Consider the following 57,671-nt stretch of genomic DNA (forward strand, 5'->3'; position numbering starts at 1 on the left):
GATTTTAGTTTCTGGAGTTTGTTAGTGCTAACGATAATTGTGATTTTTTACTTGACAGGGGTCATTACATAACAGCGTGAAAGGGCACGGTTTGACTTCGAACATAAGCTAAAATTACGCTGGAAGCCCGAACTTGGCTTACAAGTAATTTGTAGTTATGTGAAAAGTCAGTGACCTTGAGCGCGTTTAGAGCGGGAAAGCCTCGAGCACTAACTTACAATCTCCACAAAAATAGAGGTCAAGTCAAAATTTTCATTTTTGACCTGACCTCTATTTATATTGCCTTTTTAAATCAATGTTTCAATCTCAATTAATTCTGAAACAACCACATCGGCCCCAGCATCATCATGGAATTGGTCCACATCAAAATACAAAGTGTGCACCCCCGCATTTTTACCTGCCTTAATATCAATGGCCCGATCACCGATCATGATCGTTTCTTCAGGATCTAAGTGGTAAGTACCTACTAAATACTGTAAAGCACTAGGATCTGGTTTTCTTGGGAAATCATTATCTGACGTTACCGAACCAGTAAACACTGTTTTTAACTGGAATTGGTCTAAAAAATCAAATACTTTGTCATCCCGATGCGTGTATAAAAAGTTCTGTTTACCCTTTTCAACCACCATATTCAAAATATTTTTAGTGCCCGTGTAAGGCTTAGGCTCATGTTGTAATTGATGTTCAATTTCGTGATAACGCTTATTTAATTTTTCGCCAGATAAACCGTAAAGCTGACCAAAATAATCTGTCGTGAACCCCACAGATTCCCGTTTAACCAAACGATAAAGCTCATTACGGTCAAATTTTAAATTGGCTTCGGCCAAAGTTTGCGTTAACGCCTGTAAAATAGCCCCATAAGTGTCGAATAACGTCCCGTCAAAGTCCCAAATAAAATTCTTGATTTCCATATAAAATAAAAACTCCTCTAAATTAGCAATTTATCAAATCTACTTGTGATCCGTATCAAAAATAATCGTCACCGGACCATCATTCACCAAAGCAACCTGCATATCTGCCCCAAAACGACCTGTCGCCACTTCAAAACCCGCCGCCGTTAAAGCCGCATTAAACGCATTGTAAATCGGTTCTGAAATCTCTGGTTTAGCCGCCTGAGTATAGCTTGGCCGATTACCTTTTTTAGTATCCGCATAAAGGGTGAATTGTGAAATAGATAAGATTGCCCCATCCACCGCCGTGATTGGTAAATTCATCTTATCCGCATCATCGGTGAATACCCGCAAATTTGCAATTTTATGAACCAAATAATCAATTTCTTTTTGTGTGTCCGTAGCCTCAATCCCCACCAGCAACAAAAAACCTTGCCCAATCGCACCGACAACGGTCTCATCAATCGTAACACTGGCTTGGCGCACACGTTGTAAAACGACTCGCATAACTTAAAAACTCCTATTAACTATTAACCTTGGGCCCGCTTCACTTCATAAATATCTGGAATATTTTTGATACTATCCAATAATCGTTCCAAATGCTGGGCATTATTAACCCCCACCGTAACGTGAATATCCGCCATCTTATTATGATCCACATGACCGTTAATATTATTTAAACTCTTCGTTTGTGCATTTAGCGTCTGTAACACTTCGTTTAATAACCCATTGCGGTTATAACCATAAATCTCCAAGTTGGCATCATAAGCCTGCCCCGCATTATAATCATCCCGCCAAGTCACATCAATTAAGCGACCAGGAATAGACGCCGCCTCTTTAATATTCGGACAGTCCCGACGATGAATCGTCACCCCACGCCCTTTTGTGACATAACCCACAATATCATCCCCGGGAATCGGATTACAGCATTTCGCCAAATGGACCAATAAATTATCCACCCCTTGAATAATAATATTGTCATTATTTTTTGGCGTCGCCTGCCGATTTTCCGACGTATTCGCCGGCGTATTATTTTTAGGATGACTCTTATTTTCAAAAATATCTTGAACCTGTTCTTTTTTAGCCAAAGCCTCTTTTTCTTTACGGGCCTTTTCAGTCAACCGATTCGCCACAATTAATGGTGAAAGCTCCCCATAACCAATCGCCGACAACAATTCCTCTTCAGTCCCGAAATTAAAGCGATGCAACGCCTGCTCAATCGCATCTTTACTCATGAACGTCTTAGGCGCAAAACCTTTATCCAGTAACGTCTTTTCCAGCGCTTCTCGGCCCTTTTCGGTATTAACCTCTTTATCCGCTAACTTAAAGTAACGTCTGATTTTGTTGCGGGCCCGGCTAGTGTGGACTAGCGAAATCCAATCTCGGCTTGGGGAAGCGTTAGATGCCGTCAACATCTCCACAATATCGCCATTTTTTAATTGATAGTTCAAAGGTACAATCTTGCTGTTAACCTTCGCCCCCACCGTATGATTCCCGACTTCCGTATGCACCATATAGGCAAAGTCCAGGGGAATTGAGCCTTTAGGCAACTCGTAAACATCCCCTTGCGGCGTAAAAACATAAACCCGATCTGAGAAAATATCCCCCTTGACACTCTCCATAAAATCAGAAGCATCATTGGAATCATTTTGAATTTCTAAAATTTCCCGGAAAATATCTAGTTTTTGACCAGCCGCATCTATATTAACTTGATCCTTAATACCTTCTTTATAAGCCCAATGTGCCGCAACCCCATATTCAGCCACGTGATGCATAGATTCCGTTCGAATCTGGACTTCTAAAGGCTTGCCTTGGGGGCCAATTACCGTCGTATGCAAAGACTGGTAGCCATTAGCTTTTGGCATGGCAATATAATCTTTAAAACGCCCGGGCATTGGTTTCCATTTTGTATGAATCGCTCCTAAAACCGCATAACAATCCTTAATAGACGCCACAATGACCCGAATTGCTAATAAATCATACAATTCATCAAATTGCTTATGTTGATCCCGCATCTTTTTATAAATCGAATAAATATGCTTTGGTCGCCCATAAATATCATATTGCATATTTAAATCCGCAATCGCTACTTTAATATCATCAATAGCCAAGGCAATATAAGTCTCTCGCTCAGTTCTTTTAGACGCCATTAAATGGACAATTCGATAATATTGTTGTGGATTTAAATATCGCAAGGAACTATCTTCTAGTTCCCATTTGATCCGGCTAATCCCTAAACGATCAGCCAGCGGCGCATAAATTTCCAACGTTTCATTGGCAATTCGCCGTTGTTTATCAGGCCGCAAATGCTGTAACGTCCGCATATTATGGAGTCGATCCGCCAATTTCACCATAATCACCCGTAAATCCTTTGCCATCGCCAGCAGCATCTTACGGTGATTTTCAGCTAATTGTTCCTGATGGGATTTATATTTGATTTTACCTAATTTTGTGACGCCATCAACAATTACCGCCACATCACGGCCAAATAACTCTTCCACATCACCCAACGTAATATTGGTATCTTCAACAACATCATGTAAATAGCCGGAAGCCACAGTTTCTGGATCCATCTTTAAATCCGCTAAAATCCCCGCCACTTGAATCGGATGAATAATATAAGGTTCACCAGACTGTCGTTTTTGTTCTTTGTGAACATAGGCCGCAAAATCATAAGCCTTTTTAACAAATTCCAAATGCGTTTCATTCATATATTGACTACAAAGTTCAATCACATCCGCTTGTGTCAATTCTTTATCTTCTGCCATTGTCTTACGCCCCTATCTTGCAAAACTACGCCTGTGGTTTTTGCTTTTTTGATCTATCTTTTTTTCGTCTAGGCCGGATTTCTGCTGGCTTTTGCCCTGTCAAACCGTAAGCCAAATAGCTAAACCCTAAATAAAGTAGTGCTAAGAAATAAATATAATAACCGTAACGGATGACCGCATAAATTAAAAATATTGCCGGAAAAATCAACATTAGCCAGCGGGACTGGTGATGTTTTTTAATATCCCAGCCGCACCAAAGGGCATAAAGGACATCCACAATTAAAAATAACCACAAAATTCGATGGACTTTGCTAATTTGTAACGCCGAACTAATACTCGGCAGGACAACTGCTAAAATGACACTAATTAAGCTATTAAAAATTAGTCGGTTCTTATATAACATACGTAGTTTATTCATTATTTAACCTATTCACCCTTAACAAATTTACTGGTAAAAATCATAGCACAAAACTTAATAAAACCCTACTATAATGTAAACAATTTTATGAATATATTAATTCTGCCGCATAGGAAACACAACTCAAAAAATATAACGGGGCCGTTTCCGTACGTAGAATCCTTGGGCCTAAACCGGTTGCCTGAAAATCATGGGTCCTTAAAATCGCCGTTTCATTTTCTGAAATACCGCCTTCCGGACCAAAAACACATAATAATTCGTCTTCAGCATTCAGCTGATTTAACGCTGTTTTTAAAACTCGATTCTCACCTTGCTTGCCGCTTTCTTCATAGGCAAATAATTTAACGCTGGCCGATAAAGCCGTCACCGCCGTTATATTTGACACAAACGTCACTGTCGGCCACACATTACGATGACTTTGCTCCCCAGCTTCTTGGGCAATCAGCTGCAATCGGGCTAACTTTTTAGCCGCTTTATTCGTATCCCAGCGGACCACCGACCGTTCCCCGCCAAAAAAGACAATCTTGCTGGCGCCCATTTCCGTCGCCTTTTGGACAATCCATTCCGTTTTTTCCCGCTTAGGCAAGCCACAAGCCAGCGTCACTGAAACTGGTAATTCCGTTTGCCGCTGCAAGCGTTTTGTAATTTGCACCTGGAGTTGCTTTTGATCTGCAGCGACAGCCTGTAAAACCGCTAAATAAGGCTGATGGGTGGCATCAACCAATTCAAATTGTGCCTCTGGCCGCATCCGCATCACCTTTACAACATGGTGGACAATCCGCGGGTCCGTTATTGTCTCAACCTGCTGTAACGTTAAAGTCGTATCGATAAAATATTGCTGCATTAAGCCTCAACCTCTTGTTGCACCACAAGGGCAATCCATTCTTTTTCTTGGAACTGGGTCACCACTTCAAAATGGTGGGCCTGTAAAGTTTGACAGACACTATCCAGCTTATTATCAATAATACCAGACAAGATGACTTTGCCATGGGGCTTAAGATGGGTTTGTAAATCTGGAATTAATAATTCAATAATTTCAGCTAAAATATTGGCCAAAATCAAATCTGCTTTTCCGGTAACTTGTTTTAGCAAGTTACTTGGAAAAACATGGATATTAGCCATATCTTCGTTTAACGCCACATTTGCCTTAGCCGCATCCACCGCCACTTGGTCTAAATCGCAAGCTTCAATGGTTTTGGCCCCTAATTTGCTAGCCACAATACTCAAAATACCGGAGCCAGTGCCAACATCAAATACAGTCTCACCGCCACGAATGACTTTTTCTAAAGCCGTTAACGCCAAAACTGTCGTGGGATGGGTGCCGGTGCCAAAAGACATCCCCGGATCTAAGCGTACGATAACTTCTTCAGCAGCTTGGGGTTGGTAGTCCAGCCATTGGGGCACCACGGTTAAAAAGCGGGTCACTCGGGTTGGGTGATAATATTTCTTCCAAGCATTGGCCCAATCTTGATCATCTAAATCCGCCACATTAACCGCCCCAGACCCTAAAGGCAGGCCATAAGTTGGTAACAGCGCCAAATGATTTTTAATTTGACTCACAATTTCTGGTAAATTAGACGTTTCTGGAAAATAGGCCGTGACTTTGGCCCCAGAATCTAAATGCGGCAAGGTATGCAAATCCGCCACTTCACCAAACGGTCCAATTTGATCCATGGTCACGCCTTTAAAGTCAGCGGCATCTTCAATTTCAACGCCGTTAGCGCCAACACTGCTTAAAATTTCAGCAACGGCTTCAATACTTTCAGTTGTTGTTTCAACACTTACTTTATACCACTTCATTCAATCGCCTCCAGCTTAATATTTAGGATAAGGTAAAAACTGCTGCTGTGCAGTGGGGTTTTGCTGGGCTAAATAAGCGTCGTAACGTGCTTTATCCCAAGTTAATTCAAACGTTTCAGCTTGACTGTCTGGGTCTAAAAAGTCCATTAAATCACTTTCACCATCATCTAATGTATCTTGCAGATTTGCCAAAAAAGCATCTAAAACCGCTTTTGACAGACCTTTCTTACCGGCAAACGGCACAATTGTTAAATAATCATCCGCATAATCTAAGCCATTTAAACGGTTGGGATCATAAAATAAAACACTATCCTCATAATTCACCACATCCGTATCATCCACAGCCTCACTACCTTGTTGATCTGTCCATTCTAGTGCGGTATGGGCGGTATTTTGTGCTTGAATTGTAAAATTAAGCTCAAACACAAACGCACTTTGGTCCCAGTTTAATTCAATTTCACCATCAAACGTTAATTTTTCGATACCTTGAAATAAGTATTCATCAAAGGTTTGTTTTTTCACTGTTCTAGCCAGCCTTTCTTGTCAAAGTCCATTTGTTTTTTAGTTGTTTTGGAAACATAGGGATTGTGGGCCACATAAAAACGTAGTGGCGCCTGCGTCCAATCCCCCTTGTTAGGAATGCCAATTCTTGGCGTCGTCTCGATTTTTGCCGGCTGCCGACCTTTAGTTAAGTCAACGCTTAACGGGCTTTGTGCCAAAGACTGCCCATTATACGTTAACGTATGTATTGCCAGTGCCTGGCAGAGTTTTCCTGGGCCGTTACTGATTTCAATTCCCGTACGGCCCCGGCGATTTTTGATCATTTCTGCTTCTAAAGTCAGCGGCTCAAGCCCCCGTATCAAGACACATTCCGGTGCGGTTTTTTGCGTTGTAAAATTTAATAAGTATAATCCCCGCATTTGATAAATATAAATATTACCGCCATTTGTATATAACGCTGTTGTTTTAGGTGTCACGTGTCCATTAGCCGCATGGGACGCCAAATCTTTAACGCCCAAATAAGCTTCAGTTTCCACAATTAAACCTTGATAACAACGCCCTTGAATCCGATGTTCAAGAACTTTACCTAATAACTGGCGGGCAATCGTAGGGGTCGGCTGCGTTTCAAAAAAATTAGCGGTCATCTTGTTGGTCCTTTTTATTTAAAGCTTCAAATTTCGATTTGTCCCCCTCAGCAGTGGGCACCCCCCAAAAGGTCAAATTATACTCATTTGCTTGAAGTCGGGTAAATTCAATGCCTAACGCCGGTAAATCTTCCCTTAAAATTCGCGCAAATGTCGGTAGTTCAAAAATAACACCCGCCAACAGCTGTGTATACATAAATTTAATAATCTGTTCCAATGTGTCCTGGCTCAATTGATTTTCCGGTTCAAACCAAAGTGTGGCTAAAACAGTTTGGCGGGTATTGCCGTCAATATGCATCTTTTTAAAATGCAGACCGCTATAATCTCTTTGGTCATGAATATAGGCGAAAAAATCGTCAATTGTTTGTTCTGTAAAGTTTTGCTTATAAATCATTAAATGCCAAATATACATTATTTCACCCAATTTTGTTTCTATTAAATTGCACATTATAGCTATTTTAGCATGATTCCCCAGGGATGTCTTTTTAAGGGCTTAATGGCAGTTGACCCTTTTTTACAGCTGTGCTATGATGTAGCCAGATAAGGAGGTGATGTCTTTGACAACAGGTAATTTGTCGAAGGCGTTAGCTCCCGGTAATGCAAATTAGCATTATCGCGAACTGATGCCGAATTGACGAAGCTGTCTAAAATTTTATTAGACGGCTTTTTATATGTTTAAAAACGTGACTGAGGCTAACTTTGCGTTAAGGCCCAGTCACGTTTTCATTCGCTTGCTATCCGCCATTGCCGATGCCCGCCAGCACTGGCTAAGAGCTTATTTTTTATCGTTTGTTTCCGATGAATTATAAGTCTTTTTTAAATGATTAAATGCTTGTTGAACCGCTTTTAGTTGATGGCTGCTGTCCCGAACTTGGCCCATCAAGCTATCAAAATCGTGTGCTTTCACATTATTTACATCTTCATTTACGGCTTTGGCATTTTTATTTTTTTTCCTTAAAAAAAGCATCAAAGTACACCTCTTTAGCTTACTATTATAACGTTAATTTTCGATAAAACAAAAAAGTTTGTTATTATATTAATGGAGGCGGATATTTTATATGAGTAAGAAAAAAGCACATTTAAATAAAACATTAGTTGAAAAGATTTTGGATAAGGCAAATATTAGTTATAAATCTTTGAGTTTTGAAACCCACCAAGACGGGGATGTTCAGCAGCTTAATGTGGATCACAACGGTATTCCCGAACATCAAATTTATAAAACCCTGGTCTTAACCGGTAATAAAACCGGGCCAGTGGTGGGCGTTGTTCCTTTAGATACCCATATTGATTATAAAAAATTAAGTAAAATTTCTGGAAATAAAAAAGTCGGGATGGTGCCTTTAAAAGAATTGATCCAGACAACCGGCTACGAACACGGCGCCAATACGCCTATTGGCATTCACGAAACGCATAACTACCCCATCTATATTTCCCACCTGGCCGAAAATCAACCGGAAATTATTGTTTCTGCAGGTAAAATTGGCCGTTCCGTACAAATTGATCCAAAAATAATGGCTCGGTTTTTAAAAGCCAGTTTTGCAGATATTACAGAATAAAGATTGACTATTTTAAAATTTGGCTTACAATAAGTAAGTATAACGAATAAAGTGAGGCGGATACATTATGTTTAAGACGGGCTATGGGCGCTACGCAACATTTGGTGTTGTTGAAGTACTGCCTGGAGATATTATTGATCGCATTTGGCATATTATTGACCAAAACTTACAAGGTGTTGTTCCTCTACAAAGCATTTTAAAATTTCAATTGACGCAAAATAAAAATAAATTAACCGTTACCTTTTCAGAAGACAATATCGATCTAAAGATGGCTTTTGATTTGCCTTATGAATGGCAAACCCGCTATCCCAAGACTGTCCTGGCTTATGATGACGGTGTGAGTCAAACCATTTTGCTGCCTTCTGAAAGTCATCGTTAAACTGTAATTATTTTATTTATCCCAATCTGTTATTAATCTATCAACAGTTGGGATATTTTTTTGTCTTATTTTAATTTAGCAATCAATTAATGCGGAAGTTTGTCAAATGGTGTTGAAGGATAATTTTTATCCTTTGAAGGTCTCCCCGACCGCGGGAGGCCTTTTTGTTATTTAATTATTCAACTAATGCTCTGAGTATTGGATAACTCCCCGCTCGATATAACTGTGTACACTATCATTAATGGTTTCTAAAATAGTGTGACGAGGATGATAATGGAGCAGGTTTGTAGCATTTGCAATACTATAATTACCGCTTCGTGCAATGTGATAGTATGTTTTTTCTACGTCCCCATCACGATCAGCGTACTTTTCGTGCCATGGCTGAAATTCTGGCTGTTCCATGTACTTTTTCCACTCTGTCCAGGGAAGAAAGTTAATTTGGGGTGCTTGATGAAAGTTCCTGTACATGGCTTGGGCAAAGCCATATAGGGTGATTGATTGATCAACTACAGCGTGGAAGCTCTCTCCTAAGGACTGGTTCCGGTGCTTAATGGCAAGATAAAAGACCTGGGCGACATCATCGGCGTGGACATGATGGAGAGTTTCCATCCCAAAGTTTGGTAAGGCGATTGCTTCACCATTTGCGATATCTTGGAAAATTTTAGGATTTAAGTTACCGACCGGATTAATAATGATCCATCCTGGCCCAGAAACTTGTCCCGGCATGACAATGGTAGCTGGAAAATGATTTTGACGGTATTCTGTTTTTAAGTAATTTTCGCAGGCTACCTTTTCTTTTCCATAGGAGTCAAGGGGTTCCTTGTTAACGGCGTTGGGATCACTTGGTAAGAGAGTAGCGTGGCCGTGAGCCCAGATTGATGAACAGAACAGGTAATGACTTAGTTTGGTTGGCTTGAGAGCCGTGACTAATCCTTTAACTGCGTCTAAGTCGAAGGCAATTAAATCCACAACCACGTCAGCATTTAATTTAGCAACGTTTGCGTTAAAGTTAGTATTACTCCGGTCAAGAAACTTCTTTTCAACGTACTGCCAAGCGGGATCACTAGCAGTATATGGCTGGCGATCACTTCTGGTGACGGAAATTACAGAATGACCATCACGTATTAGCTTGGGAACTAAGTAAGAACCAATGTGGCCTGATCCACCTAAAACAACAATTTTCATTTGTGACACTCCTTTATAATTAGCTGTGTTATAACTATATGATAAAGCTTAAACCTAACTTTAAGTCAAGGGGGATTTTTAATTGACTAAAACATATTCAATTGGAGAAGTTGCGGCTATGCTTGATCTGGCACCGTCGACAATTCGCTATTATGATTCCCAACATATTATTCCACCGGTAAAGAAAGGATCAAATGGTCTCCGAATATTTACGGATACTAATATCATGGACTTACGGATTGTAGAATGCTTAAAAATAGCGGGAATGTCTGTTAAAGAAATTCAGAAATATATGGTATTAGTTGCTCAAGGGAACGCTAGTCTTGCTAAACGATTGGCTGTTTTTCAACAACTCAGGCAAGATACTTTGCAAAAGCTTAATCAACTAGAGTACACACTAAAAGTTATTAATTTTAGACGGCTTAATTGCAATCCCAATTTGAAAGTTAATAACTCAGCTGGTGAGCTCTCACCATTTGGTGGTCTAGTTTTAATGGCGGAGTTTGCGGCTCAACTTGGTCTAAAGGACCTTTTCAAGCGCGCTGTAAACTTTATTCCACGCCAAAACGCGGTTAAACACGATGATACCAGCATCCTTTCACAGCTCCTATGCCAAAGAATTGCTGGTTATTCGGCTGACAGTGCGGCTAACACACTCGGTTTACTTTAATACAGAACAAGATGCCATCAATGCAGGTTATCATAGGGCGCTAAGATAAAAATTTTAAAGATACTTCGTCAAATAGTGTCACAGCGCCCTATTTTAGGTTTCGAGCTTAAGCCCGAAACTTTTTTTAGTCTTGCGTCATTATAAATTTTATTTAGTGCTGTAAATCGCTGGCTTTAGACGGCCTTCACTTCTAAATACAATGATTATTTTTTTACTTTGTCCCCAGCGTTTGTCATATTCCTTTGACTTAACAGCGTACGTTGATGCTGTAAATGGTCAATTTTTTGGGCTAAATATTGCTGTTGCTGCTGTAAAGCCTCAATTTGATGGGCTAAATTCGTCTCCAAGGTGCCCAATAATGCCAGTCCCTGGTCATATTGGGCCAACGTTAACTCTGAATTGTCCAGTAGCGCAATTAATTTCTGACAAGTTGGGATATCCGCCCCTAATCGCCGTAAATGTAAAATTCTATCTAAAGTTGCCAAATCTGCATCAGTGTATTGCCGCTGACCTTGCGCATTACGGTGAATCGGTGGTAAAAGTCCAATTTTTTCGTAATACCGTAACGTATCATAAGTTGTGTCATACTTAGTCACTACCGTCTTGATCGCATACATTTAATCGCCTCATTTTATTTTTTTAAATTTTTATTTGTGCTAGTGTAACACCAGCGTGCTAGACTAGTCAAATATTCGATTAAGGTAGGTTTAATTATAATGAAAACAAATAAAATTATCACACTTATTACTGGCGGCAATCGAGGCATGGGCCTTGCTTTAGCAACTAAACTGGCAACGGCTGGCCAGACGGTTATTATTGGTACACGTAATCTTAAAAGCGGTCAAACAGCCATTGCGCCTTTGATCACTGCTGGCTTGCCGATTGAAGCCATTCAATTAGACGTGACGGATCCAGCTTCCGTAACGCAAGCAGCAGCTTTTGTCACTGAAAAATACGGCTATTTGACAACCCTGATTAATAATGCTGGTGCGGCCTTTGATTTTGGTATGGCGCCAGCAACTGTCTCCCAAGCACTGCTGCGAAAGAATTTTGAAGTTAATTATTTTGGTTTAATTGATGTGACCCAAAAGTTCTTCCCGTTGTTAAAACAAACTGCCCGCGCTAAAATTATTAATATTTCCAGTATGATGGGCTCCAAAACGGCTGCTTTGGATCCTAAGACTGGGGTTTATCAAGCAGTGGCTGCAGGCTATCAAAGCGCTAAAGCTGCTGCCAACATGTATACCGTTCAGCTAGCCAAACAATGTCAACGAGAACAGCTAGCCATCACCGTAAATGCGGTGGATCCCGGGATGGTGGCCACCGAATTCGGCGGTGCCACGCCAAAACAAGCACAAGCATTAGGCGCACAAACCGTTGATACCGGTATTGCACGGACTTTTGCCTTGGCAACTGATTTTGATAACACCGAAACAGCCACCTTCAGCAACGTCGACGGTCCTGTGGCTTGGTAATTTAACGATTCCGGCATTTCTTAAAACCAGTGTTGACCTTCCTGCTCAAAGGCCGATGCTGGTTTTTAGTTTAAGGCCACCGCTGACATTGTCCTAAACCACTTAGGAATCGGCTCCACTGTGGGCTTTAAGGCAGATTTAGCTGTGTTGTCCAGAGCGGCATTTGGCGTAGCATCATAGTCATCCCGCCAGCCTTGATTGGCAAACCAATTATGCGATTTTGTAATATAGCCCACACCAATCCCCTTTGCCGTTATTTCCCGCCGATAAGCTAGAATCCCCGCCTCAATTTGAGCATCAGTCACCCCAGAAAAAACGGCAGTCTGGTAGCTGGCAAACGTTTCCGGGTACTTAGCGCTTCTGGGATATAACGCCCAAAGTTTTTGGAACCGCTGGTTTAAGTCGGCCTCATTTTGTGTAGGGCCCATTTCTTTAGTCATTTCTTTAAAGTTATTGTCACGTAAAGGTCTAGTACTAGTAAGTACTTTAGTGCTACCAGTTGCGTTACTGGTTGGCGTCCGAGTTGGCGCACTACTAGGTGTCTGGGTTGGCGCACTTTGCTGTTGTTTTGTAGCCCAATTAGTGTGGTAAAGAGGTTTGATTTTGTATTGTGGCTTTTGCTGATTTTTCCGTCCAGGAATATAAATCAACAACCCCATTTCAACCAATTCATTCCTCGCTTTTCTTAAGCCTGATTCAGATAACCCGGTCAAGGCCGTCAGAGCCGCATTCTTTAAAGTAAAAGCCGCATCCAGCTTGCCTTCATCGTTGGCATAGTCTAATAATTCACGGTACAGCGCATTTTGTCCCATAGAAATATCAATTTGTTCTTCTCGTAATTTGCGATACGCCCGTCGTTGTTTAAAATAGTCCAATAAAATCACACCGTTCTAATTTATTTTTTCAGATAAGATAACTTATCCTCTACTATTAATAACAATTTAAGACGGAAAAACGGAAATTGCCTGAACTGTTTTACTGACTTGTGCTACTTTGATCGTCCCATTTTTTAGTTGCTTTTCTTCTTGCATCGCGTAATGTCATGAACGCCACACGCCCAGTACCACCGCAATAATGGTAAATGGTATGATTCGTTTTTTAAGGCACTCACTTTTTTCATTAATGAGATCCCCCCTTATTTCCAATTTAAAAATATCTGTGTTGACTATATGCGTACATAGGCGTATAGATTATGACAGAACATACAGCCAAAGAAGTGCTTAAACTTCTTAAGTCAAGGGGTTTCCAAGAAAAAGCAATCCGAAGCGACCACCACCAGTTCCAAAACGATTCCGGATTTAAAATACCAGTTGCTTACAGTCATCTAAAAGATACAATCCCAATTGGAACTTACAAACGAATCATTAAGGAACTCGATAAATCAGGTCAGTGATGGCCTTGTTTGTCGTAGCCCCCCGTAACAAAAGAATAGGAGTGAAAATTATGGTTAACCGTATAGTTGCTTATCCGGCTCGCTTTGAATTATTACATGATGATGGAGATTATTATTCAGTTACTTTTGATGATTTACCTGATACTTTTACAGACGCCCGTTCTTTAGCTCAAGCCATTTATCGCGCTGAAGAAGTCCTGGGATTAATGTTGTATGATGCTAAGGTGTTACCCCCTGCTTCAAACGTACAAAGCATTCAGAACAAATATCCTGATGACTATGTCGCATTAATCGTTTGTGACCTAGATAAAGCCGCAAAAGAAGTAACAGTCCCTTATGTCAAGAAAAACACACGTATTCCTGCCGATTTAGCCAAACGTGCTGAGTCAGCCGGTCTTAATTTCAGTGCCACATTAACAGAAGCGCTTAAAGCAAAACTGGGCTAATTGCCCGGTTTTTTATTTTTTCCGAATTCATCTAACGACTATGGTGGGATTTTTGTATGACCAAATCATCAGCTTCTCACCAGACCAAGCAATTCGAAATTCCGCCCCATCTCCTACCGATGCTGGCGTCAAGATCATTGGCCGTGTGGTCGTCTACGTGGTCACACTTTAGCTACCTGCCCTAGCGCCGTGTTGCAGGCTTTACTCTCATAAAAAACACGTATAATGAACGTGCTATAATAATTCTTGTAGGAAGGAGATAGCGATGCAAAGAGGAAAGCTTGAACGCAAGTTTCGCAAAGCTGGATGGCATGACTGAGGGCAGCAGCGTTGAGGACGCTTTAGCGATGGCAGAGGACTACATTGGCACCTATAGTCTTGCGACAGACACCATGCCTGAGTCTGTCTATACGCTACCAGAACACGCCTCTACAGATTTTGCCAGTCTGGTACGTGTCAACGTCTCCGAATATCGCCGTAAAAATGACACCCGCGCAGTGAAGAAGACGCTCACCATTCCAAATTATCTGAACGAGTTGGGGAACGAACGCGGCGTTAACTTCTCCCTTGTACTATCCAACGCGCTTCGCCAAGAACTCGGCGTAAAGTAATGTTCCAGCCCTTCCAGCGACAAGGTCGTGCGAGTCGACCTAAGGGCTTTACTCAAAATAAAAACGCCCACACCATTGCAGTGATGTGGACGCGGATGATGATATCTGTACAAATACATATTATCACATTTGGAGGAAGCAATACTATGACACGTAACCGAGGCAAAGCATGTTTAATGTTCCCAGAATCTTATACTATGATCGATCTTGAAACGACTGGTTACTCGCCAAAATACGACCGGGTTCTTGAAGTGTCGGCGGTCAAGGTAATCTCAGGGAGGCAAGACTCGACACTCTCAACGCTTGTTCGCTACCCCGACGATAACAGCGTACCAGAATATAGCACTCAACTGACTGGTATCACTGAGGACATGATTATCACCAATGGCGAAGGGATCGACAGAGCGATGCGGCTCTTCGATACCTTCTTAGGTGATGACTTGATTGTAGGCTACAACGTGAGTTTTGATATTGGTTTCTTATATGACACATATAAGCTGCTATCTATGCGTGATTTAAATAACAACTACGTAGACGTACTTTCATTAGCGCGCCGCTTCTGGCCAACAGAAAAACACAATCGCTTGGCCGATGTAATTCAGCGAATTGGTCTTGAGCACGAACAGGTTCATCGAGGTCTTGCTGATTGTGAAGACCAAATTGCGGTACTAAATTACATTCAAACAAACGCCGATGAAACAATTCTCGCCCCACACAAGCACACGCCGTCAAAAAAAATCGACTATAAGGCGCTTTCCACCGAAGTCACAGAATTTAACGAAGCTCACCCTTTCTTTGGGAAAAATGTTTGCTTCACTGGCGCGCTAAGTATCAAACGCGCCGAAGCTGCGCAACTCATAACTGATGTTGGTGGTAAGGCACAAAGTAGTGTCACTAAGCAAACGGACTACCTTGTGGTCGGTGACGTTGACTATATCGCAAGTGTGAAAAATGGGGTGACAGGGAAAATGAAAAAGGCCCAGGAGTACATTGCCCTGGGTCAAGAATTAAAGGTGATTCCAGAGCCGGTCTTTCTCGATTTTATGAACCAGGAGTAAAAACAGCCGCCCACCCTGTCTGGACAACACGTGGACGGCCTCGCAACTCACACACTCGGCGTGCGCTTCTCCACGAAGTCCATACCGAAGTGCTAGCTCAGTGTATGTTCCTTCACCGTTAAGATATGCATAGACTACAGTGAGCTTTAGTTTCTTAGTGTAATGGTTGTTCTTCTGAGCTTCCTTCAGGCCATCAATACCATCACGAAAATATTGATCTGGGCATACAAAAATCCCACCATAGTCGTTAGATGAATTATTGTATTTCATCTGTCAACCATAAAGGGATTATCGCAATCCTACTTAACCAGGAACAGTTCTTTTTTCATTTAGTAGACATCTGATAACCGAATAATAGCACTTATTTTGTGCTTATTGTTCAATGTCAAAAATACTGAAATTACTAGACTATTTTTAATGTGGATTTAAAGTGTGCACAAAAATTATACATTTTAGCGTTTTATGCAATTCTTTAAAAATAAAAAGCCCGTAACATCAAGGCTTACGGACTTTTGGAGCTTTATAGAATTGTATAAATAAGGAGAGTACAGGATTTGAACCTGCGCGCCGGTATTAGCCGGTTCGCCGGATTTCGAGTTGTAATCTGATGGTTTGAATGACGTCGGATTGTTGATTTAACGGCATTCTTGGTGCGATTGAAACGGTTGAAATCGGCTGAATTTGGATGAAGTGGTACTGAATTGGCACGCGCATATACTTGGTTGGTCGTCACTGGTTGGCGGCCTTTTTAATACCGTTTGATTGTTCAGAATCAGACTTCTTGTGGTGCATGCCCCACAGATACTTCAGAATTAGTCTTCCCACTCACTGTTCCCTATCAGCTCATCAGCAATTATATCTTCTACTAAGTTTCTAATCGCACGGAAATTTGAAAAATGCTGAACCATTTGATGAACGTGCTCTTTAACGTTATTAACATCTATTAGTTTGATGTATTGAGACCGTATCTTCCCAGACTTCAGATAGCTATCAACTATTCTGTTTGCCACCTCAATTTTTTCCTCAGGTGTAAAATCAACAAAGGGAATAACTGCGTCAAATCGTGAATACAGTGCGGGGCTTATGAAGTTTTTCATTTGTTTTTTGGAGGTGAAATTGGACGTACAGATAATAATTGAATTTCGCATATCGACCGAAAAATTTTGATCGACATATTTCCCTTCGTCAAAAAGTTGATAAAACGAAGTTTGGATATACGCCGGAGCAAGTGAAAATTCATCCAAGAGTAGAATATTAGACTTTCGATTAAGTAATACCTTGGAAAAGGAGTTTTCGCTGTGGCCAGTAGCCTTGAAATACTCAGCACTTGCGGTTCCAGCTGTCATTGACATCTGCTCGCGAATAATCTTGTTTGTTCCAAACAGTGACTTTGCCATTACCTTAGCAACTTCGGTTTTTCCAATTCCAGGATTTCCATAAAACATAAGAACTAGGGGTTTGTCTCCTGTTCGCACGTGCTGAACAATAAGTTTACGATGAATGGCGGTCTTTGCAATATCTTGTCCGATAATCTGGCTATTCAAGTCTCGCACCAAAGAGTCGATCTTTGTAATGCTACTTTTCTTAAACGGTAGTTTGTTATGAACAATCAGGTCTGAACGCTGTTCCAAATTCGACAATAATATTCGGGTTGGATTATTGATTATCACCTGTTGGACACCAAGCTGCTCGAGAATTTGTAAATGAGCGTCAATTTTCTCAAATACAAACGATCTGTAGCCTACAAGGTCAGAAATTCTAATCACGCATATATGATTGTTCTGAAATTCTGAAATATCACTGGTAAAGCTAATATTCACCTTGGTCTCGCCGGTCTCGTCTTCATTCGTTGTGGTAGTCGCTTCATCCAAATACTTTAACAACTTAGCAAAGTGAAAGGTACCGTTTAGTTTATTTACTCGTCGTGAGAAGGTAGGTTCAGGTTCAAAGAACACATCAATTTTCATGATTCAATACCAGCCAAAATCACATCAATCATTGGATAGTTTTCCTTAACTTCCTCTTTCTTGTTTTCTATTCGTTTGAGATCGTCGTAATCAACCTCATCCTCCGTTTCTGCAACCAGGTCATCAACCTGCTTATCAAAGGCAAGATTCATTGAGTCTCGGTATCCAACAACCAAACCATACACCTGCAAGCGATCAATTTTTGCTAGGTCTAACAATGAGTAGTTATTTCTCAAACCATCGATATTAAATCGAAAAATGGCGGGTCGTGCTTCAAATATACCTTCAAGTTCATAGTACGCAGAAAAGGTGTCAAGAGAGTCTCCTAACTGGTCAAAGTTGAGAGCAGCTAATACACGTTGAGAATCCTCATCAACTTCTTCTAGAGCAGAAAAATCCTTAACCATATGCGTCATTGGCAACAAGTTTCTGAAGTATGCCACTGAATCCTTCTGAATTCTAAGATTTGGTTCATCGACAGTTAAGAGTGAAATCTTGTCCTCAGAAACTTTTTCTATAAACTGGCTGATTAAAGTGCTGGTCACTTGACTTTGGATAATGGTGTTTTTCTCACGTCTAGCATTTCCTTTAAGCCCTAAGCCCATTAAACCCCAAAAAGATTTTCCGACGTTTCCATTAACGTCGATTGCATTTCCTTTCTCTAAGGTCTTACTCAATGTCTCAAGTGCAGACCCGCCATCTACAACTTGAAGGGCATCTACGGCAGCCTGCTCATCAAAGTAGACAATCTTCACTAAATTGCTTTGGTCCTTCTTGGTCATTTGCTCACTCCCTATGAAAGTTAAGTTCCCCAACAAGCTAACGTGTTCTATCACTAAATATAGTCTGGTACAACTCAACCAGCTTGGCCACTCGATCTTCTTCCGATGGATCCGATAATCCATAAATGGAATCAACGAACTTATCATTTCTCATGTGTGCTTTTCTCAAAGTAGCAGGCATGATAACAGGATCGTAGAGAGAGGCCAAACTTGTCTCGTTTGAACTATTCTCATCACGAGCAGCTAAGATAAGCTCTGCGTATCTGTCCAGATATCCTCGTTCATGAGCATTAAGTGGCGGTATTGGAAACGTATTATAAACCAACGTGTTCGAATACCGAAAATCACTCTTTAATCTTCCTCCAACCATCCGCAGCCACGCTGTATGCATTTTGGACTCCAGCAACGCAAATATTGCTAGACTAGCATTGGATAGTTGAAAAGTGGCATCTGCCATGATGACGTTGCCTGTAAAATAACCCATGGGAACATACTCTCTTTGTATTGAAGAAACACGGGGAATTGCCATAAGTGGCCCAAGGTCAACTCTGTCTTCATCAAATTGAGCCGGGTAGTCTGACAAAGCTATTGTGCTTTTTTTAGAGCTTTTCTTCCTAAACTCTCTAATTTGTTCCAGCCTAGATTTAATTAGTGGATTCGCAAGAACCGAGAGAGGCGCACCTTTGAGGTACAGAATTCGCCGCGGTGTGTTGTGCAAAAAATCCTTAGCACCGTAGTAGTCAAAAATATAGCGAGAGCTATCCGCACACACTTGAGTAAGTTGTTGTTCTTCTTCCTGAGTTAAAATAAAATTTCCATCATCAGTGGGTGAACTACCTTTCGTCATCTCTGGGAGACCAGATAGCTGAATCCTACTAGCCTCGATGATTGTTTGAGGAAGGTTGAGCAGATACTGATTAATGTGTGGAACTATTTTCTCGACTGGATCCGAATTGATAGATTCATAAGTGAACAGATGTGAAGCTTCTACTGTTGACTTCCTAAATCCGATGATAACAACATGCACCGCAGCACCGTTGTTATCCCATTTGAAAGTTTGATGAGCAAAATTGATGTTAATTCCTTGTGCGAATAATGCTTTCCACAAGATTGTGGCTTGTTCGCCTTGACTAATTGAATTTGTCGCAACCAATGCTGCTTGAATATTAGGGTTAGCTTGCATTGCTGATGCGGACTTAATAAACCAGCCACTTGCAAAATCAAGCTTTTTGTACCCTTTAATAGATTTAGTTGCGACTTCGTGTGACTTTTTCTGGTCAGCTGACTCAAGAGTATAGCCAAGAAACGGAGGATTACCAAAAATAAAGTCCAACTCATTAGAGTAGAGTGGCTTCATGTGAAGCTCTTTACCTTTTTGTGAGAATACTTCAAACCAATCATTGGTTAAAGAATCGGCCCTAATGATGTTGGCACCGGCATGAAGCGGTATGCGGCGTACTAGTTCGCCAAAAAGTTCACTCGCTTCAACATTCATGAGATGATCCATCAACCACATTCCAACTCTGGCAATAGAAACGGCGTAAGCCTGAATTTCAATACCATAAAACTGGCTTACTTCGACTTTTATGTTCGTTGTGACAAAGTCAAATGATAGCTGCATACCACCTTGAACCTGATCCTTGATTAGTGCGTCAAGAATTTCATGTTCAAGTCGTCTTAGTTCACGGTATGCAACGATTAGAAAGTTACCTGATCCACAGGCTGGATCCAAGAATTTTAGGCCGAGAATTTTTGAGTGTAACCGATTCAATGCCTTAGTTCGTGCGCCACCCGCGTTAGATGTGTGGCGAGCTACATCAAGCTCACGTCGGAGATCGTCCATGAACAGTGAGTCGATAACCTTAAGAATATTCTTCTCCGAGGTAAAGTGTGCGCCTAGGTCATGTCGTTTCTCTGGATCCAATGCACCCTCAAACATTGAGCCAAAGATAACAGGGCTAATAACTGACCAGTCTTGATGCGAGGCATCAACCAGCGATTGACGAACGTCTGCGTTAAATGTAAGTCCTAAATCAGTTGTGAATTTAGCAATGTCTAACGCAAACAAACCACCATTGATGTATCCAAACTCACGCTTCTGGCCAATCCAATCGTGGTCACTAGTATTAAGCTGGCGAAATAATACCGTCAACTTCGATAGCAAATCGCTACCGTCTTCGGCTGTGTTCTCTAAAAATTCCTGAAAGACACCGTTACGTTCAAAGATGCTGGTATCGTCAGCAAAGAGGCAGAAAACAATTCGAGTCATCAGCAGACTAGCCGCGTTAGGCTGAACTCCAACATCCAAGATATGCCTGTAGATTGTTGAGATTTTACCAGCGGCTTTTGCATTGACGACAGCTTGGTCTTCTTGCAGCTTCTGTTCATAGCCAAGCAGGAATGAGAACTCATCAATGTCTTTGACAAAGTCTTGCAGTGTCGTCGTCCAAACATCCTTCGTCGCTGAATCACGTAAATAAAAGTGTTCAAAATCACACGCCAAAATGTACTTGGGCTTGTTCGCATCGTCGAGCGCGTATGCATAGCGGGCTGCTTGTTCGTATCCAGCATTAGGATTGTCGACAATCTTCACGCCTTGAGATTCCATTTCAATAATCAGCAGTTTTGGTAGTAGCGAGTCAATCCGCTTATCGTGTCCGTCAATTTTTACTCGCCATTCATATCCAGCACGACTAACAGAACGTGAGATTCCAAAAACCTCATAAAAATCGGCCATAAATTCACGATCATGCTGCCGTTCGGTCACATGTCCCTGTTCCACTAAGGGAAGCCAGTTCTTTTGAAACGTTAGCGCCCGCTGTAATAATGCATTCTTTTCCATTTTCCATACCCCAATACTCTGGTTTGATGTTGCTGATGAACTGTCTGCGCCAAAAAGCCAGCGAATGCTCAAGATGGTTTTACCATCTCTCCTAATCCCTGGCCTCAAGCGTCTGCCAAACAGGGACGCCGTAATCGTAAGTTTATGACGTTGGTGCAGTCAATCAAATTAAGCTAGATTTTATGCCATGCTCGCTGGGCCAATCGTCAGGTTGAGCGGACGACCCAGCGCATTGGCAAGCTTGGTTAACGTATCGATGGAAGTGTTGTTACCATTTTCAATACGAACGATTGTTGTCTTAGGAACACCGGACTTGTCCGCCAGCTTCTGTTGGGATAAACCAGCTTCCTCGCGCGCTTCGAGCAGCGCCATGGCACTTGCCATTTTGTTTTTTTCTTCATTGTAGACTTCACGGTACGAGGAATCTTTCATCATTTCCGCGAAGTAGGCGTCGAGATCACCGGTGTGTTCCATCGTGAATTCGTGCATGTCTTTACTCATTTGTCGTCTTCCTCCTTGTAGGTTTGATAGAACTCAGCTCGTAGGTCGATTGCATGATCAATTTCTCGCTGTGGCGTCTTGTTTGTCTTCTTCGAGAAGCCGTGGGTGATGACATAATCACTGCCAGATACGTGAAAATACAAACCGCGCTGATAGGTTTTTCCTTGCCGCGAACGCAACTCATATAAATTGGTTGTGAGTTTCTTGACCAGCAACCGTTGAGCTGCTTCTTGTAAGCCGATTTCTTCCGTAGTATGGATGGCTAACTGTAATTTTGCTCGTTCCTTGAGGGGCAGCGAGTCAAGAAATTCAATGAATTCCATGTGGCCGTTCGGCCGCTTGTAAGGTCTAAACTTTGGCTTTTCCATAATTAGATTGTACCATATATTGAACCAATTAACAAATATGTGACCGCGTTATAGCAAAAAAGATTATACACTGGAAATCTCAAGAGTGCTATTTTTGACTGTCGATGATCGATTCACGAGTTTCCTTTTCCATTTTGTCGAGGTACTCGGTCACATACCGCCGATCAAGTATATGCGCGACATCACGGAAATGGTCATTGGTCCACATGTACATCTGAATGATTTGATCTAGAGTAGCACGCTCCAGCTTCTCATCTCCGGCTTTTCGAGCGAGTTCTGCTTCCGCAAACATCTTTTGAACCATTTCGACGTGATCGACCAAACCATTAACAGAATGGTCTTGGTGTTCGAGCTTCTCTGACTGCCAGCTGCGCCAGTCCGCCTCGTTGAGGTACAGATCATTGGGTGTGACTTGCAAAGCCTCACACAGCTGCATAATGGCCTTTGCGGACGGTGCCGAGATCGCCCGCTCAAATTTAGACACGCTTTGTTCGATGCTGCCCATCGCATCAGCAAGGTCTTTTTGCGTCATGCCGCGTTCCATACGAATGCGCTTGATATTTCTAGCGAGCTTCTTGTCGATACCTTCTTCACTTTTTCCAAACATGGGTTGATTTCTCCTTTGTGTGGCCTTACTTGAAGCTTAATGAAACTCATTGAAAGTGTCAAGAAAGAATTAAACGAAACCTGTTTGTAATCTACCCAAAGAGGTTGATAAGTCTCTCGGAGGATGGTATGATTCAGCCATGGCAGATTATAAACCCATACCTGTTAAATCCAAACCAAAAGAGGTGATTATATGTTAGTCGACAAGAAGATGCTCATGCAGTTAGGATTTTCCGGTTACAAAGCCGGTCAGATTATCCATCAATGCAAAGTGAACTTGGTCGCAGACGGTCACTGCTTCTATGCAAACCGCAAGTGCGGTCAAGTCCCACTCCACGCTATCGTCAGTCTGTTAGGCTTCAATCCATTTGAAGATCTGGCAATGGTCACGTAACACCACGCCGCCGCGCGCGGCGTGCAGCGCGAAAGCCGCTAGCGCGAGCGGCGGCGGTCGGCGTTAGCCGGCCGCCCAAGCCCCCATATTCTAACAGGGGGGCACAAAATGACAAGAACAATACGAAACGAGGCAGAAAATACAAGTGATTCGCCGCTATGCACGGCAATCTGCTGTTCGCAGACGGCGAAATCAGAGCACACGAGGTGAACAATGGATAAAACAATGATGAATGGCCGTGATCATACCGGGCACGGCTGGTTGGCAGAATTTCGTCGACAAATGACAGATGCTGGTATCAACCAAACGCAACTTGCGGCACAATTAGGCGTGACGCGGTCTTACGTCAATCGGCTACTAAATGGACACAGCGCAATTAGAGATGAGATGCAACGACGCTTGGGTCACGCGCTCCTCGGCCTAACCAATCGCGATTCGATGTTTATCTTAGTCGATTACGTGCGAGTACGGTTCAATACGCAAGACGCCGAGTATGTGTTCAAGAAGCTTTTTCCAATGAACAGGGACTTCTTCTCCTTAACTGAAAAGGCATTTTATGGGTTCGACTACACGATTCAGCGTGGCGATATCTCAATCATGAGTACGCGTTCAGGTGGTCCGAACGCCTATCTGGGAACGATGGTCGAAATGCATGGCTCAGGTTGCCGTCAACTGGAGGCGGTGCTTGTCCGAGATGGGCTGACTTGGTTTGATTTCTTTGAGGCCTGTGATGACCTGACTGGTATCTACAAACGCGTTGACTTCGCCATCAATGACACCGTCGGGATTATCGACATTCCCCACTTGATTCAAAAAGTCGAAAAAGAAGAGCTAGTGAGCTTGTTCAAGAGTAAAGGCGCAATCGAAACCATTAAGAAAGGTTGCGTTGGTAAAACAGTTCAATTCGGTTCACCGCAAAGTCTGGTGCAAATGATTGGGTATCAAAAGGACATCGAGCAATATTTCAAAAATAAAATCGACTGGCCTGAAGATTCTCCAATCCTCAATCGCTTTGAAGTCCGACTTCGCGATCAACGTGCCCAAAAAGCGATGAAAGAACTACTAGCCTGTCAAGATGCCGAGGCGGTCGTCTTCGGGATCATCAACCACTACTTGCGGGTCGTAACGCCACAAGGTTCAAAAAAATTGGCTGATTGTCCACTGGACCCAGGCTGGCAAACCTTTATCGGCGACAACCGCAATCACTTGAAGCTCGCCATGCAGCCAGAACCAATCACGTTAGACAGCGTGCTGAACTGGCTAACCAAGCAAGTCGCACCCAGTCTGAAAATGGTTCAGCAAGTCGATTCGCTCAACGGCACCGATATGATCGCGGACATGATCAACGAGGCGGAATTATCGCCGCAACAAAAAACCCTACTCAAGGAGGTACTCGAACAAGCGCAACATGAAGACGAAAAAAAACAAAGCAACGAATGAACGTGATTGCACGCACCCGATACTTTGCCCTAGACAAGCCAAGTATATCATGGTCAACGACCAAAGCAAGCGTGCCTTCAATTATTTGGAGGTATGAAATGAGCATTACCCAAGCACCTAATGGCACCTATGTTGTCAGTGTCTCCTTTGGCACTGATCCTGTCACCGGGAAGCGTCGCCGCAAAAAGAAACAAGGGATTCATTCAATGGCGGCTGCCCGCGAAGTTGAAAAGGAGATGATGCGCACTAGCGTCGACCGGCTGTTCAACCAAGAAACGGTCACCTTCGACGAATTGTTCGATCGGTACGTGAACCGCGTGAAGATCCATATTAAGCCGTCCTACTTGCAGTCACAGCGTGCCGTATACAAGCGCTATATCCAGACATTCTTCGTCAATGCCGATATTAAGCGCCTCACCAGCGAGCATATCCGCGACTTTCAAGAATGGCTTACCGAAGAACGCGATTTGAGTAACAACACCAACAACAAGACCCTGATTGAGTTGAAGCTGATCCTCGACGTTGCCGTTGAGGAGAAAGTGATTTTCGAAAATCCTTGTATTGGCGTGAAGAAGCTTAAAATTGAACGCAAGAAAATGGAATTTTACACGCCTGATGAATTTCACGCGTTTACCAAGCTGATTCATCTGCCAGAGGAATTCGACTGGTATGTGTTGTTCTCGCTACTGTTCTTCTCCGGCTTGCGGGTCGGCGAACTTTGCGCGCTGGATTGGTCGGATCTCGACTTCAAACGCAAAGAGCTGACTGTCAGCAAGTCTTTGTTCCGGCGCGGCGGTGTGGATATCATTACGCCACCTAAGTCTAAGGCCAGCAATCGCCGCATCAGCCTAAACCAAGGCATGATCGCCTTGCTGCTGCAATGGCGTGAACAGCAAAAGGAACTCTTTAAGCACGACTTAGCCCTCGACTGGAGCGAAGATACACCAATGTTCCAGGCGACGCTGATACGGCGTAACAAGCACACGATCCGCATGCGCTACAAACGTATCTGCAAGCGTGACCCGACAATCAAGCAGATACGCATTCATGACTTTCGGCACTCGCACGTCGCCTTGCTGATCGACCAGGAAACAGAGTACACAATCATCAAGGAACGACTGGGGCATGCCAGCATTGTCACAACGATTGACACTTACGGGCATCTTTTTCCAAACAAGCAACGCGAAACGGCCGATGCCCTCGATAAATTCTTCTAAGAGAAAGGTTTGATCATATGAAATTCCGAACACGTTTGCCGCCAAAAACGGCGGTCTGATTTTTCGAACTGGTACTGCACTGGTACTGGAAGGCCGATTTTGGCCCAAACAAACGTTTGAAAGCAACAAAAAACCGCAACCCCGAAAGACTGCGGAACGCTGACATATCAACGTTTATGAAGGAGAGTACGAGATTCGAACTCGTGCGCCGGTATTAGCCGGTTCGACGGATTTCGAGTCCGGTGCATTACCACTCTGCCAACTCTCCGAAACCTTAACTAGTATAGCAAAAAAATAGACTTATGAAAAGAGTTAATAGAAAACCCAATTTGATGAAATAAAGAATATAATTTATGTTTTTGAAAACTTATACTAGTTTTAAATAATCATGTATAAAATTACCTTATCATTTTATAAAAATGTCACTTTTGTATTTAAATGGCAAGTTTCTTCTATGATAAATATCGTTTCTATATTCCAATCACCAAACTATCTCTCGCTGCTTCTATAACGTCTATATTTATAGTATTAAGTTCATTGATTTCCAATATTCGATGAATCTGTGCAAACAATCTGTGCAATAAGTGGAAGTTTCCTTTAGTAATCTTTATAATGCTAGTGATCGCTTCATAATCAGATCCAGGTCGTGTGCTTTTTACACCACTCATATGATCAGTGAAAATTTTATCACGACCAAATTTATTTAAACTATCTTCTTGTGAATCTAAATTTTGTAATTCAGTGGAAACCCAGGCGTCTCCAATTTTCAAATAAAAATTTGGGCAGAAATCTTCTGATTTTAATCAGGGGAGGCATGCCTTGTTTCTTTTTGCGGCGGCGTGGTGTTACGTGGCCATTGCCAGATCTTCAAATGGATTGAAGCCTAACAAACTGACGATGGCGTGAAGTGGAACTTGACCGCACTTAGGATTTGCATAGAAGTAATGACCGTCTGCGACCAGGTTCAATTTGCATTGATGAATAATGCGGCCGGCTTTGTAACCGGAAAAGCCAAGCTGCATGAGCCTCTTTTTGTCGACTAACAGGTAATCCCCTCTTTTGGTTTGCATTTAACAGGTATGGGTTTATAATCTGCCTATCTCCGTATTGATGATAGACAGAATCCTAAAACAGTCTGACATTAATTTGGATGTAAAGGAGTCAGATTATGACAAACAAAACATCTTACTTTATTGGCGAGTTTGCTGAACAGACTGGCCTAACCATTGATACATTACGGTATTATGAAAAAGAAGGCCTGCTTGAGCCTCAGCGTGACATAAATGGCCGCCGCCAATTTACTGAAACTGATCGTCGCTGGTGTGAATTCATCAAGCGAATCAAGGCAACGGGTATGCCTCTGCGTATCATTAAGCAGTATTCCGAGCTTCGACACCAAGGAAATAAAACTATCGATGAACGCGTGGATCTATTAAATACACAACGGCAACTTTTGGAGACCCAACGCGCCGAAATTGATGCACATATCGCTTTCCTTGATGAAAAGATGGCAACATACGCCGAGATGAAAAAAAAATCTGAACAATGCAATAAAAACGCTTGACATGGAGTTAACTCCAGCATTTAAGCTTCAACTATCCTAAGAAAAGGAAGTTGATCTTATGTCCGAAGAAACAAGGCTACAAATTGGTAAAGAGGCACTAGCACAAGTCGATGGTAGCGCAGCAGATAGTGTGATGCACTCGCTTGAGACGATTGCACCTGATGTCGGTAAATATATCTTAGAATTCGCGTTTGGCGATATCTACACACGCCCGGTACTAGACCTAAAACAGCGCGAGATGATCACCATTACTGCTCTGTTGATTCAAGGCGATACCGCACCCCAGCTCAATGTCCACATCAACGGCGCGTTGAACGTCGGTCTTACGAAAGAGGAGATCAGTGAAACCTTCATCCAGTGCATTCCCTATATCGGTTTTCCTAAAGTGCTAAATGCTTTGAGTGTCGCCAAACAGATTTTTGTAAATCGATAGACGGTAAATTATGCAAAATGTCCACAGAGACAGTCGTCACGGCTGTATTCTCTGTGGACGTTTTGCTTTCAGTACGCTAGTAGCAGTCGGCCTTGGACATGATCGCTTTTGACCCGGTTTTGTGCGACTGCAATATTCTGAAATGGCACAATCGAATCGATGTGAGCTTGGAGACTTCCAATACTAAGTAACTTTAATAGTTTCGTATATCCATGCAGCCCTATCGACGCATTTGAAAATCTAAACGACTGGTTGCTTTTTCCAGCCGGGAATTTCTGCGTCGACAGTGAGAGCATGTTATAGCCTCCCAGATGAGCAGACAAATCGCTCAACAGAATATTTGACCCAACTGTATCCACGATTTTAGTCGGTTGAGAGATCGCGCTTAGTTGCCGTGCTAGTAGTTTTGTATAATCCACGATCTCATCGGCCCCAAGGCGCTTGCAAAACTCGATGTTACCGGGGGATGTTACCGCGATGACATGGGCGTCACATAGCTTCAAAAGCTGAATCAGATAGCTACCCACCCCTCCCGAGGCGCCGGTAACAAGTACGACGTCGCCGCTTGTAACATTCAGTTCATCGACTGCCATGAGTGCAGCATCTGCGCCACCAATTACCGTTGCTGCAACATCTAATCCAACATTGACTGGTAGCTTAAACAAAGTGGGTGGTATATTGTTCGCGATGAATTCTTGCGCTGCACCACTCGGACTGACCCCCAGCACTGGCTGACCAACTAAACTTGCTGATCGAAGCGCCCCAACAGCCGTGACAATGCCAGTAAAGCCGTAACCGACCGTGATGGGCAGTCTGACGGGACGAATATTCTTGAGTTGTCCTTCTTCTGTCAAAATATCGTAAGGCAATACTGGTGTGTATTTGGTTTGGACTAACGCCGTCATCGGGGTAAGTGTGGGCTCGAGTTGATCAGTGACTTGTAACCCACTGATTCCAGAGTAATCGGTTTGTTTGACAGCCTTCATAGGCGTTCCTCGATATCCGCAGACCATCTTTCGGCAAAGACGACAAGCGCCCTAAGATTCGTCAACAACGCGTGCTTCGCGATTGGTCGAAGCAACGAAAGCGGCAGGTGTGGTAGGTTGTTTTTGTCAATCAACACACGTTGGTCAAGGACGGCGGTACTTGCAGCGGTATGAACGGTGAACTGCACTTGATAGCTTAGACGATTGCCTTGGATGTCATAAATAATGGTGTCAGCGATCTGTCTGACGGTTAGTCTTTCGGTGGTGTTGATTGCTGCTTGGTTCCTGACGATGGTAAACGCTTGATTTTCGCCAGTGGGTTCTAGGCGGCGCACTTCATTATCCCATTTTGTGAGCAGGCGTGGCTTGCCCAAAATGTTCAGAATATCGTTGGTGCTGGCACTGCTGGTGATTGTGTTATCAAAAAAGTCTTGCATATACTTATCACTCCTCATTAAGAATGACTTCAGCATATCCAAGACCATGAAATTTGGAAAATCAGAATACTGATATTTAGATTTTATAGACTTGCTCATTGAATAAGCCTGCCAAAAACGTTGATCGCGCAGCGGCCTCGGTGCGCTTGTCAGCCTGGCCCAATCGCTCGGCAATCGTCGCAATCAGGTAATAACTATTCGCCAACATATAGTGGGATTCGTGGCTGGTAGTAAACTCAATACCATTGAGCACTGTAGTGAAAGCCATCTGTTCATTTCCAAGCAGATGATGTGCAAGTGCAACCAGATAGAACACAATATTTAAGTTTTCATCGTATGGATCTGACTCAATCTTGTCCAGTGCCGCCTCACATGTCACCAAGGCGACGTCTGAATGGTTCGCTTTGGCTGCAATGCAAGCCAACGTTGCTTGTGTAAGTCGAGTGAGTGCCGTTTGGCGTGGCGTGGCGCTGGCCAATGATAATTGTAATGTCCGATTGACCGTGGCCAGATCAGGTTCTGAAGTTGCTTGCAGTTGTGCAACCCCTAAGTAATAGTAATACGATTGCGTCTGCGCATCATCGTCAACAGACTGGATGACCTGCTCATCTAAAAGAAATGCAAGAAGTGCTTTATATTGATGCTGATTACACAAAGCCGCTAGTTTATCATTGAGCGGCTGGGACACGCTAATGGCATAATTGGTCGCAAGGCTGATGGTATCTAGAGAAATTTTTAGACGCTTGCACAGTGCAATCAGGAGTTGCGCGTTTGGCGTGTAGTGATCGTTCTCAATCGCAGAGAGCATCGATTGAGAGCAAATGTTAGTGGCCACTTGAATTTGTGACTGGTTGATTGCTTTACGTTGAGATTTTAAAATACTACCAATTGTCTCAGTCATAGCGGCATTCTCCTATTTTTTAAGCTCATTTTTTCTGTCAGTAATAAGTTTTTCCAGTTCTTCTAAATCGTCCATATCTGCTAAGTCCCGAATAAATTTTCTCGAATAGGAACGGTAACGATAGATCCTTTTCTTGTCCTGATTTTGATCGTCCCATTTTTTATTTGCTTTTTTTCTTGCATCGCTTAACGCCATTTAAACCACCACACTAACGCTAATATAATTAATACGGCTATCAGAGCTTCTATTTTTTCTTTGGTCGTTTTTTTCCGGACGCTCATCTTAGTAAGACCATTTTTAGATTTATATAGTAACACCACACCAGCCCCCGTTTCTGTGATATAATAAAAATACCAAGGAAGGATAAGTCATTACCTTATCCTTCACCCACTTAAGTGTTAAGATTTAAGTGGAATTTCTAACACAAGCATAAAAGCTATGATTCCAAGGTCTATTTTGAAGGTTAGCCTTGTTAATTGTAGCTTTTTCTTATGCCGAGGACGGTACATACTGCTCACCTCTTCCTTGGTACATCCATTATAATACACGTTATTAACGTAAAAACCAACTTAATCCCCAAATTTTACAATAATATTGTCTGTCCATGACAAAATTATGACAAAATTAAAATATTCTAGTTGCCTGTCATATCAAGGTTCAGCCCCTGATTGTTACTAGAATCAAAGCGCAATGATACAATTTCAAATCATTTATTGTTATAATACCTGTAGTCGTTTATAAATTTAAGACAATAAACCATATAAAATCACTGTTTTTTTAAAAACACGATAATTTTATATTTAAACTAATAAAGCTACATAATATGATTGGGGTATTTTTATGCACTTGTCCATTAAGAAACTACCGGCGCTGTTTGATTTAGTATTTTTATTTATTACTTTTTTAGAAATTATTGCTCTATTTTTCCTCTGTGTCTCTTCCCAGGATATGACACTCCAAAACTTTTTTACACTTTATGGCACCGTCGCCGGGAAAATTTTCTGGATCTTTCTAGTAGGCATTTTATTGCACATTATATCCTATGTAAAATCACTAGATAACAACTGGCTATTATTCGCAAATATCTGCGGCATCTTCGCCTACCTGACTTTTTGGATTTTGCCAAATTATTTTCCAATCGCCGTCATCTTATTATGGCTTTCTATTTATAATTTAATGTCCCATGCCAAACCTAATTCGTCACATCCATAAAGGAGCTTCTTCATGTCATTAAATGATTTTATCGCTAAGGCACAAACATTTAATACTGCCGAACAGGCTGTTTTATATTTTATCATCATTGCACTCGCTTTGATGCTCTTAGAGCCGCTCTTTGCTTTTTTTGTCGTAACTATGAAAAAAAAGGAACTGGAACGTCATAAAAAACGTACTGAAGCACATAAACCGACCCCTAAAAAAATAGATCTTCACTAAATTACAAACTCAAAAATACCGATCTCCAGAAATTAGTTTAAACCCTAATTTTTGAGGATCGGTATTTTTATTTATAAATGCCTACTTTAATATCCTAATATTAAGCTATAAGCATAAGAAAAGAGACAGAATTATTGCACACTGTCTCAAAAATTAAAGCAAAATATACCAATCGTTTTTTCTACTTACCCCACAAAAAATTAATTAAATGACGGTTCACTTTTTGATTATGCTTATGCAAAGCACTATGCTGGGCCCGCCTACCAGTGATTTCAACTTGAGTGTAAGATTGAGCCTGTTGCTGGATCAAACTCTCCAGCGCCGTGGCTGAAACCACACTAACCGTTGAATCCGAATGCGTGCCATCCTTCAAATCACCATAAATATTTAAAACCGGTACATTTTTAGGAAAATTATACCGCTGTCGTTTAATTTGTTGGAACAAAGCAGACTGATAATACGGTTCTCTTGTACCCTTTACAAAATAATTCTGATTCACCGCATCATCCCAACCTAAAATACCCGCAAATGGCCCGGCAATTGTCACCAATTTCTTCATTTTAGGATATTGCGACCCATCATGTTTGGCCGTGGCGTACAACACCCAAGCCACCGCCCCCATAGAATGGCCCACCGCATTATAATTTTGCACCTGATACTTGCGTTTTAAAAGCGGCATAATTTGATTTAACCAATTCGCATACGCCCGCTCGCCAGCCGTATTATCTTTAAATACTACAGCAATCAATGGATTTTTCATCCGCTGATTTAAATGCCCTTTAAAATGAATCTGGCCTTTCTTATCTACAATCACCGTCAGCTGATGACGACCAATTTTAGCCGTCTGAATATCCGCCATCATCTCTGCTTCAGAATGTAAATTGCCCCGATAACCATGGACAAAAATCGTTGGCGTTGAGGTAAACGTATATTTAGATTTTAATATTTTTTGCTGCTGCGCATGATAGCCAAAAATGCCAACTACCACCACTAAACCTACAATTAGTAATCCCCATAACCACTTTTTATGTTTCAATCCTACCATTTTATTTATCCTTAATAATTAAAAATTAATTTTTGATATTGCCGATCCGCATAGTACGCCTTTACCCATTGGCCAAAAATCACTGCCATTAACGGCAAAATAATGCCAGCAGCGCTCAACACTGCCCACGTCTGGAAATCGCCCTTTTTTAGTAAAAAGAACAACGCCTTATGGGCAAACATAATCGCCATCGTATGTTGACCAATTAATTCAAGTGTTGCATGGACCCCCGTAAATTGCAACCAATAAGCAAGCGCCAGGGCCGCAAAACAGCAAACTAGCGGCACAATCATCGCAAACCAGCCATTGGTAATATTATGTGACTTCATATAAATCGTCTGATCAATCGCCCCTAACCCCTGTAAAGCAATAAAAAAAGTCGCCAAACTAAGCGTCACACCCAAAAATAACCGCTGCTTCAGCACCCGTTTTAAATATTTAAAACTAAATTGGCCAATCCACATATAAAAAATAGCCATCAGCGCCACGTCCGCATTCCACGGTAACGGCCGTCCTAGGGTGCTCTCAGCACTCTTATACGCCGTTCCTAAAATGAATAGTCCGGTGACAAGGCCAAATTGCAGCCAGCGCCAGGGTATATAAGTAATGATTATCGTCACCGCCATCAGCGCTAAAATATAAACTGAAACAAACCAAAAAACACTGGTGTACCCCGTTAAAATATCGCCGCCATAAAGTAATTTTAAGAAATAATTCAGCAAATAACTGAAACTTTGCCCTTCGATAATAAAATTAGCTAAAATTACCAAACTACCGGCAATTAAATAATCTCGCAGTAGCGGCCAAACTTTTGTTTTAAGAAAAACACTAAAACGTTCATCCTTTTGATGCAGCGATTTTAAAAAGAAACCACCAATCAAGAAAAATAAGGGCATGTGCCACCAATAAGTCGTTTTATAAAAAGTATCTTTTAAAGGATACGCGTGATTAATCACTACCAAAATAATACCGATTGCCTTTGCAATATCAATCCAGGCCACTCTTTTGGTTAATCTTAAGTCCGTGCGTTCAAACAATTTCATGAATAAAAAGCCCCTTTATCAATGTCACCAATTTAATAGACCTATGGTTTCAAAGCTTAAAGGGGGAATATGAAATAATTATTAATATTTTATCTTTTTTTATAGATAATGATTGGAAAATTAATATTGCATTAGCGTGAACATATCATAATCTTTGATCTTTTCCCGACCATGTAAATCTTTTAGTTCAATTAAAAAGGCAGTACCGACAACAATGCCGCCTAATTTTTCCACTAATTCAATCGTTGCTGCAATCGTACCGCCAGTGGCCATCAAATCGTCCACAACAAGTACTTTTTGGCCAGGTTTAACCGCATCTTCATGCATATAAAGTGCTGCTTGGCCATATTCTAAATCATAATTTACGGAAACTGTTTCTCGAGGCAGTTTGCCCTTTTTACGGGCTGGGGCAAAACCCACCCCTAATTTATAAGCCACAGGACAGCCAACAATGAATCCCCGGGCTTCAGGACCGCAAATCATTTCAGCCCCTTTGCTTTTCGCATAAGTTACAATTTCATCTGTCGCACAGGCGTAAGCTGCGCCATTTTCCATTAATGGTGAAATATCCCGGAAAATAACACCCTTCTCCGGAAAATCTGGTACGTCGGCAATATAATCTTTGTAATTAATTGACATATTTTTCTTCCTTTATTGAGTCACATTTAATAGGCGTTGCTGTAATTGCTGATTTAAACTTTCATTAGACTGACTGTCAATGGTCTGTTCCACCTCTAGCCGTTGCTGCACCGTTTTAAAAATCGGCGCCGTTGTTAAGTCTTTTTTTGTAGAAATATCCGCAATATTCAAAACGCCCTGTTCTATTTTAACAAATCCCAACTGTAAAAACACCTTAAAAATAAAACGCAACTGCGCCGGCGGTAATTGCAGATATTGGGCGATCGCAGCCGCCTGGGCCACTTGCAAATCCGGATGCTTCTCAAAATAAATCAACGCCTTTGAAAAAGCCTGGCGGTTGGGCAACTGAAAGTTTAACGGCTTAGCATTAAAAAAGGCAAAAATAATCTCTACCGCCTTTTGCTGCGACAAAAAGAAATTTAACTGCTCAAAATTATCTGGCTGATCCACCACAATAATCTTTTCAGCCGTCGTCACCGCCTCATCATAAAACAGCGCCAGCGTCTTCTGCTGCCCCACCGGATTATGCTTAATCTTCTCCAGATACGGCGCCTTAAAGAACACATACAAACAATCCCGCTTAAAAAGCCCCGTCGTCAATTGCTGCTGCTTAAACACTTGAATCTTAGGCGCCTTAACCGCCTGGATCGGCTTAGCCTCAGCGGATGCCTGCTGATGAATATCCGTCAACATAAATTGCAACGTGGTCTGCTGGTTATAATAATTCAAATTTAGCGTGCCAATCATATCAACCAACGCCTTTGACTGACTCAGCGGTGCCGCCCAATCGCCGAAGCCAAAACCCACCGCGGTCAGCTTTTGATGGTCACTATTTAATTGCAACCGCAAATGTTGTTTTTGCTGGCCCATCGTTTTGGCAGCAGCCACCGTCAAATCTGAAACTTGAAAAATTGGCTGCGGATTATCCGTACCAAAGGGGGCCAATTGCTGCAGTTCTTGATAATAATCAACCGTGCAGTCTTTTGACTGCAACTGCAAATCCACTGTTTTTTCAGGTTGCGCCAACACTTCAAACTGTTGGTCAGCCGCATATTGTTCCATAGCAGCGTGGACTTTATCAATATTTTCAACGGGTAACGTTAACCCTAAGGCCATGCTATGACCGCCAAAATGCGTCATCAGCTCTTTTTGTGCTTTTAAACTATTAAACAAATGAAAATCGGGTACACTCCGGCCAGAACCTTTGGCCAGCCCAGTTTCCGGATCAATACTTAAAATAATTGTTGGTTTCCCGGTTTGCCCGACAATGTGGCTGGCGACAATACCTAAAACCCCTTCATGCCAACCTTCATGGGCAATGATGAGCGTTTTAGCCGCCTGGTTTTCAGGCGTGGTGGCCATTGTTTTAGCTGCTGCCACAATTTTTGCCACAAGCTGTTGTCGTTTTTCATTGGTACTTTGCGTTTGCGTCACTAATGTCTGGGCTTTAGCTTCATCTAAAGTGGTGCTCAGCAAATCAACGCCTTCATTGGCATCCCCTAAGCGACCCAGGGCGTTTAACCGGGGCGCAATGGCAAACCCGATGGTCGTTTCATTAATCGTCTGCGGCGCTATTTTAGCAGCTTGATATAAGCCCTGTAAGCCCACCCGGCTAGTTTGCTGTAACACTTTTAGCCCATAAGTCACGATCAAGCGATTTTCATCGGTCAAACTGACTAAATCAGCCACCGTGCCTAAAGCAGCTAAATCTAATAAGTCCGTGGGCACTTCTTCTAATAAAGCGCTGGCAACTTTAAACGCAACCCCCGCCCCGGATAAATCTTTAAAAGGATAGTCACTACCAGGATAGCGGGGATGCACTACCGCAACCGCTTCCGGTAAGACCTCAGGCAGCTCATGGTGGTCGGTAACTACCACATCTACCCCTTGAGCTTGGGCATATTGAATTTCATCTTTACCGGTCACGCCATTATCGACGGTAATAATTAATTGCGCCCCCGTAGCAATCAAACGCTTATAGGCCGCTAAATTAGGGCCATAGCCATCGGTAAACCGATTGGGGATATACCAACTGGCACTGCCCCCCAGCATTTCAATGGCCTCTTTCATAATCGTCGTACTGGTCAGACCATCCACGTCGTAATCACCATAAATTACGATTTTTTCATCATTCAAAATAGCCTCTTGAATCCGTTCAATGGCTGCCGTCATATCATGTAATAAATAAGGATCATAAAACTGCTCAATCGTTGGATTTAAAAATTGCGTTATCTTCTCAGATGTATCAAAGCCCCGTTGCAATAACAACGCTACCGTGGGTTGGGTCAAACTCAGCTGTTCGCTCAGTTGCTTTATTTTAGTTGCATCTGGCAATGTCTTTAAGCGCCAAGTAAATTTTGATAACAATCGAATAACCTCCCCGAAACAAAAATACCTACAATCAAACATTATAACAGAAAAATTGAACCCATACGGATTATTCGAGGGCTATTAAATTACAGTTTAAATAAAAAAAGGTATAATAAACTTGCAATTTAATCACATATTTTTATGGAAGGGTCCCAATTACTTATGAATCAGCAAACGCCTTTACGTCATCATCACTATCCTGAAACTGAAACCGAATTTGAAGCAGAGTTAACGGCAACTGAGGCGAAATACGAAGCCCAATTAACCGCTGCTGAACAAAAAATTCAAGGTCAAATTGCCCGTTATTTGCTGTTTGGTGCGATTTCAGTGACCATTAACATTACGTTATTTTATCTTTTTTATCATACTTGGGGGATGGACTATCAGCTGGCTAATTTTATCGACTGGTTGATCAGCGTGCAGTGTTCTTTTTGGTTGGATCGGACTTTTGTTTTCAAACATAAATCCACCACTCCAATTCGCGAGATGGGGACATTTTATACAACCCGTGTGCTGACCTTTTTAATTGAAAGCGTGGTCTTATGGCTTGGTATTTCATTAATTGGTGCGAATGGTACGATCACAAAAGTCATTGGGCATACGGTTGCTTTAATCTTGAACTTCTTCTTATCCAAGAAAGTGGTCTTTAAAAATAAACCTACTCCTGGCGATTAAAGCCTAAAATAAAAAGTCTTCTTAAGCATCCGCTGCGCTAAAACGCCGGCAATACTTAAGAAGACTTTTTTATTCAAACATTGCTAAATTTTCTTTGGTCGCTTTTTCGGTCTGAACTAAATTACCTTGAACACACCAGCGGTTCACCCCGCCATCGGCACAAGTGATCAGCGTTAATAACTGCTGGCCGCTGACATCATTAATCAGCCAAACCGATTCTGGATCCACCACTTTTTTATAAGTAATTTTATATTGGTAAACATTCGTCAAATCTGTAATATACATCATCTGGCCTAACTGTGTCCGCTCTAACGGCGAAAACAAAGCCCCTTTATTTGTCATATAATGGCCGGCTAACGCATAATTGCCTTTGCCCATGACTTGATCGGATTTCATCGTTCCGCCGCCAGTACTTAAAGACGCTTCACTGAGGCCTTTAACAATCGGCAATTTTAAATTCACTGCTGGAATCGCTATTTTACCTAAAACATTGGCATCGTTTTGTAAAGACGTTTTCACCACTTGACTGGCATCAATTTCTTTAACTTTACCAAAATCAAAATCGCCATCTTTTAAATTATTTTGCTTAACCTGATCCTTCGTTAAATTTTCCATCTTTTGCTGGGCATTATGCTGCACTAAGTAGGCTTTAATCGGTTCATTAAAAATTAACGCTAAGCCAACAATCAAAACCAGGCCTAAAAAAATACCGCCCATGATTTTCCCGAATTTTTTCATCGTTTTACTTCCTTATATGCCTTTTAGAACTGCTATTCTTAAATTATCTAATAAATAATTTACAAAAGCAATCATTAGATTTAATCAGCGGTCTGTAAGATTAAAATTTCCCCACAATCAGCCCATTAACCCTTTAAATATAGTAAAATTGACGCTGTACAATTCAATTGAAGGTCGTGATATTTCATGTATGCTGTTACGCAAACAAAATTAACAGCGACTCAGCCCGCTGCCATTTTAGCCTTGGCAGCACAATTTACTGATTTTTTTGCTTTTGAAAATCCGCAGCAACCGACACAGCTATTTGGGTTTGAAGCCTTTTCTGAACAGGCGCCGACGAATTTGGCCACCGCCGTTTCAGAAATTGACACTTGGGCCCAAAGCTTGCGTTTAAATATACCCCAAGCGGCGCAGGAACATCTAAAGCTCATGGGGAGTTTTGCCTTTGAAGACCAGCCGACTGCCCAGACCAATATCTGGGGTGACTTTGCCAATGGGCGCTTTTTTTTGCCGAAATATACTTTAGAAAAAACGGCAGCGGACACCTATGATTTATTTGTCGTGGCAAACAGTCTGGCCCAAGCTCAAAAACAAGCCGCTCAGTTCAAACAAGCCTTAGCCCAGCAAGTACCGCTGGACTTAACGCCCAATGACAGCGTGCAACAGACAGAATTAGCCGTTAACGACTGGGCCCAAGCCGTTGGTCAAACCGTTGAAAAACTGCAGCAAGCTCAATTACAAAAAGTGGTTTTAGCACGGCCGCTAACGGTTGAAAGCAACCAAACTTTCAGCGCTGAAAAAGCTTGGCTTAACTTGCGGCATAAAAATCCGGAAACGTATCATGTTTTATACCGGCACCGACAATTAGGCTTTGTTAGCGCTACACCTGAACACTTAATTCGGTTTGATCATCAAAAATTTCATACTGTGGCGATTGCCGGAACTTGTCCCACCGGCAAAACCGCTGCTGAAACTGAGCAGTTAGGCACCGCTTTGTTAAATGATGCGAAAAATCGCCAAGAACAGCAGTTTGTGACCCAAACTATTATTCAAAATCTGCAAGCTTTACATGCAGAGATTCATTATTCTGAAACGCCGGATTTGTTAGTGAATAAAAATGTTCAGCATTTGGCCACGCCGATTTGGGGGCATCTAACCTCTAAAACCACACCATTTCAGCTCATTGCTACGTTACATCCCACACCGGCTTTAGGGGGCCTGCCCCGCAATCTAGCCCGTCAAACGATTGCCAACACTGAAATTTTAAGACGGGGGTTATTTGGTGGGCCCATCGGTTATTTAAATTTTGCGCAGCAAGGTGAATTTGTGGTGGGTATCCGCAGTGCCCTGCTGAATCAGAAAACAGCGACTTTATTTGCCGGCGCTGGGATTGTTAAGGATTCTGATCCTAAGCAAGAAGTGGTCGAAACCCGGCTCAAATTTCAGCCGATGCTTCAAAGTTTATTGGAAGGAAATTAAATGATGGTAACTTCAGAAACGCTACAATTAACAGGTTATGTTCAAACGATTATTGACAGTTTGGAACAGCAGCACTTAAAAAATATTGTGATTGCCCCGGGGTCACGTTCCACACCGGTGGCTTTATTATTGGCGCAAGCGGCTAAAACTAACGATTTTAAGCTGTATGTAGATGTGGATGAACGTTCGGCGGCTTTTTTTGCATTAGGTCTGACGAAAACCACCCATACCCCCACGTTATTGCTATGTACTTCCGGGACTGCGGCAGCAAATTTTTACCCGGCGATTATTGAGGCCCACTTGACCCATCAGCCGCTGATCATTTTAACAACCGATCGGCCGCCGGAATTAACCAATATTGGTGCCCCGCAGGCCATTGATCAAGATCATTTATACGGCGCCCATGTCAAACAATTCTTACAGCTGCCGTTACCGACAGACCGCCAAAGCGTTCTAGAATATGTAGCTTTTAGCGTTCAGCGGGCATATTTAGCCAGTCAGCAAGCGCCTAAAGGGCCGGTTCATTTAAATTTACCCCTGCGCAAACCTTTAATGCCGCTTTTAGGCACCGAAAAACACCCCATCGCCGTTGAGCCGATTCAACCCGCACCAACGGTAACCGCTTTGACCCCCACTGCTTTGACCCAGCTACAAAAAGCGCTTAAAAACCAGCGAATTTTGCTGGTGGCAGGTCCTGAAGAAACCGCCGATGACGGGCAGGCTTTATTAGCACTGGCTGAAAAAATGAATTGGCCGATTTTAACGGATCCGCTGCACCCATTGCGGGCCGTGCCCCATCCCTTGGTGCTGACTTGCGGGGATCGGCTATTAAAAGCGACGGCTTCAAATTTAACGCAACTTTATCCAGATATCATCATCCGCAGCGGGGCCACTCCAGTATCCGCCAGCTTGGCCAATTGGTTAAGCGCTTTTAAAGGCCCAATTTATAATTTAGATCCTAATGGCACTTTAACGGATGCGACTAAAGCCACCACCCATCAATTAGCCATCACACCAAATTGGCTTTATCAGCACTTAGCGCTGCCTTTAGCACCAAAACAGGCGGCTTTGACCACCCGTTGGCAAACTCTAGAGCAAGCCTATAAAACATTGGTGGCCCAAACTTTGGCAACAGCCACGCTAACGGAAGCCCATGTGCCTTATTTAATGGCCCAACACACTACCGGCCGGATTTTTGTCGGTAATTCCATGCCGATTCGTGATTTTGATGATTTTTACCAGCCTACGCAGCTTGCACCGCAACTTTACTGTAATCGCGGCGCAAACGGCATCGACGGTGTTAACTCTACGGCCTTAGGCATGAGTGCGGCCGATGAAAAGCCTAGTTATTTAGTGATTGGCGACTTGTCCTTTTTCCATGATATGAACGGGTTGATGTTGGCCAAACGCTATCCTTTAAATTTAACGATTATTGTTATTGATAATAATGGTGGGGGGATTTTCTCGTTTTTACCCCAGGCTCAGGCGACAGACTATTTTGAGACGTTATTTGGTACGCCCCAAGATTTGGATTTGGCGGCGGTGGCCCAATTGTATCAGGCGGTTTATGTGCATCCGAAAACGGTTGCGGCTTTAAAGATGGCTTTAGCGGCGCCGGTTAAGGGCTTACGACTCATCGAAATCACCACTGAACGCCAGGAAAATTTGAACAGTCATCAGCAATTTCAAACGGCGGTAGACCGCTTATTGGAGGCCCATTTTGCAGCTAAGCCTTCATAATCGTCATTATTTTTTTACAAAAACTGGGACAACCCAGCCAATTTGGCTATTACTCCATGGTTTTATGGGCAGTCATCAAGACTTTGAAAAACTCGCCCAGCAGCTGCCGGGGACGGTTATTTGTCCAGATCTATTAGGTCATGGCGCCACAACAGCACCGCTAACCCAGCCTTTTACAATGGCGCAGCAAGTTGCCGATTTGACCCAACTGCTGGACACTTTAGTGGGTTCCAAACCGGTGAACGTTGTCGGTTATTCCATGGGCGGCCGGATTGCTCTAGGGCTTAGCGTGCAGCAGCCCCAACGCATTCAGCGGCTCTATCTAGAAAGCAGCCGACCTGGCTTAGCCACGACAGCCCAACGCCAGCAACGGCAAATACACGATGCCCAATTGATTCAAAAACTTAAAACTGTAAGCTTGGCAGAATTTGTCGCCGATTGGGCAAATTTACCACTTTTTGACAGTCAAAAAGCACTGCCCGCTGCTATTTACCAACAAATTCAACGCCAACGTCGGCAACAAGATCCCCTAGCTTTAGCCAAAAGTCTGCAAGATTTAGGGACTGGCCGGCAGCCGAATTATTGGCCGAAATTAGCCCAATTACCTTGTCCGACAACGATTATTACCGGGGCGTTAGATCAGAAATTTACTAAAATTGGCCTAGAAATGGCCGCGTTAATCCCGAATAGCCAACACGTTGTGATTGCTAACGTGGGTCATAATACCCATTTAGAAGCCCCTGCCAAATTTTTGCAGATTCTGACTGCTGGAGGTGATTTTTCCCGTGGAACTCATTAGTCTCAAGCTCTTACCTTTGACGTTAACTTTAAAACAGCCCTTTACGTCTAATCACGATCAGCTGCGCCAGCGCCAGCTTACTTTGGTGCAATTAATCGACGATGCCCATAACCAAGCGATAGGTGAATTTGAAGCTTTTGACACCCCAACGTACACGGCTGAAACGCAACCCACCGGCCGTTTATTATTGGCACAACAACTTGGCCCTTTCTTAAAAAATAAAAAATTTGCGGATCCGGCGGCATTTAACCGGTTATTTGCAAATATTGTCGGCCAACCAATGGCGCTTGCTGCTCTAGAAATGCCGGTATGGCAACTATTTGCCAATCGTCTGCAATTAAGCTTGGCGGATTACTTAGCCCAACACGCCAAAACCCAAGTTCGATCTGTTTTGCCGGTTGGCATCAGCTTAGGGGTCATGCCTTGGCCGGATTTAAAACAACAGGCCCTACAAGCCGTGGCCCAAGGTTATCAACGGTTAAAGGTTAAAGTAGCCCGTCCCGCTGATTTTACAAAGATTGTCGCATTACGGCAGTTGTTACCGCAAATGCCGCTAATGGTGGATGGTAATTCAGCGTTTGGGCCTAAAGATTTAGCGGCTTTAAAAGCATTAGACCCTTTAAACTTGGCAATGATCGAACAACCCTTTGCCACAACCGATTTTGTTGACCATGCTTGGCTGCAGCAGCGCTTAACCACCCCTATTTGCTTGGATGAGCCTATTTTTACACTATCTGATGTCCAGACAGCCGCCCATTTAAAAAGTGCGTCAGTCATCAATTTAAAACCTGCACGCGTTGGCGGTTTTACAAAGGCTTTAGCAATTTTGCAGTATTGCCAGCAGCAGCACTTAACTTGTTGGATCGGCGGGATGGTGGAAAGCGATTTAGGCCGCTATTATAGTCAAAATTTAGCCCGCTTAGCCCCCTTTGTTTTCCCTGGTGATGTGGGCCCAGCAACACAATTTTTTAAGGAAAGTCTATGTCTCCAGCACCCCCAGCTCATTCAAGGGGCTTTAGATTTCACAGCCATGCCCCGTAGTTATCGCCAAGGTCCAATTTTGAAGCCAGAATTTCAAGCCGCCTTTAAACAGCAGCCTAATTTATTAAGTTAACATAATAAATGGACGCTAACCTAATTGTCTTTGACTTTTAGATTAACGTCCATTTTTTTAATTTAAATGACTTTCAAGAACCGCTCAAAAGCACTGCGGCCAGTGGCATCGTTTTTAAAAACGCCGGCATCTTCTAAGACCCGTTTAAAAACTAGACCCACTTCTTGATTTAAAATTGTTTCAACATTTTCAGTTGTAAAGGTATGCTGCGCTTTCAACGCATCGGCCCACACTTGATGATAAGCTTTCATCGTATTCGGCTGATCCAAAAGATAGCGGGCAACTTCCTGCAATTCTGTTTTTAATCGTGCTGGTAAAATCGCGCGACCCATCACTTCGATTAAACCAATGTTTTCTTTTTTGATATGCTGCACATCTTCATGGGGATGAAAAATACCCAACGGATGCGCTTTAGAAGTTTGATTATCTCGCAAGACTAAATCAATGGTGTATTGGCCGGCTTTTTGCCGCACGATTGGGGTAATTGTATGGTGCAACACCCCATCAACGACGCCAAAAACCGTCACCGTTGGATCACTATAGGTCTGCCAGACTTTCAAAATATGGGTACTGCAATTAATCAGTGCTTCAATATCTTGACTTTGCAGTCGAATCACTGACATTGGCCAGTCCACAATCCCCGCTTGGATCTCAGGATAGGCCGGTAATGTAAAGGTTTGTCTTAAAGCCGCTTTAGCCATTGGAAAATCATGTCGGCCCCCTTGATAATGATCATGGGTTAACATCGAACCGCCAACAATTGGCAAATCTGCGTTGCTGCCTACAAAATAATCAGGGAATAGCTTAACGATTTCAAACAACTTCGTAAATGTTTTTTGATCAATATGCATTGGTTCATGTTTTGCGGATAAGAAAATGCAATGTTCACTAAAATAAGCGTAAGGTGAATACTGTAATCCCCAGGACTCACCGCTAAGCCGTAAACGAATCACCCGATGATTGGCCCGGGCCGGATAATTTGCCCGCCCGGTGTAACCCTCATTTTCCAAACACAATTGACATTTAGGATAATTGGTTTCTGGGACGGATTTAGCCGCAGCAATCGCCTTTGGATCTTTTTCAGGTCGAGACAAATTGACGGTAATCTCTAAGTCTCCGTATTCCGTAGGCGTTTTATAGCTGATATTTTTAGCAATCGCTTTTGTTTTAATGTAGTCATTTGCCTGACTCAAATTAAAAAAGTAATCGGTTGCCGTTTTCGGACTGATTTGGTAATACTGCCAAAAGGTTTCGTTAATTGCGGTTGGTGTTGGCGTAAATAAGTCCGTCAATTGTGCTTCCAAAATTTCACGGTCACTGACAGTATCCGCTATTTTTTGATTTTTAACTGCTGCCGTCACTAAATTAGCAGCGGTTGTCAAAATCTCATCCGGCAGCTGAGCCACCGTTAGATTTTCCTCACCGACGAGCCGATAAATTAAATTTGTTAAATAAATTTGATCCAATGGTGCAAAAGTTTGTTTTGTAGCAATAATTTGCTGCGCAAAACCTTGTGCTAGATCTGTTGCCATGTTTAATGATCTCCATAACCTTCAGGATGGCTGTTCACCCAAGTCCAAGCCGTCTTGATAATTTTTTCAACATCATCATATTGTGGGGCCCACCCTAAAACTTGCCGTGCTTTTGTAGAATCTGCAATTAAAGTGCTTGGGTCACCTGCTCTTCTTGGGGCCATTTCAGCTGGAATAGCCATGTCGGTCGCCTTACGGGCAGCTTCTAAAATTTCTTTATTTGAAAAGCCTGTAGAAGACCCTAAATTAAAGGCATCCGAATCCCCGCCGTCTAATAAGCGTTGAATGGCCAAAATATGTGCATCAGCTAGGTCCACAACATGAACATAATCACGAATATTAGTGCCATCTTTAGTTGGATAGTCATCCCCAAAGATTTTTAGTTTATCACGTTTACCTTGTGCAACTTCTAAAATAATCGGAATCAAATGGGTTTCTGGATTATGGTCTTCCCCGATGCTGCCATCTGCTTTCGCGCCGGCCACATTAAAGTAGCGCAGTGCGGTATATTTAATCCCATAAGCAATATCGGCCCATTTGATGATTTTTTCCATTGCTAACTTACTTTCACCATATGGATTGGTTGGTACTTGGGGGTCCGTTTCTTTAATCGGAATTTGTTTTGGTTCCCCATAAGTAGCTGCCGTTGAAGAAAAGATAATATTACTAATATGATGCGCATGCATTGCTTCCAACAATGTGATCATACCACCAGTATTGTTATCAAAATATTTCAACGGTTCTGCCATGGATTCCGGTACGATAGAAAAAGCTGCAAAATGAATTACACCATCAATTTCTTCTTGATTAAAGACCGTTTCCAAAAAGCCCCGATCGCGAATATCCCCTTGATAAAAACGCGCTTTAGGATTTACTGACAACCGATGTCCAGTGATTAAATTATCAATTACCGCAACATCATAACCTTTTTCAATTAAACGATCTACTGTGTGTGACCCAATATAGCCGGCACCACCAAGAACTAAAATACTCATAAGAAAGCCTCCATATTTTAAAGTTTTTTAGGGCCGTCCGCGATTTCAGCAATATAAAATGCGGCATCATAGCCAATTGCTTGCTGATAATCTGCGTTAACGGCTGTCACAAAGTCTGGAATGGCTGCCGTTGGTACAATGGCTATGGCACAGCCACCAAAACCAGCGCCAGTCATTCTTGCACCAATTGCCCCATGCTGCCAAGCACTATGGGCAAGGGTATCTAATTCTTGACCTGTGACTTCATAATCATACTCCAATGATACATGAGATGCATTCATTAATCGACCAAATTCAGCCAAATTGCCGTTATTTAAGGCTTCAGTTGCTTGAACTGTCCGCTGATTTTCAAAAACAGCATGTCTTGCCCGACGAATTAAAACGTCATCTTGAATCAAGGCGGTATATTCGTCAAAAGTGTCTTTGTCCAAATCACCTAAAGTCTTAATGTCAATGGCTTTTTGCAGCAACGCTAAAGCTTTTTCACATTCACTGCGCCGTTCATTGTACTTAGAATCTGCTAATTCCCGGCGTTTATTAGTGTTCATAATGACAATTTTATAATCACCCAATTCGATTGGTACTAATTGGTAATCTAATGTATTGGTATCCAATAAAATCGCATGATCCACTTGTCCCATGCCTACTGCAAATTGGTCCATAATACCAGAATTGACACCAATAAATTTATTTTCTACTTCTTGACCAATTTTAACGACTTCAATGGGTTCAATCGTAAAATTAAATAAATCTACTAAAATTTTACCAAATAACATTTCAATTGACGCTGATGAGGACAGACCTGAGCCATTTGGTAAGTTCCCGTTTACAAAAACATCAAAGCCCCGATCAAGCGCATAGCCATGTAAGTCAAAGAAATGCATCATGCCTTTTGGATAATTTGTCCAACTATCTTCGGGGGCATAATCCAATGCATCCAATGAGACTTCAATCAAGCCCTTATCTGGGAAATTAGCTGAATAAAACCGAATTACCCGATCTTCACGCATTTTAACCGCGGCATAAGTCCCTAAACTAATGGCACAAGGAAATACACGGCCGCCGTTATAATCTGTATGTTCCCCAATTAAATTAATTCGGCCTGGTGCAAAATAAGTCGCCGTTGGTGCTTGCCCAAAAACCTTTGTAAAATCAGTAGCCAACGTTGTTTCAATTGCTTCAGGTTGATAAATTTCAACCATTCCGATCACCTCCACAGAAATTAAAGCGTATCCATGGTTATTATTATAACTTAAATTGCTGTATTTTTTAAGTGTTTTTTACTAAAAAATTATTTTATTTTAGTAAAATAGGTGTTGACCACGATTTATTTTTAATTATACGTGTTGTGATATAAAAAAGTTGGACCAAAATTTGATTTTTGATCCAACTTTTTGTATATTTTTTAATTTTGATAGCCTGAGTTATATTGCGAAATTACCCGTGTTGGCTCACGCTCTGGTCTTAAACGCGTTCAGGGGCACTGACTTCTCACTTAACTACGAATTATTTATAAGCGAAATACGCTTATATCGGTTTTATTTTCTAAAACGCGTTCACCAACACTGATTTCTACATATAACTACGCCTTGTTGCCAGTCGCTAGCGACTGTCTGCCAAGTCTAGGTTATATTGCGAAATCACCCGTGTTGGCTCACGCTCTAGTTTTTATGGCTTTCGGTTTCATCTGTCCGCAAGATGGACATGAAGGCTTCTTGTGGGATTTCCACGGAGCCGACGGATTTCATCCGCTTTTTACCGGCTTTTTGTTTTTCCAATAATTTCCGTTTCCGGGAAATATCCCCGCCGTAACATTTGGCTAAGACGTTTTTCCGGTAGGCTTTAATGTTAGATCGGGCGATAATTTTATTGCCCAAAGCGGCTTGAATTGGAATTTCAAACTGCTGCCGAGGGATGGTTGTCTTTAATGCAGCCACAATTTCACGACCCCGTTCTTGGGCAAAGTCTTTATGAACAATGGTACTCAAAGCATCCACCGCTTCACCACTGATCAGGATATCCATTTTAACCAGATCACTGGCCCGATAACCGTCAATATCATAATCTAAGGAAGCGTAGCCCTTTGTATTGGATTTTAAATCATCAAAGTAGTCATAAATAATTTCGGATAGTGGCATATTATAAACGACGTTAACGCGATATTTATCCAAATAATCCATGGTCACAAATTCCCCACGTTTTTTCTGTGATAATTCCATGACAGCGCCCACATATTCGTTAGGGACCATCACTGAAGCTTTCACATACGGTTCTTGAATTTCACTGACACTGGAAGCTTCTGGCAATTCAGAAGGGTTTTCAATCACTGTTTCGGTGCCATCTGTTAAAACAATGTGATAATCCACAGATGGTGCCGTCATGATCAGATCTAGATTAAATTCGCGTTCTAAGCGCTCTTGAACCACATCCATGTGCAAGAGCCCTAAAAAGCCGCACCGGAAACCAAAGCCTAATGCTTTAGAGGTTTCTGGTTCAAATTCTAAAGCAGCATCATTTAATTGTAATTTCTCTAAAGCTTCCCGCAGATCATTAAATTTTGCATTGTCCACTGGATACATCCCGGAATAAACCATTGGCGTAATCTTACGATAACCAGGCAGCGCTTTTTCAGCCGGCCGATCAGCCATTGTGATTGTATCCCCGACTTGGGTATCTTTGACACTCTTAATGCTGGCGGTTAAATAGCCAACATCCCCTGCTGACAAAACTTCTTGGGCAATGGCTTTAGGTGACATTACCCCCACTTCGGTAACTTCAAATTGTTTTTGATTATTCATCAATTCAATCATATCACCGACTTTAACAAAGCCATCTACCACACGAATACTTAAAACGACCCCACGATAATTATCGTAAACGGAATCAAAAATCAATGCCTTAAAAGGCGCATCCACATCGCCAGTAGGTGCTGGGACATCGGTGACAATCCGCTCCAGCAGTTCTGGAATTCCGATGCCTTCTTTAGCACTGGCTAAAATAGCCTCTTGGGCGTCAATGCCAATGGTTTCTTCAATTTCTTCTTTAACTTTTTCTGGTTCTGCGGAAGGTAAATCAATTTTATTGATTAAAGGAATAATTTCCAAGTCATTGTCCACGGCTAAATAGGCATTGGCTAATGTTTGTGCTTCTACCCCTTGTGCCGCATCTACAACTAAAATAGCCCCTTCACAAGCGGCTAAACTTCTTGAAACTTCATACGAAAAGTCCACGTGTCCTGGCGTATCAATCAAATGAAAAACGTAACTTTTACCATCTTTGGCGTGATAATGCAGTTGAACGGCATTTAATTTTATCGTAATGCCCCGTTCTCTTTCCAAATCCATATTATCTAAAATTTGATTTTGCATTTCCCGTTTAGAAACCGTATCTGTTAATTCCAAAATACGATCGGCAATCGTTGACTTACCATGATCAATATGTGCCACAATTGAAAAATTTCGGATGTCTTTTTGGTGCTCAATCATTTCATTGCGATCCATTTCGTGCCCTACTTTCTAAAACTTGTCTAAACAATTATAACAAGCCAAAATAGCAAATACAATTGAACTTATCGGTTCAAGGGATTGACTGTCATTATAACCGCTAACCTTAATGCCGTACACTAAAAAAGAGGCCACGGTAAAATTTGCATCTTAGGCGTAACCTCTATTATTAGATTGTTAGGTATAAGCGATTTACTAAAAGGCTTTATTCCCCTTTTAGATTATCTTTAATCCGGCTGAAAAAACCGCCGTCTTGGGGCTTAATTGTTTCACCAGAGGCTTCCATGAAATCATGCAGCGCTTCTTTTTGTTTCTTATTTAAATTCTTCGGTGTCACAACCCGTACCCGAACGTGCTGATCCCCTGTCCCATTGCCATGTAAATTAGGTGCACCTTTACCTCTTAATCGGAAAGAAGTATCGGTTTGTGTTCCGGCTGGAATTTTTAATTTAACTGGGCCATGAACGGTATCCACATCAATTTCATCCCCTAATGCAGCTTGAACAAAACTGATCGTCAAATCAGAATAAATCTCGGTACCGTCACGATTAAAGTCTTTACTAGCCTTAACTCTAAAGATGATATATAAATCCCCATAAGGGCCGCCGTTAACGCCAGCTTCACCTTGCCCTTGCAACCGCATTTGTTGACCATCATCCACGCCAGCAGGTACTTTAACCTTAACACTGTGGCGTTGGCTTTGATGACCGCTACCATGACAAGTTGGGCATTTTTCTTTGATTTCTTTACCAGTACCTTGGCAGACATCACAAACTTCACGTGTCCGCATCATACCCAACGGTGTCCGCCGATTAACTTCGACATAGCCGCTGCCATGACATTTTGAACAAGTGACTGGGTCTGTGCCTGGTGCTGCCCCGCTGCCGTTACAAGTCTCACATTCAGCTTCACGATTATAAGAAATTGTTGTGCTCTTTCCAAAAATGGCTTCCTTAAAATCTAAATCCATCCGATATTGTAGATCATTCCCTTGTCTTGGGGCCGTTGCGGATTGTTGTTGACCGCCACCGCCACCAAAGAAGGAACTAAAGATGTCATCAAAGCCACCGAAACCGCCAAAGTCGCCGTTGCCGCCGCCAAAACCACCGGCACCGCCAGCGCCATTAAAGCCATCCATGCCGGCATGACCGTATTGATCATAAGCTGCCCGTTTTTGCGGATCACTTAAGGCCTCGTAGGCTTCGTTAACTTCTTTAAACTTCTTTTCTGCATCTGGTGCTTTGTTTAAATCAGGATGATATTTTTTGGATAATTTTCGAAATGCTTTTTTGATTTCATCATCGCTAGCATCGCGAGACACACCAAGGACTTCATAGTAGTCTCTTTTTTCTGCCATGATTTGCCTCCTTACGAAATTACTAAACCTGAATTACTATAACATACTACGGCAAAAAGCAAAATAGTTATTACAAAATATGGTCCATAAGCAGCACTTTAAAGCTGCCGATGGACCATATCAGAGTTAAACTCTAATTAATTATTTTTTGTCGTCGTCATTAACTTCTTCAAAGTCGCCATCAACGGTATTACCGTCACTGCCTTTGTTATCATCGGTATTGCCAGTTGCACCGGCACCATCAGCATTACCTTGCGCTTGTTGTGCTTCTTGCGCTTGTTGGTAAAGTTGAACCGTCAAGTTTTGAATAACTTCGTTTAAAGCATCACGTTTGGCTTTCATATCTTCAAGATCATTTTCTTGTTTTGCTTTTTCCAAAGCTTCTTTGGCATCTTTTGCCTTTTGAATATCATCTTCAGATACTTTGCCTTCGACTTCTTTCAAAGTCTTATCTGTTGTAAAGAGTAATTGATCTACATCGTTCTTCAAATCAACTTCTTCTTTACGTTTGTTATCCGCATCTTCGTTTTCTTGAGCTTCTTTCATCATCCGATCAATTTCGTCATCTGATAAGCCTGAAGAACTCTTGATGGTAATCTTTTGTTCTTTGTTTGTGCCCAAATCTTTAGCGGAAACATTAACGATCCCGTTTTTATCAATATCGAATTTAACTTCGATTTGAGGGACGCCACGAGGTGCAGGTGGAATATCCGTTAATTGGAATCTGCCAAGCGTTTTGTCATCAGCAGCCATTGGACGTTCACCTTGTAAAACGTGGATGTCTACGGCAGGCTGGTTGTCAGCAGCTGTTGAGAAGACTTGAGATTTGCTTGTTGGAATCGTTGTATTACGATCAATTAACTTCGTAAATACACCACCCATTGTTTCGATCCCTAAGGATAATGGTGTAACGTCTAACAAGACAACATCTTTCACATCCCCTGTAATAACCCCACCTTGAACGGCAGCGCCTAAAGCAACGGCTTCATCAGGGTTGATAGAATGATCTGGTTCTTTGTTGGTCCATTTCTTAACGGCTTCTTGAACAGCAGGAATCCGAGTAGAACCACCATTTAAGATCACTTTGTCTAAGTCAGCGCTCGTTACGCCGGCATCTTTCATGGCATTGTCAACCGTAACTTTTGTCTTTTCAACTAAGTCTGCGGTTAATTCTTCAAATTTAGCTCTTGTCAAAGTTGCTTCTAAATGCAATGGGCCATTGTCCCCTGCAGAAATAAATGGCAAGCTAATTTGTGAACTTGTCACACCGGATAATTCTTTTTTAGCTTTTTCAGCGGCATCTTTTAACCGTTGTAAAGCCATTTTATCTTTAGACAAGTCAATGTTGTTTTCTTTCTTAAAGCCATCAACTAACCAGTCCATGACTTTCTTATCAAAGTCATCCCCGCCAAGGTGTGTGTCCCCGTTTGTAGAAAGAACTTGGAAGACACCGTCCCCTAATTCAAGGATAGAAACGTCAAAAGTACCACCGCCAAGATCATAAACTAAGATTTTTTCATCTTTGTCTGTCTTGTCCAAACCATAAGCCAATGAAGAAGCCGTTGGTTCGTTGATAATCCGTTCAACTTTTAAGCCGGCAATCTTACCAGCATCTTTTGTAGCTTGACGTTGTGAATCGTTGAAATAAGCAGGTACTGTAATAACTGCTTGTGTCACTTCTTCACCTAAATAATCTTCAGAGAATTTCTTGATGTATTGTAAAATCATCGCTGAAATTTCTTGAGGTGTATATTCTTTATCTTCAACTTTTACTTTATAACCGGCTTCACCCATATGGCTCTTGATTGAAGAAACCGTATTTGGATTAGTGATCGCTTGCCGTTTAGCAACTTCACCAACTTGAATTTCGCCGTCTTTAAAAGCGACAACAGATGGTGTCGTCCGAGCACCTTCTGGGTTTGTAATAATCTTTGGTTCGCCGCCTTCTAATACTGCAACGGCAGAGTTAGTTGTACCTAAGTCAATACCAATAACTTTTCCCATATACTTAGTAACCTTCTTTTCTTAATTTATTGCGCAACGATAACCATTGCTGGTCTTAAAACACGATCTTTTAACATATAACCGCGCTGTAAAATTTGAACCACCGTATCTGCTTCTTGGTCCGGCTGTTTTGGTATCGTCTGAACCGCTTGATGCAAGTTAGGATCAAATTTTTCGTTTAAAGCTGCAATTTCAGTAATATTATTGTCCTTCAAAGCACTGTTCATTGCTTGATGGACCATTTCAATACCTTTTTTCAACTGTTGACCACTTTCATCAGTCACTTCAACAGTTAAGGCCCGTTCTAAATTATCCAGCCCTGGTAAAATATCCTTTGCTAACCGCTGGCCATCATATTTCAGTAATTGTTCCCGCTCTTTTTTAAAGCGATTGGACATATTACGAATTTCGGCTTGGGCCCGCAAGAATTGATCATCCAAAGCATCGTTTTTAGCTTTTAAAGTTTCAATTTCCTTTTTTAATTCCGGAATTTGGGATGGATCATCTTGAATGATTTCATCCAAATCGGCCTTCGTTTCAGATAATACCTCATCCTTTACAGTTTGAGCATCCGTCTTAGGGTCAGTATCTGTCTCAGAATTTTTTTGTTTGTCGATTTGGGCCTGTGTATCTTCAGGATTCAAATCTTTTTCAGATGGAAAATCATCTTTTTGATCTTTTGCCAATTGAAAACTCCTTCCTTAATTATCCATATCGGAGTAATAGTCCGTAATACGGCGGGCTAGTTCTTCTCGGATCAGGTCCAATAGCCCAATAATACGTGAATATGGCATACTTGTGGGGCCGAGTAATGCGATTACCCCGCGACCGTGATTGGCAATATCATAACTCGTTGTAATTAACGAATAGTTTTGCAGCGTATGGGGCTTGAGTTCATTGCCCAAACGCACAATAATCTTGCCATCAGGATCTGTCTCTACATCCGGCAGTTTCAATAAGTCCGCTAAATCATCATCTTTTTCAAATAACGAGTATAACGTTTTTAGACTTGAAACATCGTTGTTGGCAAAATCTAAAAGATTTAACCGACCGCCAACATAAAAATGATCGGCTGCCGCTTGCTTTAAGATCGTTCCAAAAATATCTAAAAACCCATTTGGTGATGAAACGTATTTCATCAGCATTTGCGGAATGTCCGTTTGAATACGCCGGGCTACTAATGTTAACGGCTGACCCACCAATTCATCATTGATGATGCGCACCGCCCGTTCTAACTCATCGCCACTGATCGTTGTCGGAATATGAAAAATCTGATTCTGAACTGTACCAATGCTGGTTACTAAAATCGCCATGATTTGATGATTGCCTAGAGGTACTAAGCGAAAACCATCTAATCGAATGTCTTGGACATCTGGGCCTAGCGTAATTGCAGTATAACTCGTCAGCGTCGATAAAATCTTAGCCGACTGTTCAACAATATCATCGATCATCTGATACTGTTGGTTAAAAGTTTGCTGAATCACTGCTAAATCATTGTTAGAAACATCACTGGGCTCCAATAAATGATCAAGATAGTAACGATACCCTTTAATTGAAGGGATCCGGCCAGATGAGGAATGGGTTTTATCTAATAAGCCCATTTCTTCAAGTTTAGCCATATCGTTACGAATCGTGGCGGAGCTAACTCTCATTGGCAACTCATTCATCAAATGTTTAGAACCAACCGGTTGTTCAGTTTGCGTATAAATTCTAATGATATTTTTTAAAATTATTGCCTGTCTTTGTGTCAGCATCTAACCACCTCTTTTAGCACTTAAAGACATAGAGTGCTAATACAAGTAATAATATAGCAATACCAGGGGAATATGTCAAGAAAACACCGGTAAAAAAACGATTTTTTTGCAAATTCAGGCTAAAGTCCAACTTTCGTTTTGTCAGGTCTACGACTTGAGTGCTAAGTACGGTCATCTAGTAGAAATTCCGCAAAAACATCATTGCCAAAAAAACGACCTTTTTCCGTTAAGCGGACATAGCCTGCCACTTCGGCCATTAAACCTTTAGCAATTTGTTCATCAATCACCCGGCCATAAACGTCTCGCAGGCTGTAGCCGTATTTTGCTTTAAATTTGGCGTCGCTGACCCCTTGGTTTAGCCGTAAGCCCAAAAACAGCTCTTCTTCAATCTGTTCACTAAGGGGCACTAAATGCCGCTGAAAAATGGGTAATTTATCGGCTTGAAGTGGTGCCATATATTGTTGAATCGGGCCATTATTATGATACCGATCATTATCAATATAGCCATAAGCCCCCGCACCAAATCCAAAATAATGATTGTTCTGCCAATACATTAAATTATGTTTGGATTCCAAACCAGGTTTTGCAAAGTTACTAATTTCATATTGGGCTAAGCCATGCTTTTTAAAGGTTTCCAGAGCTAAATCGTACATATCCGCCTCCACATCTTCACTAGGTAGATGCAATCGGCCTTGCCGCTGGAGATTATAAAAAATAGTTTTGTGTTCCAAAATCAATGAATACGTGGCATAGTGGGGCAACTCTAAATCTAAGGCTTGATTTAAAGTATCTTTAAAATCGGCCAAATCTTGCCCTGGCAGCCGAAAAATTAAATCAATACTGATATTCTCAAAACCAACTTTACGAGCATTGGCAATCGCTACTTTTGCATCTTCACCCGTATGTTTTCGGCCGATCTTTTTTAAAACTTTATCATCAAAAGATTGGACGCCGATGCTCAGCCGATCGACCCCATAATTTTTCATGACTGTTAAACGTTGTTGATCCAACAAATTATTTGGATTGCACTCAATTGTAAATTCTTCAACACTTTGGGGGATAAGTTCTCGAATGCCTTGCAACAGGCGATCTAATTGTTTTGGTGACAAACTAGATGGTGTGCCGCCGCCAATGTAAATGGTTTTAATTTTTTCTGAAGCATGGGCGGCTAAGGTCAGCCGCATTTCTTTTAATAAGAGTTCAATATATGCATCTACGGGCTGATCTTCAATAAATACCTTATTAAAATCACAGTAGTAGCAGATGAAATCACAAAAAGGAATATGAATATAAATTGAAGCTTCTTGGGGCTGTTTAATTACCATAAGGATAAATTCGCTCATTTCTTTTGTGATGCGGTCTTGTCAAAAAATACTTAAAGCTTAAGCCTTAAGCATCATCATTGTTATTTTATTATAAATTATTAAGCGTTATTTTTTAGATTTTTGAAAAAATCTTTAGTGGCGACTTTATCTTTTGCCAATTGATCAATGAGCCCTTGCGCGCCGGTAAATTTAATTTCTCCTCGCAAATAATGATACCAGCAGACTTTTACTTGCTCGCCATAAATAAATTTATCAAAGTCAAAAATATTAATTTCCACCGTGATTCCAGTATCTTCTTTAAAGGTGACATTATAGCCCACCGAGGCCATTGCCGGATACCATTGCCCTTCAAAGCCAACTTGAACGGCATAAATGCCAATGCCTGGGATAATTTGATGATCTTCATTCACTACGTTAGCGGTAGGATAGCCTAACGTTCTGCCCCGGGCTAACCCGTGGACGACGATGCCATCTGTTTCATAGGGATAACCTAATAGTGTCCCAGCTTCATCCACGTTACCTTCTGCGAGACACTGGCGAATGCGGGTGGAACTAATTTTTTCAGTGCTATCGGTTCTTTTACCAACGGTCACCACTTCAAAACGGCCCGCAGCTAAGGTTGGCATGATGGTCATGTTGGCCGTGGCCTGTTCGCCAAAAGTGTAATCAAAGCCGGCGACCGCTACTTTGGCGTGTAAGCCTACCACATATTGATCAATAAAATCTGCTGGCGATAATGCGGCAAAACTAGAGGTGAATTCTACAAAATATAAAATATCAACGCCATTTTCGGCCATTAGTTCAATTTTTCGTGAAATTGGTGATAAGTACTGAATCCCTGTGGGGCCGATATTTTGAAAAACAATGGCTGGATGCTGACTAAATGTCATCACAGCTAATTTTAAACCTTTAGCGGTGGCAATTTTTCGCGCTTCTTGGATGACAGCTTGATGCCCACGATGGACCCCGTCAAAAAAACCTAAGGCTAAAACAGTTTCTGACGGATCAATTGCCTTAATATCATAGGGATGGTGTAGATGGATAACTTTCAAAGTATTACGCCTCAATTCTCGTTTCTTATATTAACCAATGCCGTTATTTTGTAAAAACATCTTTTTAGGTTTATAAACATTGGGATTTTTTTGTCGCAATTGATATAACGCCTTAATATGACCTTGATAAGTCAAGGTAATCAATTCTGGTAAGTCATGAATTTCTAAAAAGGCTCCATTTTGAACTTGCGCCCATTGTTCTGCAGATAAGGCGTATTTCGGATATTGTTCTAAAACACGATCTATTGGGTATAGCAGCGTACTAGCGGTCTGATCCGCAACAGCCGCTTTAAAGTCTTCCAAGGTAACGGTTTCCTTCAAATCAAAGCCACCGCTCTTTTCTCGAGTTAACTGTGACATTAATGCTGGGACCCCTAAATTACGACCTAAATCCACTGCTAATGTCCGAATATAAGTACCCTTAGAAACTTCTGCGATAAATTCAATCGTCTGCATTTTTGTCTGGGGATCATAAGTACTATTTGTATATTCAAAACGATACACATGAACTGGTCGCTTTGGCCGCTCTACTGGCACGTTATGCCGTGCATAATCGTAAAGACGTCGGCCGTTAACCTTAACCGCTGAATACATGGGTGGGATTTGTACAATATCCCCGGTTAAAGCCGCCATCGCTGTTTTAATTGCCGTTTCTGTAAAAGGCTTTTGCAGTTGGGTCTGCTCAATAATAGCCCCTTCCAAATCCTCAGTTTCACTGGCTTGGCCTAATAAAACTTTGCCGGTGTAGACTTTGCCCTGCAATAATAAATAATCCACAACTTTTGTTGCCTGGCCAATGCAAATTGGCAAAACTCCGTCCACTTGAGGATCTAACGTCCCT

At 42.0% G+C, this 57,671-nt stretch carries 59 protein-coding genes, 1 tRNA gene and 2 pseudogenes (1 of these 62 running past the window's edge); 19 read left to right on the top strand and 43 right to left on the bottom strand.

Features of this window, described 5'->3' with window-relative positions; all coding sequences use genetic code 11:
* Window positions 1–287 precede the first annotated feature (287 nt).
* The 10 genes from EKM93_RS02850 to EKM93_RS02895 form a co-directional block, all read right to left on the bottom strand.
* Window positions 288–911, bottom strand: a complete 624-nt coding sequence (locus tag EKM93_RS02850) for an HAD-IA family hydrolase (protein WP_125712889.1) — start codon at window positions 909–911, stop codon at window positions 288–290.
* A gap of 39 nt (window positions 912–950) precedes the next feature.
* A complete protein-coding gene (gene dtd, locus EKM93_RS02855) occupies window positions 951–1,397 on the bottom strand; it encodes a D-aminoacyl-tRNA deacylase (protein ID WP_125712891.1) in 447 nt (148 codons plus the stop codon).
* Between the two features lie 23 nt (window positions 1,398–1,420).
* Window positions 1,421–3,658 (bottom strand): RelA/SpoT family protein, encoded by a 2,238-nt coding sequence (locus EKM93_RS02860; protein WP_125712893.1) that lies wholly within the window; start codon window positions 3,656–3,658, stop codon window positions 1,421–1,423.
* Window positions 3,659–3,683: 25 nt separating this feature from the next.
* Entirely contained in the window at window positions 3,684–4,076 is a 393-nt protein-coding gene (locus tag EKM93_RS02865) for a hypothetical protein (protein WP_125712895.1), read from the bottom strand.
* An 85-nt stretch (window positions 4,077–4,161) separates the two neighbouring features.
* On the bottom strand, window positions 4,162–4,920 hold the full coding sequence (locus EKM93_RS02870; RefSeq protein ID WP_125712897.1) for a 16S rRNA (uracil(1498)-N(3))-methyltransferase: 759 nt from the start codon (window positions 4,918–4,920) through the stop codon (window positions 4,162–4,164).
* Window positions 4,920–5,876, bottom strand: coding sequence for a 50S ribosomal protein L11 methyltransferase (prmA, locus tag EKM93_RS02875; RefSeq protein WP_125712899.1), 957 nt, complete (start codon window positions 5,874–5,876; stop codon window positions 4,920–4,922). The genes EKM93_RS02870 and prmA overlap by 1 nt, the downstream gene beginning before the upstream one ends.
* A gap of 15 nt (window positions 5,877–5,891) precedes the next feature.
* Window positions 5,892–6,398, bottom strand: a complete 507-nt coding sequence (locus EKM93_RS02880) for a DUF3013 family protein (protein WP_125712901.1) — start codon at window positions 6,396–6,398, stop codon at window positions 5,892–5,894.
* Complete coding sequence (locus EKM93_RS02885; RefSeq protein WP_125712903.1) at window positions 6,395–7,021, bottom strand: DNA-3-methyladenine glycosylase; 627 nt, start codon at window positions 7,019–7,021, stop codon at window positions 6,395–6,397. The genes EKM93_RS02880 and EKM93_RS02885 overlap by 4 nt, the downstream gene beginning before the upstream one ends.
* A complete protein-coding gene (locus EKM93_RS02890) occupies window positions 7,011–7,433 on the bottom strand; it encodes a hypothetical protein (protein WP_164506970.1) in 423 nt (140 codons plus the stop codon). Before EKM93_RS02890 ends, EKM93_RS02885 begins: the two co-directional genes overlap by 11 nt.
* A 363-nt stretch (window positions 7,434–7,796) precedes the next feature.
* Entirely contained in the window at window positions 7,797–7,991 is a 195-nt protein-coding gene (locus EKM93_RS02895) for a hypothetical protein (RefSeq protein ID WP_125712907.1), read from the bottom strand.
* A gap of 88 nt (window positions 7,992–8,079) precedes the next feature.
* Here EKM93_RS02895 and EKM93_RS02900 point away from each other — a divergent pair, with 88 nt between their 5' ends.
* Together EKM93_RS02900 and EKM93_RS02905 are read left to right on the top strand one after the other, a co-directional pair.
* Window positions 8,080–8,577 (top strand): aminoacyl-tRNA deacylase, encoded by a 498-nt coding sequence (locus EKM93_RS02900; protein WP_125712909.1) that lies wholly within the window; start codon window positions 8,080–8,082, stop codon window positions 8,575–8,577.
* Between the two features lie 67 nt (window positions 8,578–8,644).
* Entirely contained in the window at window positions 8,645–8,956 is a 312-nt protein-coding gene (locus tag EKM93_RS02905; RefSeq protein WP_125712911.1) for a DUF960 domain-containing protein, read from the top strand.
* A gap of 183 nt (window positions 8,957–9,139) precedes the next feature.
* On the opposite strand, the gene EKM93_RS02910 is transcribed toward EKM93_RS02905, so the two are convergent.
* On the bottom strand, window positions 9,140–10,141 hold the full coding sequence (locus EKM93_RS02910; RefSeq protein WP_125712913.1) for an NAD-dependent epimerase/dehydratase family protein: 1,002 nt from the start codon (window positions 10,139–10,141) through the stop codon (window positions 9,140–9,142).
* Between the two features lie 82 nt (window positions 10,142–10,223).
* Here EKM93_RS02910 and EKM93_RS02915 point away from each other — a divergent pair, with 82 nt between their 5' ends.
* Complete coding sequence (locus EKM93_RS02915) at window positions 10,224–10,811, top strand: MerR family transcriptional regulator (protein ID WP_125712915.1); 588 nt, start codon at window positions 10,224–10,226, stop codon at window positions 10,809–10,811.
* Window positions 10,812–11,014: 203 nt separating this feature from the next.
* Here EKM93_RS02915 and EKM93_RS02920 read toward each other — a convergent pair whose 3' ends face one another.
* Window positions 11,015–11,428 carry a MerR family transcriptional regulator gene (locus EKM93_RS02920; protein WP_125712917.1) on the bottom strand — a complete coding sequence of 138 codons (414 nt, stop codon included), beginning with the start codon at window positions 11,426–11,428 and terminating at the stop codon, window positions 11,015–11,017.
* Between the two features lie 99 nt (window positions 11,429–11,527).
* On the opposite strand from EKM93_RS02920, the gene EKM93_RS02925 reads away from it, so the two are divergent.
* Window positions 11,528–12,286, top strand: a complete 759-nt coding sequence (locus EKM93_RS02925) for an SDR family NAD(P)-dependent oxidoreductase (RefSeq protein WP_125712919.1) — start codon at window positions 11,528–11,530, stop codon at window positions 12,284–12,286.
* A 65-nt stretch (window positions 12,287–12,351) separates the two neighbouring features.
* Here EKM93_RS02925 and EKM93_RS02930 read toward each other — a convergent pair whose 3' ends face one another.
* Window positions 12,352–13,161 (bottom strand): helix-turn-helix domain-containing protein, encoded by an 810-nt coding sequence (locus EKM93_RS02930; protein ID WP_125712921.1) that lies wholly within the window; start codon window positions 13,159–13,161, stop codon window positions 12,352–12,354.
* 317 nt (window positions 13,162–13,478) lie between these two features.
* Between EKM93_RS02930 and EKM93_RS02935 the strand changes: the two genes are divergently transcribed.
* The 4 genes from EKM93_RS02935 to EKM93_RS02950 all read left to right on the top strand — a co-directional run bounded on the left by EKM93_RS02935 (window position 13,479) and on the right by EKM93_RS02950 (window position 15,794).
* Window positions 13,479–13,679, top strand: coding sequence for a type II toxin-antitoxin system HicA family toxin (locus EKM93_RS02935; protein ID WP_125712923.1), 201 nt, complete (start codon window positions 13,479–13,481; stop codon window positions 13,677–13,679).
* 50 nt (window positions 13,680–13,729) lie between these two features.
* The gene (locus tag EKM93_RS02940) at window positions 13,730–14,125 is read left to right on the top strand and encodes a type II toxin-antitoxin system HicB family antitoxin (protein ID WP_125712925.1); all 396 of its coding nucleotides are present in this window, start codon (window positions 13,730–13,732) and stop codon (window positions 14,123–14,125) included.
* Between the two features lie 281 nt (window positions 14,126–14,406).
* A complete protein-coding gene (locus EKM93_RS02945) occupies window positions 14,407–14,736 on the top strand; it encodes a type II toxin-antitoxin system HicB family antitoxin (RefSeq protein ID WP_125712927.1) in 330 nt (109 codons plus the stop codon).
* A gap of 146 nt (window positions 14,737–14,882) precedes the next feature.
* Window positions 14,883–15,794 (top strand): exonuclease domain-containing protein, encoded by a 912-nt coding sequence (locus EKM93_RS02950; RefSeq protein WP_164506971.1) that lies wholly within the window; start codon window positions 14,883–14,885, stop codon window positions 15,792–15,794.
* An 812-nt stretch (window positions 15,795–16,606) separates the two neighbouring features.
* On the opposite strand, the gene EKM93_RS02960 is transcribed toward EKM93_RS02950, so the two are convergent.
* From EKM93_RS02960 to EKM93_RS02985, 6 genes are all read right to left on the bottom strand, one after another.
* Window positions 16,607–17,761: an AAA family ATPase gene (locus EKM93_RS02960; RefSeq protein ID WP_125712931.1), complete on the bottom strand. Its 1,155-nt coding sequence runs from the start codon at window positions 17,759–17,761 to the stop codon at window positions 16,607–16,609.
* The gene (locus tag EKM93_RS02965) at window positions 17,758–18,543 is read right to left on the bottom strand and encodes a DUF6414 family protein (protein WP_125712932.1); all 786 of its coding nucleotides are present in this window, start codon (window positions 18,541–18,543) and stop codon (window positions 17,758–17,760) included. The genes EKM93_RS02960 and EKM93_RS02965 overlap by 4 nt, the downstream gene beginning before the upstream one ends.
* A 37-nt stretch (window positions 18,544–18,580) precedes the next feature.
* Window positions 18,581–21,385: a DNA methyltransferase gene (locus tag EKM93_RS02970; protein WP_125712933.1), complete on the bottom strand. Its 2,805-nt coding sequence runs from the start codon at window positions 21,383–21,385 to the stop codon at window positions 18,581–18,583.
* Between the two features lie 180 nt (window positions 21,386–21,565).
* A complete protein-coding gene (locus tag EKM93_RS02975) occupies window positions 21,566–21,886 on the bottom strand; it encodes a helix-turn-helix transcriptional regulator (RefSeq protein WP_021354119.1) in 321 nt (106 codons plus the stop codon).
* Window positions 21,883–22,254, bottom strand: a complete 372-nt coding sequence (locus EKM93_RS02980; protein WP_125712934.1) for a type II toxin-antitoxin system RelE/ParE family toxin — start codon at window positions 22,252–22,254, stop codon at window positions 21,883–21,885. Before EKM93_RS02980 ends, EKM93_RS02975 begins: the two co-directional genes overlap by 4 nt.
* An 88-nt stretch (window positions 22,255–22,342) precedes the next feature.
* Complete coding sequence (locus tag EKM93_RS02985; protein WP_125712935.1) at window positions 22,343–22,861, bottom strand: helix-turn-helix domain-containing protein; 519 nt, start codon at window positions 22,859–22,861, stop codon at window positions 22,343–22,345.
* A 192-nt stretch (window positions 22,862–23,053) separates the two neighbouring features.
* Between EKM93_RS02985 and EKM93_RS02990 the strand changes: the two genes are divergently transcribed.
* The 3 genes from EKM93_RS02990 to EKM93_RS03000 all read left to right on the top strand — a co-directional run bounded on the left by EKM93_RS02990 (window position 23,054) and on the right by EKM93_RS03000 (window position 25,911).
* Window positions 23,054–23,254 carry a DUF3173 family protein gene (locus EKM93_RS02990; protein ID WP_125712937.1) on the top strand — a complete coding sequence of 67 codons (201 nt, stop codon included), beginning with the start codon at window positions 23,054–23,056 and terminating at the stop codon, window positions 23,252–23,254.
* A gap of 213 nt (window positions 23,255–23,467) precedes the next feature.
* Entirely contained in the window at window positions 23,468–24,694 is a 1,227-nt protein-coding gene (locus EKM93_RS02995; protein WP_125712939.1) for a replication initiation factor domain-containing protein, read from the top strand.
* Window positions 24,695–24,792: 98 nt separating this feature from the next.
* Window positions 24,793–25,911: a tyrosine-type recombinase/integrase gene (locus tag EKM93_RS03000; protein ID WP_164506972.1), complete on the top strand. Its 1,119-nt coding sequence runs from the start codon at window positions 24,793–24,795 to the stop codon at window positions 25,909–25,911.
* Between the two features lie 180 nt (window positions 25,912–26,091).
* On the opposite strand, the gene EKM93_RS03005 is transcribed toward EKM93_RS03000, so the two are convergent.
* The 4 genes and pseudogenes from EKM93_RS03005 to EKM93_RS13785 all read right to left on the bottom strand — a co-directional run bounded on the left by EKM93_RS03005 (window position 26,092) and on the right by EKM93_RS13785 (window position 26,981).
* A tRNA-Ser gene (locus tag EKM93_RS03005) sits at window positions 26,092–26,179 on the bottom strand.
* A 202-nt stretch (window positions 26,180–26,381) separates the two neighbouring features.
* Window positions 26,382–26,549, bottom strand: a pseudogene (locus EKM93_RS13590) (AAA family ATPase); the annotation flags it as partial.
* A pseudogene (locus EKM93_RS13595) lies at window positions 26,550–26,681 on the bottom strand (recombinase family protein); the annotation flags it as partial.
* Window positions 26,682–26,756: 75 nt separating this feature from the next.
* Entirely contained in the window at window positions 26,757–26,981 is a 225-nt protein-coding gene (locus tag EKM93_RS13785; RefSeq protein ID WP_125712945.1) for a DUF3173 family protein, read from the bottom strand.
* A gap of 98 nt (window positions 26,982–27,079) precedes the next feature.
* Between EKM93_RS13785 and EKM93_RS03020 the strand changes: the two genes are divergently transcribed.
* Complete coding sequence (locus EKM93_RS03020; RefSeq protein WP_125712947.1) at window positions 27,080–27,475, top strand: MerR family transcriptional regulator; 396 nt, start codon at window positions 27,080–27,082, stop codon at window positions 27,473–27,475.
* Window positions 27,476–27,533: 58 nt separating this feature from the next.
* The gene (locus EKM93_RS03025; protein ID WP_125712949.1) at window positions 27,534–27,908 is read left to right on the top strand and encodes a carboxymuconolactone decarboxylase family protein; all 375 of its coding nucleotides are present in this window, start codon (window positions 27,534–27,536) and stop codon (window positions 27,906–27,908) included.
* A gap of 68 nt (window positions 27,909–27,976) precedes the next feature.
* Here EKM93_RS03025 and EKM93_RS03030 read toward each other — a convergent pair whose 3' ends face one another.
* The 4 genes from EKM93_RS03030 to EKM93_RS03045 form a co-directional block, all read right to left on the bottom strand.
* Window positions 27,977–28,894, bottom strand: coding sequence for an NADP-dependent oxidoreductase (locus tag EKM93_RS03030; protein WP_125712951.1), 918 nt, complete (start codon window positions 28,892–28,894; stop codon window positions 27,977–27,979).
* Window positions 28,891–29,331, bottom strand: a complete 441-nt coding sequence (locus EKM93_RS03035) for an SRPBCC family protein (protein WP_125712953.1) — start codon at window positions 29,329–29,331, stop codon at window positions 28,891–28,893. Before EKM93_RS03035 ends, EKM93_RS03030 begins: the two co-directional genes overlap by 4 nt.
* A 76-nt stretch (window positions 29,332–29,407) precedes the next feature.
* The gene (locus tag EKM93_RS03040; protein WP_125712955.1) at window positions 29,408–30,232 is read right to left on the bottom strand and encodes a helix-turn-helix domain-containing protein; all 825 of its coding nucleotides are present in this window, start codon (window positions 30,230–30,232) and stop codon (window positions 29,408–29,410) included.
* A 12-nt stretch (window positions 30,233–30,244) separates the two neighbouring features.
* A complete protein-coding gene (locus tag EKM93_RS03045; RefSeq protein WP_125712957.1) occupies window positions 30,245–30,427 on the bottom strand; it encodes a hypothetical protein in 183 nt (60 codons plus the stop codon).
* A 1,029-nt stretch (window positions 30,428–31,456) separates the two neighbouring features.
* Between EKM93_RS03045 and EKM93_RS03055 the strand changes: the two genes are divergently transcribed.
* Entirely contained in the window at window positions 31,457–31,666 is a 210-nt protein-coding gene (locus EKM93_RS03055) for a hypothetical protein (RefSeq protein ID WP_125712961.1), read from the top strand.
* A 181-nt stretch (window positions 31,667–31,847) separates the two neighbouring features.
* On the opposite strand, the gene EKM93_RS03060 is transcribed toward EKM93_RS03055, so the two are convergent.
* The 4 genes from EKM93_RS03060 to recJ all read right to left on the bottom strand — a co-directional run bounded on the left by EKM93_RS03060 (window position 31,848) and on the right by recJ (window position 36,760).
* Window positions 31,848–32,711 carry an alpha/beta hydrolase gene (locus EKM93_RS03060; protein WP_125712963.1) on the bottom strand — a complete coding sequence of 288 codons (864 nt, stop codon included), beginning with the start codon at window positions 32,709–32,711 and terminating at the stop codon, window positions 31,848–31,850.
* Between the two features lie 11 nt (window positions 32,712–32,722).
* On the bottom strand, window positions 32,723–33,754 hold the full coding sequence (locus tag EKM93_RS03065; RefSeq protein WP_125712965.1) for an acyltransferase family protein: 1,032 nt from the start codon (window positions 33,752–33,754) through the stop codon (window positions 32,723–32,725).
* A 120-nt stretch (window positions 33,755–33,874) separates the two neighbouring features.
* Window positions 33,875–34,393, bottom strand: coding sequence for an adenine phosphoribosyltransferase (locus tag EKM93_RS03070; RefSeq protein WP_125712967.1), 519 nt, complete (start codon window positions 34,391–34,393; stop codon window positions 33,875–33,877).
* A gap of 12 nt (window positions 34,394–34,405) precedes the next feature.
* Entirely contained in the window at window positions 34,406–36,760 is a 2,355-nt protein-coding gene (gene recJ / locus EKM93_RS03075) for a single-stranded-DNA-specific exonuclease RecJ (protein ID WP_164506974.1), read from the bottom strand.
* 165 nt (window positions 36,761–36,925) lie between these two features.
* Between recJ and EKM93_RS03080 the strand changes: the two genes are divergently transcribed.
* Window positions 36,926–37,438 (top strand): GtrA family protein, encoded by a 513-nt coding sequence (locus EKM93_RS03080; protein ID WP_125712971.1) that lies wholly within the window; start codon window positions 36,926–36,928, stop codon window positions 37,436–37,438.
* Between the two features lie 69 nt (window positions 37,439–37,507).
* On the opposite strand, the gene EKM93_RS03085 is transcribed toward EKM93_RS03080, so the two are convergent.
* The gene (locus EKM93_RS03085) at window positions 37,508–38,176 is read right to left on the bottom strand and encodes a class A sortase (protein ID WP_125712973.1); all 669 of its coding nucleotides are present in this window, start codon (window positions 38,174–38,176) and stop codon (window positions 37,508–37,510) included.
* Window positions 38,177–38,362: 186 nt separating this feature from the next.
* On the opposite strand from EKM93_RS03085, the gene EKM93_RS03090 reads away from it, so the two are divergent.
* Genes EKM93_RS03090 through menC form a run of 4 tightly spaced genes read left to right on the top strand, consistent with a single transcriptional unit; the run spans window position 38,363 to window position 43,308 of the window.
* Window positions 38,363–39,655: an isochorismate synthase gene (locus EKM93_RS03090; RefSeq protein ID WP_125712975.1), complete on the top strand. Its 1,293-nt coding sequence runs from the start codon at window positions 38,363–38,365 to the stop codon at window positions 39,653–39,655.
* Window positions 39,656–41,395, top strand: coding sequence for a 2-succinyl-5-enolpyruvyl-6-hydroxy-3-cyclohexene-1-carboxylic-acid synthase (gene menD, locus EKM93_RS03095; protein ID WP_125712977.1), 1,740 nt, complete (start codon window positions 39,656–39,658; stop codon window positions 41,393–41,395).
* A complete protein-coding gene (menH, locus tag EKM93_RS03100; protein ID WP_125712979.1) occupies window positions 41,376–42,194 on the top strand; it encodes a 2-succinyl-6-hydroxy-2,4-cyclohexadiene-1-carboxylate synthase in 819 nt (272 codons plus the stop codon). Before menD ends, menH begins: the two co-directional genes overlap by 20 nt.
* On the top strand, window positions 42,181–43,308 hold the full coding sequence (menC, locus tag EKM93_RS03105; RefSeq protein WP_164506975.1) for an o-succinylbenzoate synthase: 1,128 nt from the start codon (window positions 42,181–42,183) through the stop codon (window positions 43,306–43,308). Before menH ends, menC begins: the two co-directional genes overlap by 14 nt.
* 62 nt (window positions 43,309–43,370) lie before the next feature.
* Here menC and EKM93_RS03110 read toward each other — a convergent pair whose 3' ends face one another.
* The 11 genes from EKM93_RS03110 to truB form a co-directional block, all read right to left on the bottom strand.
* A complete protein-coding gene (locus tag EKM93_RS03110) occupies window positions 43,371–44,840 on the bottom strand; it encodes a UDP-glucose--hexose-1-phosphate uridylyltransferase (protein ID WP_125712983.1) in 1,470 nt (489 codons plus the stop codon).
* Between the two features lie 2 nt (window positions 44,841–44,842).
* Window positions 44,843–45,835 (bottom strand): UDP-glucose 4-epimerase GalE, encoded by a 993-nt coding sequence (gene galE / locus EKM93_RS03115; protein WP_125712985.1) that lies wholly within the window; start codon window positions 45,833–45,835, stop codon window positions 44,843–44,845.
* A gap of 17 nt (window positions 45,836–45,852) precedes the next feature.
* Window positions 45,853–47,037 carry a galactokinase gene (locus EKM93_RS03120; RefSeq protein WP_125712987.1) on the bottom strand — a complete coding sequence of 395 codons (1,185 nt, stop codon included), beginning with the start codon at window positions 47,035–47,037 and terminating at the stop codon, window positions 45,853–45,855.
* Window positions 47,038–47,496: 459 nt separating this feature from the next.
* A complete protein-coding gene (lepA, locus tag EKM93_RS03125) occupies window positions 47,497–49,335 on the bottom strand; it encodes a translation elongation factor 4 (protein WP_125712989.1) in 1,839 nt (612 codons plus the stop codon).
* 208 nt (window positions 49,336–49,543) lie between these two features.
* Window positions 49,544–50,695, bottom strand: coding sequence for a molecular chaperone DnaJ (gene dnaJ / locus EKM93_RS03130; RefSeq protein ID WP_125712991.1), 1,152 nt, complete (start codon window positions 50,693–50,695; stop codon window positions 49,544–49,546).
* 141 nt (window positions 50,696–50,836) lie between these two features.
* The gene (gene dnaK / locus EKM93_RS03135) at window positions 50,837–52,699 is read right to left on the bottom strand and encodes a molecular chaperone DnaK (protein WP_125712993.1); all 1,863 of its coding nucleotides are present in this window, start codon (window positions 52,697–52,699) and stop codon (window positions 50,837–50,839) included.
* Window positions 52,700–52,725: 26 nt separating this feature from the next.
* Window positions 52,726–53,385, bottom strand: coding sequence for a nucleotide exchange factor GrpE (gene grpE / locus EKM93_RS03140; protein ID WP_125712995.1), 660 nt, complete (start codon window positions 53,383–53,385; stop codon window positions 52,726–52,728).
* 15 nt (window positions 53,386–53,400) lie between these two features.
* Window positions 53,401–54,453: a heat-inducible transcriptional repressor HrcA gene (gene hrcA / locus EKM93_RS03145; protein ID WP_125712997.1), complete on the bottom strand. Its 1,053-nt coding sequence runs from the start codon at window positions 54,451–54,453 to the stop codon at window positions 53,401–53,403.
* A 161-nt stretch (window positions 54,454–54,614) separates the two neighbouring features.
* Complete coding sequence (hemW, locus tag EKM93_RS03150) at window positions 54,615–55,778, bottom strand: radical SAM family heme chaperone HemW (protein ID WP_125712999.1); 1,164 nt, start codon at window positions 55,776–55,778, stop codon at window positions 54,615–54,617.
* A gap of 98 nt (window positions 55,779–55,876) precedes the next feature.
* Window positions 55,877–56,830, bottom strand: coding sequence for a riboflavin biosynthesis protein RibF (ribF, locus tag EKM93_RS03155; RefSeq protein WP_125713001.1), 954 nt, complete (start codon window positions 56,828–56,830; stop codon window positions 55,877–55,879).
* 30 nt (window positions 56,831–56,860) lie between these two features.
* Window positions 56,861–57,671 carry the 3' portion of a tRNA pseudouridine(55) synthase TruB gene (truB, locus tag EKM93_RS03160; protein ID WP_125713003.1) on the bottom strand. The gene runs 101 nt beyond the window's last position, so 811 of the gene's 912 nt are visible here — the last part of the coding sequence; its start codon lies off the right edge, out of view; its stop codon occupies window positions 56,861–56,863.

This window comes from Agrilactobacillus yilanensis, from assembly GCF_003946725.1.
In the GTDB taxonomy this organism is placed as follows: Bacteria; Bacillota; Bacilli; order Lactobacillales; family Lactobacillaceae; genus Agrilactobacillus; species Agrilactobacillus yilanensis.

Bases quoted from the DNA above. Each gene is read 5' to 3' on its own strand.
- EKM93_RS02850 (WP_125712889.1), bottom strand. From the start codon at position 911: ATGGAAATCAAGAATTTTATTTGGGACTTTGACGGGACGTTATTCGAC.
- dtd (WP_125712891.1), bottom strand. From the start codon at position 1,397: ATGCGAGTCGTTTTACAACGTGTGCGCCAAGCCAGTGTTACGATTGAT.
- EKM93_RS02860 (WP_125712893.1), bottom strand. From the start codon at position 3,658: ATGGCAGAAGATAAAGAATTGACACAAGCGGATGTGATTGAACTTTGT.
- EKM93_RS02865 (WP_125712895.1), bottom strand. From the start codon at position 4,076: ATGAATAAACTACGTATGTTATATAAGAACCGACTAATTTTTAATAGC.
- EKM93_RS02870 (WP_125712897.1), bottom strand. From the start codon at position 4,920: ATGCAGCAATATTTTATCGATACGACTTTAACGTTACAGCAGGTTGAG.
- prmA (WP_125712899.1), bottom strand. From the start codon at position 5,876: ATGAAGTGGTATAAAGTAAGTGTTGAAACAACAACTGAAAGTATTGAA.
- EKM93_RS02885 (WP_125712903.1), bottom strand. From the start codon at position 7,021: ATGACCGCTAATTTTTTTGAAACGCAGCCGACCCCTACGATTGCCCGC.
- EKM93_RS02890 (WP_164506970.1), bottom strand. From the start codon at position 7,433: ATGTATATTTGGCATTTAATGATTTATAAGCAAAACTTTACAGAACAA.
- EKM93_RS02900 (WP_125712909.1), top strand. From the start codon at position 8,080: ATGAGTAAGAAAAAAGCACATTTAAATAAAACATTAGTTGAAAAGATT.
- EKM93_RS02905 (WP_125712911.1), top strand. From the start codon at position 8,645: ATGTTTAAGACGGGCTATGGGCGCTACGCAACATTTGGTGTTGTTGAA.
- EKM93_RS02910 (WP_125712913.1), bottom strand. From the start codon at position 10,141: ATGAAAATTGTTGTTTTAGGTGGATCAGGCCACATTGGTTCTTACTTA.
- EKM93_RS02920 (WP_125712917.1), bottom strand. From the start codon at position 11,428: ATGTATGCGATCAAGACGGTAGTGACTAAGTATGACACAACTTATGAT.
- EKM93_RS02925 (WP_125712919.1), top strand. From the start codon at position 11,528: ATGAAAACAAATAAAATTATCACACTTATTACTGGCGGCAATCGAGGC.
- EKM93_RS02935 (WP_125712923.1), top strand. From the start codon at position 13,479: ATGACAGAACATACAGCCAAAGAAGTGCTTAAACTTCTTAAGTCAAGG.
- EKM93_RS02940 (WP_125712925.1), top strand. From the start codon at position 13,730: ATGGTTAACCGTATAGTTGCTTATCCGGCTCGCTTTGAATTATTACAT.
- EKM93_RS02950 (WP_164506971.1), top strand. From the start codon at position 14,883: ATGACACGTAACCGAGGCAAAGCATGTTTAATGTTCCCAGAATCTTAT.
- EKM93_RS02960 (WP_125712931.1), bottom strand. From the start codon at position 17,761: ATGAAAATTGATGTGTTCTTTGAACCTGAACCTACCTTCTCACGACGA.
- EKM93_RS02965 (WP_125712932.1), bottom strand. From the start codon at position 18,543: ATGACCAAGAAGGACCAAAGCAATTTAGTGAAGATTGTCTACTTTGAT.
- EKM93_RS02970 (WP_125712933.1), bottom strand. From the start codon at position 21,385: ATGGAAAAGAATGCATTATTACAGCGGGCGCTAACGTTTCAAAAGAAC.
- EKM93_RS02975 (WP_021354119.1), bottom strand. From the start codon at position 21,886: ATGAGTAAAGACATGCACGAATTCACGATGGAACACACCGGTGATCTC.
- EKM93_RS02980 (WP_125712934.1), bottom strand. From the start codon at position 22,254: ATGGAAAAGCCAAAGTTTAGACCTTACAAGCGGCCGAACGGCCACATG.
- EKM93_RS02985 (WP_125712935.1), bottom strand. From the start codon at position 22,861: ATGTTTGGAAAAAGTGAAGAAGGTATCGACAAGAAGCTCGCTAGAAAT.
- EKM93_RS02990 (WP_125712937.1), top strand. From the start codon at position 23,054: ATGTTAGTCGACAAGAAGATGCTCATGCAGTTAGGATTTTCCGGTTAC.
- EKM93_RS02995 (WP_125712939.1), top strand. From the start codon at position 23,468: ATGGATAAAACAATGATGAATGGCCGTGATCATACCGGGCACGGCTGG.
- EKM93_RS03000 (WP_164506972.1), top strand. From the start codon at position 24,793: ATGAGCATTACCCAAGCACCTAATGGCACCTATGTTGTCAGTGTCTCC.
- EKM93_RS13785 (WP_125712945.1), bottom strand. From the start codon at position 26,981: ATGCAAACCAAAAGAGGGGATTACCTGTTAGTCGACAAAAAGAGGCTC.
- EKM93_RS03020 (WP_125712947.1), top strand. From the start codon at position 27,080: ATGACAAACAAAACATCTTACTTTATTGGCGAGTTTGCTGAACAGACT.
- EKM93_RS03025 (WP_125712949.1), top strand. From the start codon at position 27,534: ATGTCCGAAGAAACAAGGCTACAAATTGGTAAAGAGGCACTAGCACAA.
- EKM93_RS03030 (WP_125712951.1), bottom strand. From the start codon at position 28,894: ATGAAGGCTGTCAAACAAACCGATTACTCTGGAATCAGTGGGTTACAA.
- EKM93_RS03035 (WP_125712953.1), bottom strand. From the start codon at position 29,331: ATGCAAGACTTTTTTGATAACACAATCACCAGCAGTGCCAGCACCAAC.
- EKM93_RS03040 (WP_125712955.1), bottom strand. From the start codon at position 30,232: ATGACTGAGACAATTGGTAGTATTTTAAAATCTCAACGTAAAGCAATC.
- EKM93_RS03045 (WP_125712957.1), bottom strand. From the start codon at position 30,427: ATGGCGTTAAGCGATGCAAGAAAAAAAGCAAATAAAAAATGGGACGAT.
- EKM93_RS03055 (WP_125712961.1), top strand. From the start codon at position 31,457: ATGTCATTAAATGATTTTATCGCTAAGGCACAAACATTTAATACTGCC.
- EKM93_RS03060 (WP_125712963.1), bottom strand. From the start codon at position 32,711: ATGGTAGGATTGAAACATAAAAAGTGGTTATGGGGATTACTAATTGTA.
- EKM93_RS03065 (WP_125712965.1), bottom strand. From the start codon at position 33,754: ATGAAATTGTTTGAACGCACGGACTTAAGATTAACCAAAAGAGTGGCC.
- EKM93_RS03070 (WP_125712967.1), bottom strand. From the start codon at position 34,393: ATGTCAATTAATTACAAAGATTATATTGCCGACGTACCAGATTTTCCG.
- EKM93_RS03080 (WP_125712971.1), top strand. From the start codon at position 36,926: ATGAATCAGCAAACGCCTTTACGTCATCATCACTATCCTGAAACTGAA.
- EKM93_RS03085 (WP_125712973.1), bottom strand. From the start codon at position 38,176: ATGAAAAAATTCGGGAAAATCATGGGCGGTATTTTTTTAGGCCTGGTT.
- EKM93_RS03090 (WP_125712975.1), top strand. From the start codon at position 38,363: ATGTATGCTGTTACGCAAACAAAATTAACAGCGACTCAGCCCGCTGCC.
- menD (WP_125712977.1), top strand. From the start codon at position 39,656: ATGATGGTAACTTCAGAAACGCTACAATTAACAGGTTATGTTCAAACG.
- EKM93_RS03110 (WP_125712983.1), bottom strand. From the start codon at position 44,840: ATGGCAACAGATCTAGCACAAGGTTTTGCGCAGCAAATTATTGCTACA.
- galE (WP_125712985.1), bottom strand. From the start codon at position 45,835: ATGAGTATTTTAGTTCTTGGTGGTGCCGGCTATATTGGGTCACACACA.
- EKM93_RS03120 (WP_125712987.1), bottom strand. From the start codon at position 47,037: ATGGTTGAAATTTATCAACCTGAAGCAATTGAAACAACGTTGGCTACT.
- lepA (WP_125712989.1), bottom strand. From the start codon at position 49,335: ATGGATCGCAATGAAATGATTGAGCACCAAAAAGACATCCGAAATTTT.
- dnaJ (WP_125712991.1), bottom strand. From the start codon at position 50,695: ATGGCAGAAAAAAGAGACTACTATGAAGTCCTTGGTGTGTCTCGCGAT.
- dnaK (WP_125712993.1), bottom strand. From the start codon at position 52,699: ATGGGAAAAGTTATTGGTATTGACTTAGGTACAACTAACTCTGCCGTT.
- hrcA (WP_125712997.1), bottom strand. From the start codon at position 54,453: ATGCTGACACAAAGACAGGCAATAATTTTAAAAAATATCATTAGAATT.
- hemW (WP_125712999.1), bottom strand. From the start codon at position 55,778: ATGGTAATTAAACAGCCCCAAGAAGCTTCAATTTATATTCATATTCCT.